This window comes from Desulfosporosinus acidiphilus SJ4 (assembly GCF_000255115.2).
GTDB lineage: Bacteria > Bacillota > Desulfitobacteriia > Desulfitobacteriales > Desulfitobacteriaceae > Desulfosporosinus > Desulfosporosinus acidiphilus.
The window spans coordinates 230686-288356 of the sequence record NC_018068.1 but is presented as its reverse complement, the minus strand read 5'-3'; the positions used below and the strand labels follow the sequence as shown (position 1 = coordinate 288356).

Here is a 57671-nt window from a genome sequence, read left to right as displayed (position 1 = left end):
CTTTGAATTGTAATAATCGTACCGAGATGATCCTGCAGATAATGATATTTATTTTCAAATCAGGAGTCTGAAATGAATTGACCTGGGAGGAATATGCTTTGGAACGACACGTTCTGGTAGTTTTTCCACATCCGGACGACGAAACCTTTGGATGTGGCGGGACTTTAGCACTCTTTGCCAAATCGGGAGTTCCGATTACTTATGTTTGCGGAACTTTAGGACAGATGGGACGCAACATGGGCAAGCCTTTCTTTGCCAATCGGGAATCTTTGCCTAAAATCCGGGAAGCGGAGTTAGAGGAAGCGTGCAAGGCGATCGGGATTCAACATCTGATTAAGCTCGGCTTACGGGATAAAACCATTGAGTTTGAAGACCCCGAACCCTTAATCAATAAAATCGGGGAGATTCTCCGGGAGGTCCGGCCTTCCCTGGTGCTTACTCACTATCCCGGATATGCGGTACATCCGGATCATAATGCGCTTGGAGAATTGACAATCAAGGCCCTTTCCCGTCTCTCCCCTCAAGAACGCCCCACCGTCTATGCCCATGCTTTTGCCCGCGATTGTCAGGACATTATCGGCCCGCCGGATATCGTCAACGATATTTCGGCCGTAGCTGATGTAAAGTTCGCTGCTATCCTGGCACACCGCTCACAATCGCAAGTATTTTTGCCCCGTAACGCCTCTGGGCAAGTTAAAGAACCCTCGAAGAACTTTTATAGTCAAAGACTTCAACAAGAGTCTTTCTGGACCTATCACTTTTCTTGAGACGGTTAGAGTTCTTTAGTTCCTAAGTTCTTTAACTCTCAAGTTCTAACGCTTCTAGGGATCTCAAGATCCTCTAAGCTTTGACTTTTTTAATTCTTATAAACAGAATTTCATGTGGAGCTGAGGATTTGATGAAAAGATTATTCAACGTATTGAAATCCAAAGATTAATGGATATTCACCAGAATATTAATGACTCAGCCAAAATCGAACAGGCTGAGTCTCTTCTGTATTTTACACTGAACACAACTTTGAGAGGAGTCTCTACCGCCTGTGTGAAGATCTTGAAGAAATTTAATGTGGTTATACCAATGACGGCAAACAAAAAAGGAATTATCATAGTAAAAACGAAAAAAGGTATAGAGTAAACTATTAACCACCTATAGAAATTATTTTCTAATTATGTGTGAGGAAGGGGAGGAAATTTAATAACAAAATGTTCAATAATCAAAGTGATAAAAAAATTAGGCACAAGTTAAGGCAGCCTATTTATATTCCTTCCCCTCATCAATGGTCTGACAAGGAAGTTACTGTCTCTTGGCTAGGCCATGCAACGTTTCTCATCAACTTCTTTGGCACAAGGATTCTTCTCGATCCTGCTCTTAATTCTCATATCGGCATTACGCCTCTGGGCAACCTGACATTAGGTCCCAGCCGTTATATAGCCTCTCCTTTGCAGTGGAACGAAGTCGGCCCCCTTGATTTGCTGCTTGTCTCCCATGCTCATACCGATCACTTTGATTATCCTTCGTTGCGCAGGCTGCAATCTCCTAAAACAATTGCCGTTACCGCCAAAAATACCCTTCCTTTGTGGAAGGGTATGAAATTTCAAGCTATTGAAGAAATGCACTGGCAAGACTGTAAGTCTTTCTCCGGAGTCAGCATCAAAGCTATTGAAGGGAAACACTGGGGGGCCCGAATACCTTGGAAGAAAGGTATGGAAGCCAACAGCTTTCTTCTCTCGAAAAATGATGTCCATATCTTCTTCGGGGCTGATACAGGCTATACCGAGCTTTTTCGGCAACAACTTCAGGGATCGAAAATTGACTTAGCCATCATGGGGATTGGCGCCTACTCTCCTAAATCCTTTGAAGCAAGCCACGCTACTCCTGAACAAGCTTGGAGAATGGCTCAGGAAATCTCGGCCCAATGGATTATTCCTATGCATTGGGGAACCTTTAAGTTGTCCCAGGAACCCATAGAAGAACCTATTGTTCGTTTTCGTCAGGCAGCGTCCGGAGAGACAGAAAGGATAGCGATTCAGGAAGTAGGAGATACATGGATTCTGCCCCGTTGAAAATCCTCCATTGCCCAATTTCTTTAAGTGACCGTTCAGGTCACTTTATTATTAAAAAATGGTTTTTACATGAGCAGCTATTTGAGCCAAAACCTTAGAACTTCCCACTTGATCCTTCTGTCATTTTCCTGTACAGGTCAAGTAATTCATAGGTTACAGTTCGTTCCGGAAAGTTATGCGTACCCAATCGAAATACCGGCATGATGCCTAACAAAGCATTGCTTATAAACATCTCCTGAAAGGATTCCAGATCGTTAGGGAGAATATGAATTTCTTTTACATCATAGTTTTCGAGCAGCCAACGGCGGACTGTACCGGCCAATAGACCACAGTTGGCGGCAGGTGTGTAGAGTTGTTTATTCGAAATAAAAAAGAGATTGGATACAGTTCCTTCCGTCAGCTCCCCCTTAGAATTAAGAAATACGGCCTCATCATAACCGCTGCGTAACGCCAAGCGTCTTTGGAGGAAATTGTCACCTTGGTTTAGAGATTTAATTCCTGTCAGCGGAGATGTTTCATTTCTGCGCGTTGAACTAAATATTAATGAGAATCCTTGAGTGTAGTGCTCATTGGTATAGGCATTCTTCCGCGTTTCCCAGACTGTATTATTCTGCGATACGCTAATCCGCAGCACATCTTCATTTACCGGCATCCGGCTAATATGATAGGCTATATCCTCTTCTAAAGAAAGCGGCATTGGGATTTCCAACGTATCTAGAGCGTTTAGAAGACGTTCCAAGTGATACGGAAGAAGGATCCCTTTGCCGTTTTTCACAGAAATCGTCTCAAAAGCACCGAGACCCAACCGGTATCCATCATCTAAGACAAAGTCATTTAAAGGTCTCATTTCATAGCCTCCAATAAAGCTTTAGCTTTTTGCTCGGTTTCTTCAAATTCAAATTCCAAATCGGATTCACAGGTAATCCCGCCGCCAACCCCCAAATGATACGTCCCGTCTTTATAGACAGCCGTACGAATCACAATATTAAAATCGCAGCTATTATCTAAGGACAGATACCCTATGGACCCGGTATAAATCCCTCGGCGGGAGTGTTCCAACTCATCAATGATTTCCATGGCTCTCCGCTTGGGTGCTCCGGTAATTGAGCCGCCGGGAAACATTGCCGTCAGAAGATCCATTGAAGTCACACCTTCTTTAAGTTTGCCGGTAATCGTCGCCACCAGATGGAATACTGTCGCATAGGCTTCAACTTCGAATAACTGGGGAACTTCTACGCTTCCTGGTACACAAACTTTGTTCAGGTCGTTCCGCTCCAGATCGACAATCATCAATAATTCGCTTCGATCTTTGGCTGAATGCAATAATTCTGCTCGCAATGCGTTGTCCTCTGCGGGATTTCCTCCTCTTTTTCTGGTCCCTTTAATGGGGCGTGTTTCCGCAATCCCAGCGGTTAACTTTAATAAACGCTCCGGTGAAGAACAAACCATCTTAAAATCCCCGTAATTTAAATAGCCGCTAAAAGGTGCAGGGTTGTTCCTATGGAGCCGTAAAAACACCTCATAGGGCTGAACCTGACTTTCCACCCTGATTTGACGGGTCATATTTGTTATATAGATATCGCCTTCAACGATATAATTAATCACCTTGTTGATCGCTTCAAGGTATTCCTCTTTTTCGAAGTCAGAACAGATGCAGGGACCCTTTTGGGCAATTTCGGGTTGGAGTAGGGTATGTGTGCGGCAATTCAGTCTTTCCTGTAAATCCTTCTCCAAAGCGGCTAGACTATCTTCCCCGTTATTCAAGCACCCTGCGGCAGCCAGATAGATCTTTCTGTTTTTTTTATCTTCGATAATAAAATGCTCATAAAAAATAAATAATGCTTCCGGGATATCGACGATCTTGGGGTGACGGGAGGAGAGTTTCAGCGACCTCATACCAAAATCGTAGGTAAGATAACCAACAGCTCCTGAGAGCAGGGGAAGAGCTGTTGGATTCTCTTCCTCATGGTGCAGCAAATAGTCGGAAATATAACCTGTCAATGTCCCTTTTTGAGGGACGCCGTTTACAAACAATTCACCGTTTCTGTCCTCAATTCTCAGATAGGGATGAATTCCGATGATCGAATAATTTCCATACATGTTTTTCAAAGAAGAATCCAGGAACACGGTGTCTTTTTCTTCAGCATAGCTTGAATAAATATCGACAGCAGGACAGTAACCGGACCACTCCTTGTAGTCAGCCATTCTCTATTCTCCTTGTTTCAGCGATGTTAACGAAATTTCTTAGAACCTCATACCCATATTGAGATAAAATTGCCTCGGGATGAAACTGTACTCCAAATACGGGAAGCTTCTTATGGGATACGGCCATAATAGCTCCATCTTCAGCCCTGGCATCCACCCGCAAACAATCGGGCAAGGAATCCTCTGCGATGACTAAAGAATGATAGCGGGTTACAGCAAAGGTCTCCGGAAGTCCCTGTAAAACACCCGTATCGTAATTGTTAATCCTAGTAATTTTCCCGTGCATTGGCCGAAAGCCTTTGCTAACTTTGGCTCCGAATGTATGCCCAATAAGCTGATGGCCAAGGCAGACTCCCAAAATCGGAAGGCGATGGCCAAAGGAACGAAGAATGGCGGCAGAATGTTCACAGTCTTTGGGATGCTTGGGGCCGGGAGATAAGATTATCCCTTCGAGATTTTCGATTTGTTCGATACAACGCGGTGTGGCTTTATCACTGCTGATCACTCGAACAAAGCAGTTCAACACTTCAAAATACGCCTTAAGGTTATAAACAAACGAGTCATAATGATCAATCATTAAATACATCTTCTTCCCCTTCCTTTAGCCATCCGGAAATTGAGAAAATAAAACGTATACAACCGAAAGTGACCTTTCCGATAGAATAAAAAAACCGAAAACACCAACAGACGGAAATTTGTTGAATGTTTTCGGCAGTCTTCCAATTTTCATTGGGCACACCTTTTTATTAAGTTGACTTAATTATAATAAGATTCACTCATTTGTCAAGCCGTCGTTCTTTAATGAAATTCGATATGATTCAATTGAATTCATCATTAGATCACTTCATTTATTATGAATTAATAATTGCCGTTTACAGCATATTAAATCTACTTTTTTACATACTAACTATGAGGACAAATACTATTTATTGAGAGGGAGAATCAATGAGCATTTTAGAACACTCAAGTTCTACTATTTCAGGACAGGTTCCCATTGAAGCCATTCAACATAACATAGTTGATATCCCACCTACTGTTGCCGAAATTAATCATCTTTGGTCAACTTATATGGCTGAAAGTATGGCCTGTTGCTTTCAAAAACATATTGTTGAGATGACAAAGGATTCCGATTACCATAATGTAATTCAATCCGCTTTAGATCTATCCAGTAAAAATATCACATCGATTGAAAACATATTCAAATCAATACAACATCCTATACCAGCGGCATTTGGCGAAAAAGATATATCACCTGCACCAAAATTGTTTGATGAAACATTTTGGATATTGTACACAAGAATTATGACCAAATATATTTTTCAAAATCACTATTTGGCTTATACCGAATCAACACGATCTGATATTCGACAACTATTCTACGAATTTATTGATGGTTCAAGAGATATCATTCGAAAAGCAGATGATGTTCTTTTAGCAAAAGGAGTTTATCCTAAGACACCCCCTATAGCTGTCCCTAAAAAAGTGGATTTCATTCATGATAAGGACTATTTTGGGTCTGTTTTTGGTAACGGCAGAACCCTAAATGCCTTAGAAATTAGCAATATCTTAGCAATCTTAGAATTCAAAGTACTAATTAAAGCCTTAAAATTAGGTTTTGCCCAAGTCGTAACCTCGGACGAAATCCGAAAATTCTTTAATGCCGGTGCAAAACTCGCTGAAAAACATATTCATGTGCTCCGTTCAATCCTAGAGAAAGATGGCATACCCGGGCCGGAAATAATAGACTATCGGATTACTGACTCCCAAAAACCTCCATTCAGCGACCGTTTAATGTTGTTTCATATGACAAGTACCATTTCTTATATTCTTACAGCTTACGGTACAGGTTTATCGAGAATCATGAGAAAAGATGTTGTTACCACTTATATCAAACTAATGGCTGACATCCTCGGAATGGCTAAGGATGGAGCAGATTTATTAATTAAAAACGGCTGGCTGGAAAAAATACCCGAAACAGTTGATCATCGTTACTTAACCCATTAAGGGAGAATCCCTAGAGTTGATTATTCTGGGGACTCTCCTTTAATGGGCTAGTCATTACTAATAGTGTTAGACAAGATAAAAAAGTTGACTATGAAGAGTGGAGTAAAAGAGAAGGAGAGACTAATTGACATATGTTCAATATATAGTATAATAAGGCTAAAAAACATATGTCTAAAATAAAAGGGACGATTCTAGGTTTTATAGTTGCCTTGTATATTTATTAATTCTTTCACAATTCAGATACATGATACATAGTTCTTTTCTCTTTTTTTAAAAGACAGCAGTGAGCATTCAGATAAGACTATTTGGGATGTTTACTTTGTGGAAGAGGAGAGTTGAGTATGATAGATCACAAAGAGTTACGCCCGAAGGATCTGGGAAAACCGGATGAACAGCTGGTTAGAGTTAAAAACAGAGAGCTCATGCCTTTACTGCCGCCCTATGATAAAGCGGGAATGGAACCTCCTTTAACAGACCCTAAACCTGCCTGGAGAGAAAAATTCTGCACTTCTTTGGATGGCTATGTAGGTATTGATACTTTAACTCGTCCGAAAACTAAAGAAGAAGAGGACAAATTCGTTCAGATGTTCCTCAGCGGCTTAGAAAAAAGTTTTTCAGATGCCAATAATGGAGCACTTCAGCCATTCTTATTGTCCTTCGAATATTGTGCCAAGTGTGATACCTGTTCTTCCGCCTGCCATATCTATGAAGCATCGGGGAAAAATGAACTATACCGGCCAATTTTCCGGTCTGAGGTTCTGCGGAAAATCGTCAAGAAGTATTTTACCAAAAGCGGGAAGCTGTTAGGCAGTTTTGTCGGCGCAGATATTGAGGTGAACTGGGAAACTATTGCCCGGCTCGGAGAATTAGCTTATCGCTGTAATCTTTGCCGCCGTTGTGCTCAAACCTGTCCTTTGGGATTAGATAATGCTATTCTTACCAAAGAGATACGTAAGATCTTCAGCCAGGAAATGGGTATTGCCCCCCTTCCTCTCCATACAAAAGGTACTGTTTTGCAGCTCAATACAGGTTCATCCACAGGAATTACCAAACCTGCTTTTCTGGATACCATCGAATTTCTTGAAGAGGACATCGAAGAAAAATATGGTTTAAAAATCAAATTCCCAATTGACAAAAAAGGTGCCGATATTCTGCTCATCCATAATGCCGGCGAATTTATGGCTTGGCCCGAAAACCCTATTGCTTTTGCCATTCTTTTCGAAGAAGCCGGGTTAGACTGGACACTGAGCAGTGAAATAGCAGGCTATGACAATGTAAACTATGGCATTTGGTATGATGATTTTCAAGCCAAGAAGATCGCTTTAATGCAAATGAACGTTGCTAAAGGGCTAGGAGTCAAGCGAATTGTTATGGGAGAATGCGGCCATGCCCATAAAGCTTCAATGATTGTGGGCGATCGCATGACTTATGGTGATAACAAAATTCCGGTTGAAAGCTGCCTGCCTTTGCTTTGGGAAATGGTTAAAGACAAACGTCTAAAGCTAATCCCTCAAAGAAATAATTTTCCAGTAACTCTTCACGATCCCTGTAATTATGTACGCGGCATGGGAATCGTTGAACCACAGCGCAATGTCTTGAGGGAAATAAGCCCTCTGTTTAGAGAAATGACACCTCACGGGGTGGACAATTATTGTTGTGGCGGGGGCAGCGGGTTTGCTATCACAAATTCCGTCAACTTTAGTGAATGGAGAAATAAAGTCAGTTCCCGCAAGAAGTTTAATCAGATCCTTGGAGCCTTTCAGGACACCATAGAAAACCCCTCTATTCCCAAATATGTTTGTGCTCCTTGTTCTAACTGTAAAGGAGCCATTCGAGATATTCTGGAATTCTACGAAGCCACAGAGAAGTTTAATGTTCAATATGGTGGTTTAGTGGAACTTATGGTCAATGCTCTAGTAAGTATGAAAAAACCGTTTATGGAGTTTTTAGAATAGTAGTTTGTCGATCATCACCGGTCAGTTAATTCAAAGCCTTCTGGAGCAGGTTTTTATATCCAGAAGGCTTTTTATGTAGTTTTCTGGCTGCAAATTACATGATGCTCCATTATTTCTTTGCGTTGCATGTTAAATAATGCGCCGACAATATTTTATGATCTCCGTTTACAGCAAGTTCATTGTCTGAGTAAAAACCTCTCTCACAGCACGCCCTGAAGCACAATCCAGCTCAATAATGCTCTGCCCTCTATTGATTGCTTTAACAGCGTCTGGATCAAAGGGTATTTTTCCGGTAACAGGAAGTTTATTTCTTTGACAGTAGGACTCTATTCTTTCTGTATTGGCGGGGCTTATGTCATATTTATTAATACAAATAACGACCCTCGTTTGAAATTGCTCAGAAGTCTTAATAATTCTTTCCAGATCGCTAATACCTGAGATAGAGGGTTCCGCTACGATCAGTACCATATCAACACCGCTCAGTGAAGCAATTACCGGACATCCGATCCCCGGCGAACCGTCGATGATAGCCAGATCAGCATTGACAGCCGCATACTTCATATTTCTTTTAACCTCAGTGACCAACATCCCAGAGTTACCGCTTCCCATTTTAAGCTGAGCCGTGGAAAATACTTTTTTATCGGTGTAGAGCATAAGTTCTCCTGCGACGGCAGGCTGAAAAGATATGGCTTTTTCAGGGCAGATAGTCTCACAAACACCGCAGCCTTCACAGGCTAACGTGTCAACGATATAAGGAATACGCTCCTGAATTGCCTCGAAGCGGCAATGTTGTCGGCACAAATCACATTGCACACATAATTCCGGATCAATCACTGCCTTGGACATCCCATAAAAGTTACCTCGTCTGGGTTCTGATGACTGATTTAAAATCAAGTGCAAGTTGGGGGCATCCACGTCACAATCAGCAAAAGCCTTGGCTTCGGCTAACTTTATAAAAGCACTGGCAACTGTTGTTTTACCGGTGCCGCCTTTGCCGCTAAGAATTAGTAATTGCTTCATGTTGTACCCCCTTAGCCACATTTTGAAGCAGGGAAGAGAACATTTGCCGATACTTTTCTTTCTCTCTGACTAAAATCAACCCTTCGGCATTTAGGGTTCCCAATTCGTTTTCAAAGGGTATCCTTCCTATAATATCAATGCCTCTTTCCAAGCAGAATTCTTCTGCCGGATTAGCTCCTTCCTGACACTTGTTCAGAACAACACCATGAGGTTTATTAAATAACTTTACCAGTTCATAAACCATATTGAGATTATGGACTCCAAACAACGTTGGTTCTGCCACCAACAAACAATAGTCTGCATCTTTGATGCTTTCCATAACTGTACAGGCACTTCCAGGGGGACAATCAATCACTGTAAATTTCTGATCACTACAAATATCCTTTAACAGCACTTTTATAATCGGGATACCTGATTCTTTCCCGGTTTCTAATATTCCTGTAATAACTTTAACATTTTCGGATAGGCCTCTTTGAACCTCACCAATAACGCTTTCCTTCTCGGATAACGCTTTCTCAGGGCAAAACAGTACGCATCCCCCGCAAGAATGACAAACCTCATCGAAAATAAGCAATTGATTCTTGATATAGGCTAAAGCATTGAACCTACAAAAATCTATACATCGACGACAACCGTCACAAAGCTTCTGATCAACAATAGGGATTTTAATTGTAATTTTTTCAGTTCTAATCTCTTGGGGCTTAAAAAAAAGATGCCCATTGGGCTCTTCTACATCACAATCAATATAAACGGAATCCATTGCCGAAGCTGCCAAATTTACGGATACCAGCGTTTTACCTGTGCCGCCCTTACCGCTGAGCACAGCTGCCTTCATTTTAGTGTCCTCCCTGGCCATGAAATCCGGCATGAATTTCTGCCAATACAGCCAGCTTTCCGTCATTTAGAGCATTGAGATTGTCTTTAATTGAGTCGTTAATCGTTTTAAGGAGTTTGATATTAGCTGCTTTAATAATTTCGGCCGCGTTTTCACCGCATCTTGGTGTAAGCAAGGCATCTACCTTGTTATCGACAATAATTTGGGCAGCCTTAATGCCCGCACCTCCTTGACTTGCGATAGCACTATTATCGATAAATGCACTTTCCTTTGACTCAGTATCATAAATGAGATAATAGGGTGTCCTGCCAAAATTGTCGCACACACCTGCCTCCATAGACTTGTCATTGACTGGAATTGCAATTTTCATTATGAATCCTCCCTAGTTTAAAATGTCTGTTAATAGATAATAATTATAGAATACATGTAAAACTACTGACACTTAAGGTCGTTAGGACTAAGAATCATTAAGAGTAATTTGTAGTTTATCATGTTTTAGAGAAATCTTTAGCTTCTATCAGCCTCTATTAGTTTCTATCTAGTTTCTATCTAGTTTCTATCTAGTTTCTATTAGTTTCCTGGCAATTCTTCTCACATCGATGTCTTTGACAACCGCCACAGCCGCAGTAAGGCTCAAGTCCATCACAAAGCTTATAGTCTCCGCCTTCAATCCTTAACATTTTACCTCTGACTAAAGACTCTGCAAGCTTTCTTCGCGCATCATTATAAATACGCTGTACCGTTGTACGTGCAATTTTCATTTGGTCGGCTGACTCTTCCTGAGTAAACCCTTCCAAATCAATTAGTCGTATTGTTTCGTACTCATCAACAGTCATAGTCACAAAATGATCTTGATTAATCGGAGCATCCAGCGGCCCAAATTGGTTGCTTTCCGGCAAGCAACACACTTTTCTCCATTTTCTTGGTCTTGGCATAATTCGATCTCCTCTGCTTGTGACGTAGGTAACAGGAGCGTCCTCCTGATACTTTCCGTTTTGTATATCTTATTTTACCTGTTATGAAATCACCTTGCCAGGGTAAGCAGTAACTTTCACAAAACTATGCCTCCTTAATTATGACATGCCCCGATAGCATTCTTCTAAATCTTCTCCTTTCATGTTATTGACATATGTTCTTTATTAATCTAATTATACCCAATTTCGCGCATATGTCAATAACTCACCGGAGCAGGGCATGTCAATACATTCAATCGTAACTTTTCAGAATCTAAAAAGCCCTCTGATAGCTTATTTTAATTACAATCTATCAGAAGGCTGTGGAACACCAATTTAATTTAAACCCTTTACAAATCTTTATTTGTCTCGGATATCTTAATATCTTAATTTTTGCTGCTTAAATAGGTTACTGAACAGGGTAGGCGCCCCTGCTGCTGAGGTAATTGAATAGATCCTCACCATGCTGCTGTTCTTCTTTTTGAATATGATTTAGGGCTTGACGAACACTATGATCCTGACATTCAAAAATGACCGTATCATAGGTTCCAGAAATGTACTTTTCAGTCACAAGCATATCTTTAGTTAAAGCAACATCATTTTGATTTACGGATTGTCCTGCAGGCTTTGTCTGTGCCGTTTGATTCTGTCCTCCCGTTTGTTGGCCCTGCCCTTGCCCGCTTATAGTCGGCGTTTGCCCATTCAGAATTTGATTCAAAGTGTTGAAATGCTGTTTTTCATGAGAGGCATGATCGTTAAATAATTGTTTTAATTGTTGATCTTGAGCCTCATTGGCATATTTGGTGTATTTTTGAACACACATTTCTTCATGGCTTTTTTGGTCTTGAAGCAGCATCTGTTCTTTTTGGCTGATCATGGGAAACCACCTTTCTGCGTAGACTTCTCGGCTCACTCGCCTGTTCGATAGTATTCACATATTCTCAAGAACTATGTAAAGAAAACCGGCTTCACAGACACTCGGCCAATCAACACAGCAGGAGTTTGCGTAATGAGTCGCAGTGTGGCGATAAGCTCGTCCGCTTATCGTCTTGACCAACGATTGCTTAGAAGAAAATCCACAACCAAAGTTAAGCTTTTTATTTAGTGTATCAAAGGAATGTGTCAAAGGGACGGTCCCTAATGTTCATTTTGCCAACAATTTATGATCGAGTGTCAAAAGGACCGTCCCCAATGTTCACTTAAACTCGGAAGCGATAGCCGGCGCCCCAAACGGTTTCGATGTATTGGGGATTCGAAGGATCACTTTCGATTTTCTCCCTCACTCTTGCAATATGGACTGTTACTGTTGATGAATCTCCCATGGCTTCTAGTCCCCAAACACGTTCAAATAACTCTTCCCGTCCGAACACATGATTAGGATTTTGGGCTAGATATAAAAGTAAACTAAACTCCTTCTGAGCCAAGCTTACCTCCTGCCCGAGCACAAAAACTCTGTGAGATTCCTTGTCTATTTCCAGTCCGCGAATCGTCAGCGTATTTCCTTTAGTTATGGTTTCCCGGAACCTAAGTTTCAGCCGTTCATAATTCTCCAGATGAGCTTTAACTCTGGCGACTAATTCGCCGGGACTAAAAGGTTTGGTGATATAATCATCGGCGCCCAGGCTGAACCCTTTAATCTTATCAATTTCTTCTTTTTTGGCAGAAACTAAAAGAACAGGAATAGCTTTATTCTCTTTCATGACCTTGAGGATTTCTAATCCATCCATTCCTGGCAGCATGATATCCAAGATCAGCAGATCTATCTCCTCTTCCTGAAGGAGGCTTAAGCCCGCTGAGCCATTCCCACATACCATAACATCGAAGTCGGCAACTTCAAGATAGTCCTTTTGTAATTCCGCAATGCTTAAATCATCTTCAATGATTAAAATCTTTTTCTTCATGATTCACGTTTAGTATTATGATTTACTAAGAGAAATCATAATACTCGTTCCCTCCTCCCCATGGCTGACAGCCCAAATTCTCCCCTTATGCCCTTCAACAATTTGCTTGGCGATCGCCAATCCCAGACCGCTTCCTTTACTTCGAGCCTTATCCGATCTATAGAATCGATCAAAAATATGAGGCAAATCCCCTTCACTGACACCCGAACCGTTATCACGCAGTTCAATAATAAGGCTGGTGAAGGTGTCTCGGAGAAGAATTTTAATTTCACCCTGCTCTTTGTTCATATATTTACGGGAATTATCGAGAATATTTACGATGACTCTCTTCATTCTGGCACGATCCAGGGACACAAATTGCTTCTGAGGCAGATCAATATGTAAAGAAACCTTGATATGACTGCTTTCTAATTCCGGCTCACTTTCGAGCAGGCAGAGTTTAAGGTACTCCCCAATATCTGTTTTTTCAAAATCAAAGGGAATCTGATTTAAATCCAGTTTTGCATACAGAAGTAAATCATCAATCATTTGATCAACTTGATGAGCTTTCAAAGAGATAGTTTTGAGATAACGTTCCATTTTCTCGGGAGTATTGGCAATACCGTCTAAGATTCCTTCAACATATCCCTTGATCGAGGTTACAGGGGTTTTTAAATCATGGGAGATACTCGAAATTATCATTTTCCGGTTATCCTCATACTTCAGTTGAGAATAAACGGAATCCTTGAGTTTTAAGCGCATGAGTTCAAGATCGCGGCATAAGGCCTGAATTTCTTGATCCCCTTCTTCAACGATTGCCTGATCGAGATTTCCCCGGCTAATTTCCGCTGCGGCACTTTGCAAGTTACGAAGTGGTTTAAGAATTCTGCGTGAAAAATGATAGGATACAAGAATATTAGTCAACATAAAGAGGAGAACAAACGTCACTCCAATTATAATTATAAATCTAGTAAGGTTTGTCGCCGCTTGATCTAAGGGCGCTAATAACAACACCCTGCCCTTCGTACCATCCTTGAACTGAAGGCCTACGGATTGAACGGAATAAGTCATGTCCCCGATAACAATGGGTTCATTTCTCCCCATATTCCCGGCATCCAAGGATTTCTCCAGGTCGATTTTACTAAGATTGATGGAAGAAAAGATCATCTTTCCATCTTTAATAATCACAAGCTCTCCCTGAATTTCGGCAAGCCGTTCTTGGAGATGTTTTTGAAACTCATCTTCTTCAACAACTTCAGGGCTTCGCTGCAGAATACCTGTTTCGGTATTTAGAAGTTCTAACTTAATCTGTGACAAACGTTGATAATCTTTAAATGATAAATCATTGCCGGACATTTTGCAGTAAATAAAAAGAAAAGCCACGGCAATGAAAACAGTAATCACCATTGGAATGATGACTGTTGAAGCGTTGGCTAAAATCATCCGTTTTTTTAGGTCCATTAAAACGTCACCTTATAATTCTTTTTTATCAAACAAGTAAAAACCTGCTGTAAATAACATAATGCCTGAACCCAGCATAATCAAGAACTGGCGTAAAATTTTCCCCACGGGAAGGGATTTAATAAGAAACAAATTATACCAGTCCAGTTGAGTTGTCATAAACAAACTCGAATATTGAGAAAAGAATACTCCCATAACCTTTAAAACCAGAAAGGCCAGAATTGATACAAAAAAAACAGAAATTCCACTTTTAAAGATATTGGCCAGTAAAACAATGCCTAAGGCCAAAACAACCATGGGAATTAAGCTAACAATATAGGAAAATACTGTTCTAAGCAATGAATCCAAGGTTGTTGAATTTGTATTAAAAATAAACCCTGCCAATATCGAAAAGATGAGCAGCAGTAAAAGAGTCGCTAAGATAAAAATAACAATAGCCGTAATTTTAGCGGCAAAGATCTTAAACCTGCTCACCGGCCGGGTTAAGGTTATGCGCATATTGTTATGGGCGAACTCCCCGGAGAAACTATCAATCGTTACTAAGGCCGTAAAAAGCGGCAGAATCGTGTTGACAACTACTGACAGGACAAGCATGGGAAATTCCACACTGCCTGCCGCTCTGAGTCCAAAGCCGCTTCTTACCCCTACTATAATAATTTGACCGATAACAATAACGGCCAAAGATAATATCAGTGCTGCCAGGGCCTTTTTCTTCTTATAGAGTTTCTCTAATTCATTAGCCAGCGCTGCTTGAAAGACGGCCATTTCGTTCTACCTCACTTACAAAATAGTTCTCAAGAGTTGCATAGTTTCTCAAAATTGTCTTAGTGCTCTCCACATTAAGTATTTCTCCATTATAGATGACTCCGATACGATTACAGGTTAACTCGACGTCATGAATCAAATGGCTGGAGATAAAAAATGTGGTCTTTTCTTCGTCAGCTAAGTTTTGAATCAATTTACGGATATCAATCATTCCCTCAACATCAAGTCCATTCAAAGGTTCATCGAGAATAACGACCTTAGGCCGGGATAAAATAGCTGCGGCTAAGCCGAGACGCTGCTTCATTCCCAGAGAGAATTTCTTCGGTTTTTCATGCTTATATTTAAGCATACCCGTCTGCTCCAGAACCTCATCAATACGCCGATTATCCACATTCGGATAAAATCGCGCCAGCTGCCTCAAGTTATCAAAGGCACTAAGATAAGAATAAGATTCGGCAATTTCGATAAGACAGCCGACGTTAGCCATGGCTTTCTCATAGTCTTCCGTTATGCTGTAGCCAAAGATCTTCACATCCCCATAATCGGGACGAATGAGTCCGGTCATGAGTTTCATGGCGGTGGTTTTTCCGGCACCGTTGGGTCCAAGAAAACCAAAAATATCTCCCGCAAGGATTTCTAAGTTAATATCTTTAATTCCCCGCCCATTCTCATATTGTTTCGTTAGGTTCTTTATTTCTATAACCGGTTCCATACCTGCCTCCTTCAATGTTAAGAGGACTGCCGGGATAACCGGCAGTCATAGCTATTTTCCGTTGTATTTTGGTGCTATTCGAAGTCCGGGCTGAAGGAGGAATCGAAGATAGCGCCCTCAGCAGATATAATGTTTCCATTTAAATAAATTTTACCGGCATGTTCGTCGAGGAAAAAGTCCCCTTTGCTTCCCGTATCTGTTGAATAATTATAGTTTGGCGAATTTTTATCCTTCGACCTTGTGGCATTAAAGTTGAAGTTTCGTTTCGTTGTTGCATATTGGTCAAATCCTGGTTTATATACCTCGTAATATCGCCCAGTCGCCGATGTTTGATCAATCTGTGTGATCTCGATAATTCGTTCTCCGATTTTGACAAATTTACCGTCTTTTGTGATCAGGATGTCATTTTTAAACTTACCCATAAATTTCTGGGGATTGGATATTCCGGGCCCGGAATTTACAGTTTCGACAACATTTTTTACAACTTTCTTTCCGTTGAGATCCGGTTTAGTCACCACTGTGGAATTTATCTCCGTCAGCTTAGCCAAAACCTCTATCGTTATGTCATGAACGTTCCCCTTCTCATCCTTTCCGGAAACGACGGCAGAGCCTAAAATGCTCTCCATGATGCCATCTTTATTAATTTTTGCCGTTCCGTCAATGTTTTTGACAAAAACATCCTTACTGAGCTGAGGAGAATTATCTTGTTGCCCATTTTGTCCATTAAATCGTTGTTTCATTTCAAAGGAGGCAAGTGCATTAATCAATGAAGGGATCTGTACTTCCGTAAGTGAACCGGAAAGCACTTTGCTTCCGTCCGGGTTCTCAGTTACCGCAACATTGTCTTTAAGATTTCCGACGATTGCATCTGCTATCTTTTCAACATCGTCAGCATTATTATTTTTAAAGGGATTGGAAAATGTCTGGTCATTTCTTCCTTGGGTGTACTCCGTTACATAGTAGGTAGGGTCATCATTCGATTGCCTAATAAACGTCGTCTTATCCGAATAGGTTTGATTACTGTAATTATTTCCATTAATAGTTTTTTCGGATGAACTACGATCTATAGCATTTTTAGTTCTGTCGAATTTCTCGATTTGGTTCAATGTAGCTAAGGTTTTTCCATTATCCTTTAAGTCATAAGATAGATCCATTGTAAAACTATTGAGATTGTCACTGCATTGAGACGCAGTCACTTTAAGAGCATCTTTTAACTGATCATATCCGCTTTTGGCTGCGATATCCGCCAGGGCCGTGGTAGCCAGCAGCATCGCCCCCAGGGTAAAGCTTAAAATCATGGTCGTTTTCTTGGTAAATTTCATGGATCCAACTCCTTATCCGTTTTCTAGAAGCTTCCGTGAGTTTATTTTAGCAAGTTGCTCTTGAATTTCTCTAAACGATTTATTAACAAATTATTAATTGTTCTATGGTTCATTCATAGGTGTATATCAGACCCTTTGGAAATTATATCATAATATCCATTTTTCTTACTTCAGATGTAACAGGTTTACGATAAACCCATAAGCTGATACTCTCGCCTAAGTATTCATAGGTCTTGACAAAGTTATGGCAAAGGAATGCTTCTTTCATCGTCACAAATAAGATTTAGAATCTCAACATAGTTAAGTTAATTATTATTAACAGGCAAAATCCATTGAATTCCTTTATATATACCCTCCTTTAGGTGTTTTGAGCATTTAGCTTTTATTTTTATGAAATATTTCACAAATGCTTGTGAATAAATAGATTTTGAACAACTATGAATCTTATGCTATATTAAAAATAAGCGGTCTGATGGTCTGACCAGGTACATGATTTCACAAGCTTTGCTTGTAGTCTCCTGTATTCTTTATGTATTAGATCTATTGTTCCGCTCTGAAATCATATTCAATTTTTTGCAGGGAGGCTGTACCATGGAAATTCTCGTGTGTATTAAGCAAGTTCCAGGAACCTCGAAAATTGACGTTGATCCTATTACCGGGGTCTTAAAGCGTGACGGCGTTGATTCTAAAATGAACCCTTATGATTTATTTGCCCTTGAAGCTGCCTTAAGACTTAAAGAACAAAAAGGCGGAACCATCAAGGTGATCAGTATGGGGCCGCCGCAGGCTAAAGATGTTATCAAAGAAGCCTTCATGATGGGAGTCGACGAAGGTGCTTTGGTCTCAGATCGGAAGTTTGCCGGAGCTGATGTTCTAGCCACCTCTTACACGATTTCTCAAGGAGTTCGCCAACTTGGCAGCTTTGATTTAATACTCTGCGGCAAACAAACCACCGATGGGGACACTGCCCAAGTTGGCCCGGAGATGGCTGAGTATTTGGGCATCCCCCACATTGCCAACGTCTTGAATATTATCGAAGTCAAAGAAACCTCCATTCTGGTAGAAATGGATATGGCTAATACCATAGAAATTGCCGAAATTAAGTTTCCCTGCCTCTTGACCGTAGAAAAGGATATTTTTCAGCCCAGACTTCCTTCCTACAAGAAAAAATTAAGTACGAAAGACCGGGAAATCAAAATCATTTCCTTTCAAGATTTCCAGGATCAAGATGAGCATAGATATGGACTCGCCGGTTCGCCAACTCAGGTAGAACGCATTTTTCCTCCAGCCGTCAATAGCGACCGAGAAACCTGGACAGGCACCTCAGCAGAACTTAGTTCTCAGATTGCCAGTAAGCTTAGACAATTAAAGTTTGTTTAGGGGGAAAGAACTATGAGTAAATTAATTTGTCATCAGGAAAAACTGAACGAATCGAATATCTGCGATCTGGTTAAAATTTGCCCCTTTGGCGCTCTCGAAGCTAAGAACGGAACCCTTGAAATAACAGCCGGATGCAAAATGTGCAAGCTTTGTGTTAAAAAGGGTCCGCAAGGAGTTATGGAATTCATCGAAGATGTGACTCCTTCTGTTGACAAAAGTTTATGGAGAGGCATTGGAGTCTACGTTGACCATATTGAGGGTGAAATACATCCCGTCACTATGGAATTAATCGGTAAGGCCAAAGAACTTGCTGCTGTTGTCGATTTCCCAGTCTATGCTGTATTTATCGGCAGCAACATTAAAGATAAAGCTCAAGAATTACTTCACTACGGTGTCGACGAAGTTTTTGTTTATGATTACGAAGAATTAAAACATTTTAGGATTGAACCTTATACAGCAGCCTTTGCTGATTTTATCGAAAACGCAAAACCCTCTTCTTTGCTTGTCGGGGCTACTACAATAGGCCGTTCTTTGGCTCCCCGAGTCGCTGCAAGATTTCGAACCGGCTTAACCGCTGATTGCACAACCCTGGAAATGAAGGAAAATACCGACCTGGTGCAAATCAGACCCGCCTTCGGCGGCAACATTATGGCTCAGATCATCTGTCCGAATACAAGACCGCAAATGGCAACGGTCCGCTATAAGGTTATGACTGCCCCGGAAAAGCTGTGTGAACCCAGCGGTAAAATCACGCTCTGCCAATTAGACCCCGCTAAATTAACATCGGCAATTGAGGTCTTAAAGGTGACCCGCAAAGAAAACGAAGAAAACATTTCGGATGCTGAAGTCATCATTGCGGTCGGACGAGCCTTGAAATCCGAAAAAGATTTGGCTATGGTCGAGGAATTAGCTCAATTATTAGAAGCCCAAATCGCCTGCACGCGGCCCTTGGTTGAAGCCGGCTGGCTGGGGGCTAAACAACAAATAGGCTTATCCGGCCGAACCGTTAAGCCCAAACTGATTATTACCCTGGGAATTTCGGGCGCAGTTCAGTTCACAGCCGGTATGAACAGCTCAGAACAGATCTTCGCCATTAATAAAGACCCTCATGCTTCAATTTTTAATATCGCCCATTATGGAATTATCGGTGATCTCTATGAAATCGTTCCTCAGCTCATTGAAGATCTTAAAAACTCAAAGGCTCTGGCTTGCGCGCGTTGAGAATCAGAGTGAGATAATAAATCTGAGAGAAAATCGTGGAGGTATTTTCATGAATAATTATAAAACGCTGGATGCTCAAGATAGAGAGTTTTTAGTATCATTATTAGGGGAAGACCGAGTCTACACGGGCGAAGCGATCAGTGAGGACTTCAGTCATGATGAACTGGGAGGCATCAGCAAATTACCGGATGTTTTAGTTGATGTTCAGTCTGCTGACGAAGTCTCCCAAATCATGCGTTATGCTTCTGAAAACAATATTCCTGTGGTAGCACGCGGCTCAGGAACCGGGCTGGTCGGCGCTTCGGTCCCTATCTTCGGAGGGATCATGCTGAATATGAGCGGTATGAATAAGATTCTTGAACTCGATGAAGAAAACTTAACTCTCACTCTGGAACCCGGAGTGCTTCTCATGGAAATCAGCAAATTTGTCGAAGACCATGATTTGTTCTACCCGCCGGATCCCGGCGAAAAGTCCGCTACGATTGGGGGAAACATTAACACCAATGCCGGTGGCATGAGAGCCGTAAAATATGGAGTGACGAGAGATTATATCCGTGGCCTTGAGGTTGTTCTGCCTAACGGCAGCATCATTCATCTCGGAGGAAAAGTCGTCAAGAATTCCTCGGGATACAGCGTCAAGGATTTGATCTGCGGTTCAGAAGGAACACTAGGTATTGTTACCAAAGCAATCTTAAAGCTTCTTCCTCTGCCTAAGAAAGCAGTTTCTCTGCTGATCCCCTTCCCTGATCTCGACAAAGCCATCAGCACCGTACCAAAGATTATTAAATCAAAAAGCATTCCCACGGCCATCGAATTTATGCAGAGAGAAGTTATCCTTGCCGCCGAGGAATTCCTGGGCAAAAAATTCCCTGACAACTCATCGGATGCCTATCTCCTGCTGACCTTTGATGGCAACAGCACCGAAGAATTGGAGAAAGACTACGAGAAAGTTGCGAATATATGCCTTGAAGAAGGGGCTCTGGATGCCTTCATTATTGATACCGACGAGCGAAAAGAAGCAGTTTGGTCTGCCCGCGGCGCTTTCCTTGAAGCGGTTAAAGCTTCAACCACAGATATGGACGAGTGTGACGTTGTTGTTCCCCGTAATAAAGTGGCCGAGTTCATTAAATACACTGATCTCCTTCAGGAACAATTTCAGGTCCGCATCAGAAGCTTCGGTCACGCCGGGGACGGAAATTTGCACGTCTATGTCTTAAAGGATGATCTTTCGGAAGAAGCTTGGCAGAAGAAACTTGCCGAAGTCTTTGCCGCCATGTATCAAAAGTCTCAAGAGCTTCAAGGGCTGGTATCCGGAGAACATGGTATCGGCTATGCCAAAAGACAATATATGTTTGATCAATACGAGCCGGAATATATCGAACTTATGAAGAATATTAAGTTGGCCTTTGATCCTCAAAATATTCTTAATCCCGGGAAGGTCTGCGAGTAGAATTTTCCGGCCAATCCACACTGCAGGAGTCTGCGTAATCAGTTGCAATGTGGCGATAAACTCGTCCGCTTATTGTCATGGCCACCGGCTGCCAAGCGGCCCTTATGAACTCAATTGCATGGAGAGACGGTAAAGTCTCATGCTCACAAATCTTACGCTATAGAGGCGGAGCCGTGACCCTCTTTTACCGTTCGACACGAAAATGTCCGGTGAACATTTTCGCTTGCTGCAATTCGCTGGTGCTACGCAGTGACATGGGGTGCAGATCAGTACATGGAAGTATGATAGCACAGCACAAAAAAGTAACCCTCCCCGAGGGGTTACTTTTTTGTACTATAATAAAAGTTTGGATATCCTAAAAAATTTATAGTTTACACTTCGAAATTGAGCAAACATTTATAGTTTGCTCTGATTTAGTCCGCTCTAATGCATGAGAAATGGCCGAACCTCCTCAAGGGCTTTTTTCAATTCCTCAATAGCCTGTTCATTCATTCTTCCGGAATTACGCATTCTTTGGATTAGATCTTCAGGAGTAATCCCCTCCATTCTCATAGCTGAGACAATCTCCTTTTCATCTTTAGTTAAATCCTTCCATTCTCGCACCGCTAACACCTCCGCATAGATTAAAACAGGTTTACCGTTTGGCATCTAGTTTTTGAAATGGCTTATATTTTATACACAGATGAACTCAACCAATTAATCCGGAGGAATTTGATTCCTTAAAATTCCGCCCGATAAAGTTATTTTATAAATTCTTAACAAATTCTTAAAATCTTCTCCTCAAAAATTGGGCATTCTAAGCATCGTTCCAGTTAAATAAAACTACAAGGAGGAGTGCAAATTGTTAAAAAAGTTTGCAGTGGGTTCATTAACCCTGGCTTTTCTGGCTTTAGGTGCCGGAACTTGCTTAGCTGCTCCTGACCCTGCCCAGCTTAACGAGCTCAAAGCGTTAAACCAACAAATGTTCACGCTGAAAAAGCAAATGGTGGATAAACAGTTGGAAGCAGGGCTCCTGGATCAGGAGAAAGCGGCCAAAATCAAAACCTTCATTGAAGCTCGCCAAAAGCAGATTGAAGAAGATTTTGCTAAGGGACAGTATTCCGGCTTTGGTAAGAAACACGGTCACGGCTTTAACAAGGGGTGCCCGCGTAATGCTCAAGACGCCCCCAAAGCGAGCCCTTCTCCGAGTAATATTTAATCTTGATTAACCATAAAGATTAGCAACTGGAACAGCCCCTCGACTTCAGTCGGGGGGCTTACTGATAGTGAGCTTATAGTCTCCTGTCGGACCTTTCCAGCGAAACTTGTTAACTGTCCTTTTTCCTATTTGGATCTCTTCACAGGGGCATTGGTTAATACATCTTATACACATAAAACAATGAGTATCAAATAGAATGGTGCCCTCATCGCTCATGGTGATGTTTTTAGCCGGACACTGTTTGGTTCGGTAAGACTCCTAGTCAACGCCTTCAGAACTTGATACACTATAAAAAAATGGGAAGGGGTGGTCTCCATGCCGGATGATAAAATTATGGTTTTACCCCAGGAACTCCTAATCCTAGGTGCGGCAGTAAAAACCGGAATGATCGAAGCTTTGCGCCAAGAAACAACTTACACAGCCCTGACTAAAAGTCTTAACTTAGACTCCAGAGCCGTTTGGGTAGTGCTGGAAGCTCTGGCCGATCTGGGTTATGTAACTAAGCAGGGAGAAATGGTTACTCTCTCCGAAGAGGCTCATAAAATGATCTACGACTCTAAAGCCCCTAATTACGTGGGATTTGCTTTTATGCATCGCTATAATATGATTCGTTCCTGGGCTCATTTACCTGAGGTCCTTGACAACGGCCAACCGGCTCCGCGCGACCCGGACCCTGAAAATACGCGCTATTTTATGGAGGCCATGCGGCACGGTGCTGTAAAAAGTGCTCCGGCCGTCGCGGAGTTTCTTCTCAAAGATACCGTTGAAGAAATAAACGTTCTTGACATCGGCGGTGGGCCTTTGATCTATGGAACTGCTTTTAGGGCTCAAGGAGCCAAAGTGACGGTTTTAGATCTGCCGCCGGTAGTTCAATTGATGCAAGAGAAGGCAGCCTTGGCAGATATTACTCTTATCCCGGGAGATTTCAACCAAGGCCTGCCCTCTGGTCCATTTGATTTAGTTTACCTGGGAAATGTGTGCCATATTTTTGGCGAGACGGAAAATAAAGAATTGTTCCGAAAAGCAAGTAGGGTCTTACTTCCTGGCGGACGCATCGCAATCGTTGACATGATACGAGGGACAAACCCTTTCGCTGCCGTCTTCGGAGTCAACATGCTGCTTAATACTGCAAGCGGCGGTACCTGGACTTTGCAGCAATATACTGATTGGCTGACAAGTGCCAATTTTCAAGATATAACCTTACAAGAGATCGCCGGCCGCCAAATTATTACCGCAGTACGTACTGACGCTTTCTAATTAATAATTATTTTCAAACGCCTTAAAAGCTATTGCTGGTATTTTTCTACCATGTGATAGCTTTTTTTTTATTTGATCTTTTATCTTCATCTCCATTTAACTTCCACTTTTATAAAACTGGGGGTACTCCCTCCTTCGCTCTCTTGTGGGGGCAGGGTCCATCCTTCAAGGCGATAGATTTGTTATTGACTAGGCGCTTCGACGAAACTGTCCACAGAACACTTTCGTCACTGAAGCCACAACGTTAAGCTTCAGCTGAATGAGTTAATTTCTTTATTTCATTATGCCCTTTACTAACTTTCATAAAAAATGCCTAAGAATATGGTTGACTTATTAATAAAATGCCATAAATTGTAAAGTTCCATCGTATTATATCTTAGAAGTATTAAGGAGGGATCAATGTGAGACAGATTCTAGCCAGAAGCGAACGTTGCCTCGGCTGCAAGAGCTGTGAACTGGCTTGTGCTGTTGCCCATTCAAGCAGCAAAACCTTGTTTCAGGCGCTCGCAGAGCCCCAGTTACCCCAGAGGAGAATCTTTGTTGAGTCTAATGGTGAGCAGAATTTCCCCTTACAATGTCGTCAGTGTTTAGATTCTCCTTGTGTTCATGCCTGTATATGCGGAGCTATGCATATTGACCTAAAGACCGGACTCATACAAGTAGACAGCCAAAAGTGTGTCGGATGTATGATGTGTGTCATGGTCTGTCCCTATGGAGTTATTGCAGAAATTCATTCAGCCCGCCAAGCAGCAAAGTGTGACCGCTGCCTGGACTTAGACTATAATCCTGCCTGTGTTTCGGCCTGCCCCACGGGAGCTTTGGAATTTACAGAGGTTCAGGATTTCACCCACAACAGCAGAAAGGCTTTTCTAAAATTAATGAACTCGTTCAGCTAAAGCTGAACTACCACCGAAGCAGAGAACGGGGACCACTTCCATTACAAGAAGTGGGAGCCTCGCGATTGTATGAAGGGAGTTAATTAAAATGAAATCTCCAAAATCAATTGATCCTGCCGTTTTAGAATTATTGCCAAAAGCCTCTTTAGATGGAGTGGAAACTGTTTGGGACCGCTACGAAGCTCAACAACCACAGTGTGGCTTTGGCAGTTTAGGGGTTTGCTGCCGGCATTGCGTTCAAGGACCTTGCCGAATTGATCCCTTTAGCAATGGTCCTAGTAAGGGAATTTGCGGAGCTAGCGTGGAAACCATCGTAGCACGCAATTTGCTGAGGCAAGTAGCCGGCGGAGCAGCGGCTCACGTAGACCATGCCTACGAGGCCGTTGAAGCTTTAGAGTTAGCAGCCAAAGATGTACTTAATTACTCACTCGATGAAATAAAACTTCAGCAAATTTCTCAAGGTCTGGGTATAGATGTCTCCGGTAAAGATAAGAGAGAGCTCGCCTTGGAGATTGTCAAAGCTGCTTATGCTGATTTAGCTAACCATGGGAATAGGCCAATCCAGTGGTTGATGGCTCACGCCCCGAAAGAACGAATTGATGTATGGCAAAATCTCGGAATTATTCCACGCAACCCAGATCGGGAAATTCGCGAAGCTATGCATCAAACCACGATGGGAATGGATGCCGACCCCGTAAATCTCGTTTTAGCAACAGCTAAACAAGGGCTGGTAGACGGCTATTCGGGCTTAAAATTAGCAACAGACATCCAGGATATTCTGTTGGGTACTCCTACACCCGTCGTAACCGAAGCTAATTTAGGGGTTCTCAAAAAAGACTTTGTCAACTTAATTATCCACGGGCATGTCCCCCTGCTTTCCGAGAAAATTGTCTACTGGGCGAAGAAACTTCAAGCAGAAGCTGTTGCTGCCGGTGCTGAAGGAATTCAAATCGCGGGAATTTGCTGTGCAGGCAACGAAGTCTTAATGCGCAGCGGAATTCCCTTAGCCACGAACTTCTTAGCTCAAGAATTAGCCATCGTCACAGGGGCTGTCGATGCCATGGTCGTCGACGTTCAATGTATTATGCCTTCTTTAGCCCAAGTTGCCTCTTGTTATCATACGCAAATTATCACGACGATGCCCATCGTCAAAATTCCCGGAGCAACCCATATCCCCTTTACGTTAGAAAATGGGGATCAAGCGGCCCAGGAAATTGTACGCAAAGCCATTAGAGCCTATGGACGGAGAGACAGCAAGAAAATTAAGATTCCCGATTATAAACGTAAGATCATGGCAGGATTTAGTGTAGAAGCCATTATCGGAGCCTTAAAAAGAATAGATCCTGAGCAGCCTCTGAAACCTCTCGTTGATAATATTGTCAATGGCAACATTTTAGGAGTTGTGGGTACGGTAGGCTGCAACAATGTCAAAGTGACTCAAGATCAAATGCACGTGGAACTAGTGAAAGAGCTTGTGAAAAACAACGTTTTGGTCGTTGCTACGGGATGTTCTGCACATGCTCTGGCAAAAGCGGGACTTATGAATTCCGAAGGAACCGAGGACTTTGCCGGAGATGGCTTAAAAGCAGTCTTAACAGCTCTGGGCCAAGCCGCAGGTCTTGCTGCCCCGCTTCCTCCGGTTCTGCATATGGGAAGCTGTGTAGATAATTCGCGAATCGGGGATTTGGTTACTGCCATCGCTGCTTACCTCAACGTAGATTCGGCCTTATTACCTGTGGCTGCCAGTGCTCCGGAACTTCAACACGAAAAGGCTTTAAGCATCGGAACTTGGGCAGTGACCTTAGGGCTCACAACTCACCTTGGTGTAGTTCCGCCGGTTCTCGGAAGCAAAATGGTGACTGAATTGTTAACGAAGGGCCTCAGTGATGTGATTGGCGGAAAATTCTATGTCGAAACCGATCCTCTTAAAGCGGCAGACGGACTGCTTGAGGATATACGGGCCAAACGCAAAAAACTCGGACTTCCCAGTTAAGGATGGTTAAACATATGAGATATATTGTCGTTGGTAACAGTGCTGCAGGTCTCTTTGCCGTCGAAGAAATCCGCAGGCGCGATTCCCAGTCAGAACTCCTCGTCCTCACAGCAGAACAGGAGCCAAGTTATTCGCGCTGCCTAACTACGTATTTTTTAGCAGGAGATATCTCAGCTTCCCAGCTTTACTTACGCAAGGAAGACTTCACTGAACAACTGAATTTAAACGTAACTTATGGAGCCAAGGTTAACAGAGTTGACCCAGCACGTCAATTAGTCCAGAGTACTGACGGAAGAGAGTGGCATTATGACAGACTTTTATTGGCTATGGGAGCTTCGGCGAAAAAACTCACCGTTCCGGGCAGAGATCTCCCGGAAATCTTTACTCTGCGCACACTAAAGGATGTGCAAGATATTAATAAGGTTATCAAAGGGGGAGCGAAAAAGGCCGTTGTTATTGGAGGAGGTCTTGTCAGTTTAAAATGTGCTTACGCTTTATTAAAACGGGGCCTTGAAGTTACTGTTGTGGTTTCCTCAGGACAAATCCTCTCCCAAATGCTTGATGCCAAAGCTGCCGGTATCATTGAGGATCATTTAAGAGCTCATGGGCTTCGATTTCTCTTCAAGACTGAAGTAATTGCCATCGCCGGAAAAGATCATGTCCAGGTTGTTCTGCTCTCACCTCAAACAGAACTCGCCGCTGATTTAGTAATTGTAGGTAAAGGTGTTTGTCCCAATATTGGAGAATTGCGAGATTGTGGCTTGAAGATCGGTAAGGGGATTCAGGTTAATAGCTTCATGGCCACCAACCTGCCTAATATTTACGCAGCCGGGGATATTGCCGAGACCTGGGATTTGGTCCGTCAAAAGTTTGTGGTAAACGCCACCTGGCCGAATGCGACGACTCAAGGACGAATTGCCGGAGCAAATATGTGCGGAGCACATGAAGTTTATCCAGGATCGTTAGGCTTAAATTCGGTAGACTTTTTCGGTCTCTCAGCTATGTCGGCGGGTTTTACCAAACTCCAAGAAGCCATGCCGGCAGAAGATTGGGAGGAAGAAGAATCTCAAAGATTTATAGACGGCAAGACCATTTATCAAAAGCTCATTTATCAAGAGAGCATCCTCAAGGGTTTCCTTCTGGTTGGTGACACATCCCAATGCGGTGTATTAACTGCTTTGATCAAATCAGGCCGGCCTTTAACTAATAACCAGAAGGAGATTGCTCTGGGAAGACGAGGAACCTTGGCGATAGAACTGATGACGAAGAAACTCTAAGCTATGTATAAGGTAATGCAGGCGTATTATACTCTAACTGTTAGTTCTCTCGGACTTGCAGTTCATGGTCGCTACTGCCTAATTGCACTATGATCCCTGAAAGTAAACAAGGGCGCAGCCTTTGGCGGAAACGGCAGGGTAGTTGTTGGTGCACTTATACTGGAAGACAAAAAGTTATACTTTCTACCTTAGAAAATAGTTTTTCCATTCATAAGTAATACCACTAAAGGGCATGGGGGCCTGATAGTATTAAAAAGCCGTTGCCTCACGAACCTATAATTCGTGAAGCAACGGCCCTTTTGCGCTTAGTTTCCATATTTAACTAGGGAATCAGCCGAAATCTTCGATTTTGGCTATTAATTTCGAATAGACCTTATGCATATGTGGTTCGGTACTGTAATCATTGATTTCAGCCAGCGGGATCCATTGGACACCGCTGTTTTCATCTTCTTTAACCCTAAGTTGATCCTTTTCATCCCCTTCAATTAAAAAAGCAAGAGATAAATGCAAGTGGGGGGATACGTAAATCCCTCGTTTTATGTGCCCCAGAACCGTTAATATATCCAAGGAAAAAATATCTTCAGAAACAGGCTGGATCGTCTTTACGCCCGTCTCCTCCCGCAGTTCTTTTATTGCTACCGCCAGAAAGTCTTCCTCCCCGTCGGCATGGCCTCCTATCCATGACCATGAGTTATAGATATTATGATGGACCATAAGCACTTTATCTTTAGAACTGTTTACCGTAAAGGCCGAACAGGTAATATGGGCGACCTCATTGTTCCTGGTCAGGATATCTTTAAAAACCTCGGCGCAATATAAAAAGACCTCTTTATCCGTTGTTTCTTGTTCATTGCAGGGATGATAATCCTTTATTAATTCAAACACGGTACTCTCTCTTTCTTAATTGCTCCTCAACAGCTTATTCTAATGAATTGAGCTAGTGTAATCCTCTCTGCCAAAGATAGATCCTGCTTTTTCCTTATCATAACATGGATCGGTTTGAATTATATAATTGTAATCTTGTTGTAAGGCAGCTATTGTCTCTTCCCTCTCTTCACGTTTTATTTTTTGCTCTGGAAACAAACTATCATCGCCTAACATTGCGACTAAGGCAGCCGTTGCCGCACCAAACAGTACATGATCCAAATAGCTTAGTAATGCTGCCGACGGTTTTTTACTTTTCCTCACATTCGCTTGAGCACTGAGACCATAAATCCCCAACCACGCCATTGAGGTAATGCCTACCCCTTTTAGCAGATAAAAGTCACGTCCAGTCGCAGATAATGTATAAGTCGCAGCTATCCCTACCCCATTTGCGAGTATGCCGTTGGCAATTTTACCAACAGCTTTGCCTCTATGTTTATGAGCATCATTTTTAGTAACGAATAGGCTTGCAGCCAGCTGTTCATACCGCGAATCAGTTAAACCGAGCTCAAACTCAAGTTTATTTAGGAGTCGGCCAGGAATAGACCCCAGCATACCGGCGACTATGCCCAGAAAAATTCTATCTTTAATTTTTTGCATGATCTGTTCCTCCTTTCAGCAATATTCTTTAGTATATGAGTTATGGCCGAGATCATTCAAGCCTGTTCTATTCGACCTCTTGAACAATAAAAGAGGGGCCGTTGCAAAACGAACTAAAATAGTTCGCAAGCAACGGCCCTTTTTCTTACTAAAAATAGAAAACTGCGGGTCCCAAAGAACTCGCAGTTAGCGTATAATTTAAGTTATGCTAAAAACCAAATTACACACTAAGAATTATAACGAATTAGGTGGACACTATCAATTAGCTTTGCCATTTAATTTTAACGTGTTAATACCAGAGGATGACTCCGTTCGACTACTAAGCCACATTTTGGAGGGATTAAATTACGAAGCGTTGTATAAGGCCTACTCTTCCACTGGAAGAAAACCGGTAGTCGAACCCAAAATCCTGTTTAAAGTATTGACCTATGCCTATATGAATAACATTTACTCCAGCCGAAAAATTGAAGTCGCCTGTAAAAGAGACATTAACTTCATGTGGTTATTGGCAGGATGCAAAGCACCTGACCACAGCACCATTGCTCGATTCCGAAAAGACTATCTGAAGGAAGCCATAGAAGACCTCTTTTTCCAAATGGTAAAGCATTTACATGAGCTTGGTGAAGTAGAGTTTAAGAACCTCTTTGTCGATGGAACAAAAATTGAAGCCAGTGCTAACCGTTATACCTTTGTCTGGAAAAAAGTCGTTAACAAAAATGAGGCAAAGATGTTCTTGAAAATTCAGTCTTGTCTTGAGGAGATCAATTTGACCTATTTAAAGGACTTCAACGTAACCAAAGAGACGTTACTTAAGGATCTTAAGACTGCTATCTCTTACCTAGAAGAAAAATGTCAGCAAGAGCAGATTGAATTTGTTCACGGTATTGGAAAACGGAAATCAAAGCTGCAGAAATTTATAGAAAGCCTGAAGGAATTCTATACCCGGCAAGAAAAGTACAATGCACATCACCAATTCTTCGAAGGAAGAAATAGCTACTCTAAGACCGATCCTGATGCAACGTTCATGCATATGAAAGATGATCATATGCGCAATGCTCAGTTAAAGCCGGCTTACAATGTCCAGATTGGCGTGGAAAGCGAATATGTAACAGGGGTTGGGATCTTCCAGGATCGTAACGACATAGCCACATTAATTCCTTTTTTAAATATGCTTGAATCAAAACTACAGGCGCATTATGAGAATGTTACCGCAGACTCTGGTTATGAGAGCGAAGAGAACTATCTTTATCTCGAAGGAAAACATCAGACCTGCTACATAAAGCCACAGACCTATGAACAATGGAAAAAGAAGAGCTTCAAAAAAGATATTAGTAAGCGAGAAAACATGGCTTACAATGCGGAAATCGATGAATACACGTGTCATAATGGAAAACAACTCAAACCCGTTGGAATCACTCATCGAACATCAGCAACCGGTTACCAGTCCGAAATAACAGTCTATGAATGTGAAGACTGCAGTGACTGTCCGTGTAAAAGTCGCTGTACAAAAGCTAAAGGCAATCGACGAATGCAAGTATCCAAAACGTTTGTGGCCAAACGCCAGATCTCGTATAGAAACATCACAACCAAAGAAGGAATACTGCTAAGAGTAAATCGGTCCATACAGGTTGAAGGAGCCTTTGGGGTCCTCAAAAATGACTATAACTTCAACCGCTTTCTAACACGAGGCAAAAACAGTGTGAAAACTGAATTTATGCTGCTGTGTTTTGGGTATAACGTGAATAAACTTCACTCTAAAATACAAAATGAACGAATTGGGAAACCCCTTCATCCACTAAAAACCGCATAAAAAGGAGAGAAAAACGGCCTAATCCTGAAGGCTTATTTTGTTATACTCAAATTTAAGAAGAAAGTAGAGATTAAGCATTTCAATCAAACCAATAAATATCTTTCAAGGGAAAAAGAAAAAGGGAGCATCGCTTGCTACTTTAGAAAAGTAGTTTTGCGACACCTCCTTTTGCTACATCTTTTCCAATTTTATCAGCGTCATAGGGGAGAGGAATCTTCTCAGTATTATCTGGCTTGCGGGATTTGTTGTTTGTTTTTTTAGCCATAGCCCATTGACCCCCTTTGAAGTTTCACAATTAGGATTCTCCGATGATTAAATTCTATGCACGGATTTTTCCATTCAGTAAATCTAACAAACGCCGTTTGATTTCGATGGCTTCATCCGAAAGGAGGATGTCCTGACTACGGGGCCTGGAGAAAGGAACCGTGATTTTATCTAAAATGCGGGCAGGGCTATGACTTAAAACAACGACTTCGTCAGACAAAAGAATGGCCTCTTCAATATCGTGAGTTATAAATACTACCGTAGGGCGGCTTTGACTCCAGACATCCAAGAGCCATTCCTGCATTTCCCGCCGGGTCAAGGCATCCAGTGCTCCAAAAGGTTCATCCAAGATCAAAGTGTTCTGTCCGAATAGAAAAGTCCTCAGAAGGGCTCCTCTTTGCCGCATGCCGCCGGATAATTGATGCGGGTAATGATCGGCAAACTTGTCAAGGCCAAAACGATTGAGCCAATGGCGTGCAGTCTCTCTGGATTTGCGTTTATCCTCACGGCGTATATCGCTGCCTAAAGCTACATTATCTAACAAGGTACGCCATGGCAGCAGCAAATCTCTTTGAGGCATATATCCCACTTGACCAGGCAGACCCTTAATCGACCGTCCCTCGAGGATAATTTCACCTTGAACAGGCACTTCAACTCCGGCAACTAAGTTGCAAATCGTACTCTTCCCACAACCGGAAGGTCCGATTAGAGAGACGAATTTTCCGGTCTCCACCTCTAGGTTAATATCCGCCAAGACATCCAGGGCAGATTTCCCGACCCCGGGATAGGATAGTGACACGTTTTTCATTACTAGCATAATCTAAGCCTTTGGCAGGAAGTCATTGGTAAAAGCCTTATCGCTGTCAATCATTTTATCCAGAAGCTTGTGATCAAACATCCATTGAGCATAATTGTGCCAAACCGAAGCTTTCTGTACACCCCATTGCGGAGCATCTGCTTGATACTGCTTGCTAATCCAAGCCTGGCTAGCCTTAATAAGTTTCTGGTCTTCTTCCGGGGCATTTTTGATGAGGATATTGGCCGCATCATCCGGGTTTTTAATAGCATATTGGTATCCTTCACTGACGGCTTGAGTGAAACGCCGAACAACATCTGATTTTTCCTGAATCATTTTTTCGTTGGTGACTAAAACCGGTGTGTAATCATCTAATACCGGATTGATATCTTTGACCCATATCATGTTAAGAGGGGTACCGGCCAGTTCCGCCTGAATCCCTTCCCAGCCATAGAAAATCCAAGTCAGATCGACAGAGCCTTTGGACATGCTGGCAACGGGGTCGGCATCCCCAATATTAATCATCTTTACTTTACTAAAATCTGCATGTTCCTTAGCCATTAAGGCTTTAATTGTCTCTGACTCCGACGGCATACCCCAACCGCCGTATGTTTTACCCTCGAAATCTTTAGCAGTAAGGATATTTTTACTTTTCAGTGAGGCAAACCCCGATGTATTATGCTGCAAGATTGTTGCAATTGACACTAAAGGCAAACCCTGTACACGAGCATCCGTAACTTGTTCCTGGGCGCTGATACCGAAATCAGCCTTGCCGGTGGCTACTAACTGTTCCACGGTTCCTTGGCTCGAAGGAGGAACAATTTGAACATCTAAACCTTCCTTACTAAAATATCCTTTATCTTTAGCAACATAAAGGCCGGTATGATTTGTATTAGGTGTCCAATCCAACATAATTGTTACTTTGTCTGGTTTAGTCGTCTGTGAAGACGCTGATGAATTTTGAGCATTCGTGCTGCAGCCGGTTAAGAGGAGAAGAGAACATAATCCGGCAGCTATCGTAACACTTAGGACTTTTTTAACATGGTTCAGTTTCCTTTTTTCACCCATAAATTTAGGTTTAAATATAGGTTTTTTAATCATAATTCCTGCTCCTTTTTCTGTAACTTATTGAACTATAGAAATATTCATAGGTTCACTCTCGGATTTTATCCCCTCTATAAGTGGAGGTTACTCCTTCGATTACTTCGGTGGGAATAAATTCATCCTTTGCTGTGTAGTATCCCATTTGGGTAAAGGGGGCTTCGGCGATACTCTCAACCGGAGCTAAGCCCCAAGGTTCAGCTTTGGCTGAACGATTTCACTCTCCCTTTGTATGTAACCAGGGTAAAGCAAGGTGCCTTATAACCGCGATTAAGGCAAAGTAGAACAAGCTCAATACCGTAATAGCGACAATTGCCGCAAATACCTGATCGGTCCTAAATGAATGGGAAGAACGCGTTAAATAAACACCTAATCCGGAACTTGCTCCAAGCCACTCGCCAATCACCGCCCCCATAACGCTATATGTTGCTGCGATCTTCAGTCCTGCAAAGAAAGACGGTAATGCGTTGGGCCAGCGGATCATATATAAAATCTGCCAACGGCTTGCCCCCATACTCTTGAGGAGATTAAGCAGGTCCTCATCACTGACCTCTAGTCCATCTATCAAACTAACAGTAATAGGAAAGAAACATACCAAGACAACAGTGACTATTTTCGGCAGCAGACCGTACCCCAACCAGAGAATCAAAAGCGGAGCAACGGCAATAAGCGGTACCGTTTGGGACACAATCATCAAGGGATAAAACATGCGCTTCAACAGAGGCGATAAGACCATTGCCACTCCCGCTGTCAAACCCAAAGCAATTGAGAGAACAAATCCCGCAGTCGTTTCATAAAGGGTCGTCAATGTATGAGACCATAGCAATTCTCTGGTGTTCCAAAGGGCTTTCATCACAGCTGCAGGGGAGGGTATGAGCCATAAAGGCAATTTAAATAAGTTTACGATGATTTGCCAAAGGATTAGACAAATTAACAAAAAGACAAGTGCCGGAATGTTATCTCGCCATCGTTTAGGGAACCGCCCTGTAATTAATGGCATTTCCTTATTTCTCCCGATACTTTTTTATCTTTTCTTCAATGGTTGTTTTTCCGGGATTATAGTCCATCTTGATATATGTCATCACACGAGAGGCGCCGGCTTTGATACAGGCATCCTGAGCTTGGCGTATAATGGCCCATAATTGATCCGGTTCACCTTCCATGGTTGTCTCCATGGGACCAACTTCATAAGTTACACCACTGGCCGCGACGACAGCGATTGCTTCATCAACGACCTCAAACAGCCTCTCGTCTTCTACTTTTGGCAATACCTGAAATGCCATCATAATTTTAGCCATCCTTGACCACTCCTTCTAATTAACCTTACTTAGGCAAGCATACTGATTAGTTAAGGTTGGAACTCCCCCAAGGACATTAACACTACACTCTTATCCTAAAACTTCACCTGTTTTTCGGGAGAAATTACTAAAACCGCACATGATATGCGCGGTTTACCTTAAGCGTTAACTGTTTCCTCCGCTGGCATTATCCAGATCAGGTTCGGTCGGCGGTAATTCTAACCACCCTCTCAGCCTAATTTTTTAAGCTCCCGTGATATTCAATTTTACCTCACTTAAAAGTACCATATAATAGTGGTTTGTGCAAGTTTATCTTAATACATAGTACAACCTTTTAACCGCTTTTAACATTGCCTCAACCATCCCAACATTTTTATATGATAGAATAATTAATGTCAACGTTTTAGGATTGACAATGCTTAAGTCTTCATATAGACTAGTAAAAATTCAGTAAAGAAAACTTAGCTGGCGCTAAGCCTCCGGCGAAAGCGGCAGGTTAGTTGCACTTATGCTAGAAGACGAAGACACTGTCTTCGCACGTATTAACTCTTCTTGCAGCATAACCTAAGGTTATGCTTTCCGATAGTATAAAGAAAACTTAGCTGGCGCTGAGCCTTCTGATATTACGGTTAAAAAACCTTTGAAACGGAGTGGTTACATTGGCTTATTACTATGAAAATGCATCGCGAACCTTCAGTGAGTATTTACTCGTCCCCAATTTAACAAGGACAGATTGTGTTCCAAGTAATGTTAATCTCAAAACACCCTTAGTAAAGTTTAAAAGCGGCGAAAAATCCGCTCTTGAGTTGAATATACCCTTTGTGTCTGCTATCATGCAATCGGTATCAAACGATAGTTTGGCGATTTCCTTGGCAAGATGCGGGGGGCTTTCATTTATATATTCTTCTCAATCAATAGTGGAACAAGTCGAAATGATCAAAAAGGTAAAGAGGTTTAAAGCCGGTTTTGTGGTCAGCGATGCTAATCTTACCCCACAACATACCTTGAAAGATGTTATACAATTGAAGAAACGAACCGGCCATTCAACCATTGCCATTACTGAAGATGGTTCCTCTACAACAAAATTGATGGGACTCGTAACTACCAGAGACTATCGAATCAGCCGAGATTCTCTGGATAAAAAGGTTTCCGAGTTCATGACCCCAATCTCGAAACTCATCGTAGGCCAAGAAGGCATAAGCCTAAGTGAGGCTAATGATATTATATGGGAACATAAACTCAACAATCTTCCCATTATTGACAAAAACCAAAACCTCCTCTATTTCGTGTTCCGAAAAGATTATGATGATCATAAGGAAAATCCTTCTGAATCATTAGATTCGGAAAAACGCTTCGTTGTGGGGGCCGGAATCAATACCAGAGATTATGAAGAAAGGGTTCCTGAATTAGTAAAAGCCGGCGCCGATATTTTATGCGTAGATTCATCGGACGGTTTCAGCGAATGGCAGGGAAAAACCATTGAATACATCAAACGTAATTATCAGGAAAACGTCAAAGTAGGCGGCGGCAATGTTGTTGATCGTGAGGGCTTTATGTATTTAGTGAACTCCGGCGCCGATTTTGTTAAAGTCGGAATCGGCGGAGGCTCGATCTGCATTACCCGTGAACAAAAGGGGATCGGCAGAGGCCAAGCCACTGCGGTAATCGAAGTTGCCAAAGCACGTGATGACTACTATAAAGAAACCGGCATCTATGTTCCTATCTGCTCAGACGGCGGAATTGTCCACGATTATCATATCGTTTTGGCCTTGGCCATGGGCGCAGACTTTGTCATGATGGGAAGATATTTTGCTCGCTTTGATGAAAGCCCCACCAAAAAGATAAAGCTCGGAAGCAATTACGTTAAAGAATATTGGGGCGAAGGTTCGAATCGTGCCCGCAATTGGGAAAGATATGATTTGGGAGAAGGAGACAAGCTTCATTTCGAAGAAGGCGTCGACAGTTATGTGCCTTATGCAGGCAGATTACAAGATAATTTAGAGGGCACCCTAAGCAAAATTAAATCAACGATGTGCAGCTGCGGAGCAATATCCATTGAGGAGTTACAGAGAACTGCCCGTATGACTCTTGTTTCCTCAACAAGTATTATTGAAGGCGGCGCGCATGATGTAATTCTCAAAGAGAAGAATTATTAAGATTTTATAACAATTAAAAACGACAAAGCTGAAGGCTGAGTTATCCTGGTCTTTTGCTTTGTCTTTTTTTTATCTAAAATGTCCTCGATCCACAAATTTTTATAGAGGATATATTATGTAATTGTCGAAATAAAGGAAATGCAGAGGAACCTTAAGGAGAAGATGAAGTCAACATGTTAGACGTTAAAACAAGTTCCAAAAAGCCTGTTTTCAATAAATACCTATTAAACTACTTTCGTCTTGGTCTGTTACTTTTAGCTATAGTTATTGGCCTATCCTTGAAAACTTTCTATCATAAACCTAGTACAACACCTAATATTCCTCAACCTGCAAACTCATTATCCAATAGGTCTTTGAATAACAAGAGTTCCGAATCAGTGTCCCAACTCAGTCCCTCTACGATTTCTGCTGGGCCAATTGACGTAATCTACGAACTTCCGGTAACTCAACCAGTTGTATATATCACGATTGACGACGGCTGGTATCCTAACCAAAATGTCTTAAACCTTATGAAACAATATCATCTGCCAATAACCACCTATCTAATAGAACAGGCTGCCGAAAAGCATACTGAGTTCTGGCACGAATTCGTAAATGCCGGCGGACATATTGAAGACCATACCTATAGCCACCCATTTCTTACCCATTTATCTCAGGCTGATCAAATAAGCCAAATTTCTCAACCTCTTAATTATTTCAACCAGTACGGACCACCGCCTGATGAGTTGCGGCCACCCTATGGAGACTTCAATTCCGAAGTCGGACAAGCCGCAAAGGATTCCGGGATTAAACATATCGTGATGTGGGATGCAGAAATGAAAAACTCTATCTTTGACACAAGCAGCGGCAAAGAACTGAAATCAGGAGATATTATTCTTTTACATTGGGAACCGGAACTCGATCAGGAACTTATAAAGTTAATGAACATCATTCAAAAGAAAAATTTAGGTGTAGCTGACTTAACTCAGGCTTTGAATGGTGAGCCCCTAAGGATATCTTGGTTGAAAACTCCTCTTCCGGTCTCAAAAACCACACCCTCAATTAGAACCGGAAGAACAGTAGGTACTTCTGAAAAAAGTGTTGTGTCCGTAGCTAAAAAAACGTTGGGGAAGAGTGCTGTTAAAAGTAAAAGCTAAACCAAACGCTATGCTCACCTTCTAGTTAAAGGTTCTACGGAGAATGGGATTCTTCTCATCACAAATGATAAAAAATGCCGGTAAACAATACTTTTATAAAAGCAGACGTTTACCGGCATTGGTTTATGGTCTATTAATTTCCTTCAAATACTACTTATTTTATTCCTGTATAAATGAGAACTGCCTCTCTTAAAAATGCTGCAGTCCCAGGCTGTTTTTCATCGTAGTAAGCTTTAAATCGTTCATCATCTACATACATCTGAGCGATTCCCGCATGTGCTTCTTTACTGTAACCATCCCAAAAGAAGGATAGCCACCGGCGATGTAAATCGGCGGCCCTTTGGGCTAATTCTCCTGCCGGGTCTCCTGTTAGAAACGCAGCATGGATGGTTTCCTTGAACTCAGCTTCCAGTCCGGTAACGGCGCTATATTCTTCTTGAGTCATTCCTTTTACTTTCTGATTAGACTGGTCAACTGCTTTGTCCCCATACCTTTCGCGTGCTTCCTGACCATAGTTTGCTTCGTTATCCTCAATCAGCCTTTGCTTAAAACCTTCAAACTTTTCATGATCCATCATAGTGATCTTCCCCTCTTTTAAGGCAATAGATTTATCAAGATTAGCTATCAATAAATCCAATTGCCTGCGTTTGTCCAGAAGCTGCACACGGTGTTCCCTCAGTGCTTTGGCTTCATCAAAGAAAGGCGAAGTTACAATCTCCTTTATCTTTTCGAGATTTAATCCCAGCTCGCGATAAAAGAGAATTTGCTGCAGTCGATTAATCTCAGAATCACCATAAATCCGATATCCTGATGAATTAATTCTTGCCGGCTTTAGAATTCCTATTTCATCATAATATCTCAAGGTTCTCGAACTCACACCCGCCAACTGACCAAGCTTTTGCACAGTGTATTCCATGTTGCTCACCTCCAGGCAAGATCACTATACACCTTTACGTTACGTCAATGTAAAGAGTTTTTTGCAAACTGCTTATAACGAAATTTAGATTCTTTCTGACAAATCAAGATAGTTTTGTCTTTGGGCCACACTTTTATAAGCCGGCCGAATAATTTTTCCGGCATTAACGATTTCCTCAATTCGATGAGCACTCCAACCTGCTATACGGGCAATAGCAAACATTGGCGCGTACATTTCCACCGGGATATTAAGCATTTTATAAACAAATCCGGAATAAAAGTCGATATTAGCGCTGACTGTTTTATACATCTTATTAAACTTAGCAATGACTCCCGGAGCAAGTCTTTCCACCGAAGTGTACAGGTTAAACTCATTGTCTAAGCCCTTTTCCCGGGCCAGTTTAGCAGCATAATCTTTAAGAATGACAGTTCTCGGATCCGAAATAGAATAGACGGCGTGACCGATCCCATATATCAACCCAGACCGGTCAAAAGCATCCTTAGTGAGGATCTGAGTAAGATAACGCTCTATCTCTTCATCATCTTCCCAATCCTTAACTTGATTTTTAATATCTTCGAACATCCTAACCACCTTAATATTTGCCCCGCCATGCCTCGGGCCTTTGAGAGCGCCAATGGCTGCTGACATTGCCGAATAGGTATCGGTACCGGTTGAAGTTACGACATGAGTGACAAAGGTTGAATTATTTCCGCCGCCATGTTCGGCATGAAGCACCAGAGCAAGATCAAGGAGTTTGGCTTCAAGTTTCGTATAGTTACTATCTGGCCTTAACATAGACAGGATGTTCTCTGCAGTTCTTAATTCCGGGCGCGGACTATGAATAAAAAGGCTTTGGTTGCCATGGTAATGGGACAATGCTTGATATCCATACACCGCTAGGGATGGGAAACAGGCAATCAGATGCAGACATTGTTTCAGTACATTATTAATGGATGTATCGTCAGGGTTTGTATCAAAGGAATACAAGGCCAGAACACTCCTGGCAAGAGCATTCATGATATCTTTACTGGGGGATTTCAGGATAAAATCACGAGCAAAGTCCTCAGGCAGCTTCTCATAACCTGCCAAAACCTGGTTAAACTCCTCTAGATCTTTCTGGTTTGGAAGATGTCCGAAAAGCAGCAGATAGGCGGTCTCTTCGAAACCAAAACGGTCATCCTCAGTAAATCCTTTGACCAAATCCGATATGTCGTACCCCCGATAAATTAAACGGCCCGGGACTTGAATAATTTCACCTTCATCCAGGATATAGGAATGCACCTCACCGATTTCTGTTAAACCGACAAGAACACCTCTCCCATCTAAATCCCTAAGTCCTCGTTTGACTTGATATTTGCTGTATAATTCCGGATTAATAAAACTGTTTTTTTCAGAAACCTTACTTAAGTCGGCAAGAATTTTCCTGTCAATCTGTTTAAAATTTGTCATAATTATCCTCCTTGAGTTAAAAAATAAAACCCTAGACGAACACGTCTGGGGTCAGCTAAGTCGAAAAAGGCAAAAACAAAATAAAGCTAGGCAAAAACAGCTAAGCTCAACTTTCTTTCCTTCTAACGCTTACGAAGTTAGCTGACGGATTCGGGTCGAAAGTAACCCTACTTTCACAAGAAAATTACCCGTGAAAGATTCACCCCAGAAAAATGGTTCCTCCGCTTCCAAAAGAATTAAGCGATTCAGTATAGGTAATTGTTAAGCAATTACGATCTAAGACCAAATTATTAGGTTTCTTGTTATTATATTACATAGAGGCGCATTTAGTCAATGTTATGGATCAGATTGCCATTGAACGCTTTTCTATCCAATTACTTTTCTATCCGAGTCAATTTCATAATGTTTAATTGTTAAAGCTCAGACCTTCAGAATTTCGTTAGTAACATTTTTTGAAGATTTATGCTGCAGCTATACGTTTGAACTTGTTCAATCGGTCTACGGCTAATTTGCAGAGGGTATAGGTCAGGATAGAAAACTCGAAGTCGATTTTGGCTACGTTTCCTCGATGTCGAATGTTGTTTAACTGAAAGTACTCTTTGAGATAAGCATTAACACGTTCTACGGCTGTTCTCTGTTTATAGAGTTCAAAGTAGCGCCCACTTCCTCTGGCTGGAACGGTGTATTTTCTGGGGTCTGAGGAAACCTTAACCTTGAATACCTTTTGACACTGGTTGTTTTCTTTCAGAGGACACTCTTTGCACTTCTTGGGTTGAGTATATTTCAACGTGTCGTATCGGGAATCATAGCTATCATATCGGTAGGAATGACCTTCTTGACACTTAGGGCAAAAGTATTTGTCCTTGTCTTCGGGTAGTTGTTCATTGCGTGGATTGTAATCAATCAGGGCCCTTGACCCCATGGCTTTTGCTTGTTGGTAAATTGGGCTGTAATCGTAACCAGCATCCAAAAGCGAATAGGAAGGCTTCAGCTGGGGGTGAAGTTCATGAAGAGCCTTGAGTAGAGGAATCGCCATTTTGCCATCATTGACATTTCCCGAGGAAAGTAAGGACTTTAAAATGTATTGGCTTTTACAGTCCACGAGAAGATGACCTTTGAACCCGAACCAAAAGACGTTTTTGCCCTCGGAGTTTTTCTTAATTCCCCAGTGAGGATCTTGCGGGATTTGCTGTTCGATCGTCTTGAAATCAAGAGGAAGTTGAGCTTCAATTTTCTTCTCAAAGAGGGGTCGATTCTCTTCCAGTTCCTGTTGTTCTTTGAGCCATTTCTCCCGTTCCGATTTGGGTTTTCGTCCGCGTTTTTTGGAGGTTTGCTTGACTGGAACCTCTTCGTCTTTCTTTTTCTCAGGTTTACGGTCTCTCGCTTCAATATGAGTAGCATCGATGGCTATAACATCCCCATCGATGAAGCCTTCTTGAAACGCCTGAGAGACTAGTTCATTTTGAATTTTTTCCAAAGCAGAAGAACCCTTGATTTTTTGAATCATTCGAGTATAAGAGGACTCGCTAGGAACTGCATCAGCCATCGTAAAGCCGCAGTCGAAACGGAATTCCAAGCTGTTTTTTAATCGTTTTCGTAAATCTTTGATCGTAGGAATTCGTTCGATCACTCGAATGAATAAAGAATAGATCATGGCTGAATAGTTAAGCGTGGTTGGAGCTCCCAAAAATGCCTTTTTTGAAACCACTCTCAACAAAGGAGTAATATTCAGCGGATCCAATAGAAGCGGATACGATTCTTTCGGTGACATTTCTAAGATTTCTTCCAAGGAAAATAGACGTTCTTGGCGAATACTAAACATTGGGAGTTCTCCTTTCAACCTCTCGGTGTTTGTTTGGTCACTTACACTTTCGAGATTTTGGGGAGGTACTCCTTTTTTTACGGGTAAAAAGCCCGCTTATATCAAGGGGTATGAATTATGAAACTAACTCATCCAATTAAATAATAGTTATTATAAAGGTATTAGGATTAATTTGTAGAACTCTTTTTTATGCAAATACTTTTGACATAAGGGCAGTTGATACGATGAAAATTAATCACAAGTCGGGTTTGGGTTTGAATGTTTCTATTTCAGAGGTTTCACCAGAAGAGCTTAATAAGCTTAAAAATGTTTTTTTGAATTTTAATTATGTGTTTATTATTAATTATTTGGACGGACATATCAAATACAGTAATCCTGTTTTGCCATCTCTCCTTGGATTAACTCCGGAAAATTTCAAGAATAAAACAGCGCAAGAAATCATTCTGCAATTTGTTCATCCTGATGATCAGGAACTTTCAATTCAAGCCGTTAAAGAAGCAATTCAAGGAAACCATATCCATGGGTTCATGAATCGTTATCATCTTCCTGACGGCAGCTATCAGCGATTCTCCTGGATGCTGATCCCCATTATTAAGGATCAAGTTATCTACGCCATTGCTTGCCCGGCTGCCGAAGATAGGATTATGATTAACAGCGTTTCTGAAAAACGTGATGTTAAAATCTATAATATCTTTCATAATATTTCAGATTACTTTTATGTTCTAGATAACAAGTGGCAATTTGTATATTTTAATAATTCTGCCGCCCAGCTATTTTCAACATTCAAGAACGAAATAACCCTAGGAAAATATTATTGGGATGTCTTTCCTGAAGCGGATGACTTATATTTCCTAAAATTTACAGAGGCAAAAATCACTCAAAGGCATATCTATTTTGAAGCCTTCTCTGTCCTAACGCGAAGTTGGGTCAGGGTTAACGTATATCCATCTCCGGGAGGCCTTTCCGTTTATTTTAGAGATATATCCGATCAGAAGAATTTAGAGAAATCTTTAGATGATGAGCGGAAACGTCTCTATGGGATTTTAAATGGGCTCCCCGGTTTAGTCTATTTGCGAACCTTTGAAGGGAAAATTCTTTTTGCCAATCAGAAATTTAAGGAGATTCATGGCGAACCGGAAAACCGAAAATGCCACGAACTCCTCTTTAACAGAGAGATGCCTTGTGATTACTGTCGTATGGGGTTGAATGAAGAAGCAACCGGCCCAATTCAATGGCAATGTGTTATAAGAGATGCTATCTATGAGGTGTACCAGCATCCTTTCGAGGACTTTGACGGAACACAATTATTTCTCATGCAGCTCCTGGATATCACCAAGCGCAAGCTTGCCGAAGAGGAAATAGCCCGTTTAGACAGGTTAAATCTCGTAGGAGAGCTGGCAGCAAGCATTGCCCATGAGGTTCGCAATCCAATGACAACTGTCCGCGGCTTTCTGCAAATCTTAAAGAGCAGGGACATAACTAAGGAAAACACAGAGTATTTTGATCTCATGATTAGTGAACTTGATCGGGCAAATAGTATTCTCAATGAATTCTTATCTGTGGCGAAATCAAATAGTAAGCCGCTGACACGAATAAAACTCAACCACCTAGTAGACTCTTTATACCCACTCATCATGGCAGATGCTACTAACCAAGACAAACTCGTTGTACTCGAAACGGAGGAAGTCCCTGAACTGATGGTAGATGAACGTGAAATTCGGCAGCTTATTCTTAATCTCACCAGAAACGGCTTCCGAAGCAATGCAGCCTAAAGGGACTTTAACTCTAAAAACATATCAAACAGGAGATAGTATTGCACTGGAGGTACTGGATCAGGGATCGGGCATCAGTCAGGTAATCTTGGAACGTTTAGGCACCCCTTTTCAAACAACGAAAGAAGGCGGAACAGGTATTGGCCTATCGACTTGTTTCAATATTGCCGAACGGCATAATGCTAAAATTGAGGTAACCTCTTCCCCTACCGGCACAAGATTTATTGTTCGTTTTAAAGACTCTTGCAAAAAGCATTTATGAACTTCGTTGATATTCTTACTTTATGATTGTCTTATACTAAGCTTACACCGGTTTAAACGCTTTCTTGCTGGCACCGCATAATGGACATTTCCAGGTGTCTGGCAGCTCTTCAAAAGGTACACCCGCAGATATTTTACTTTTCTTACAACCCTTTTCAGAATTATAGATATAACCACAACTTTGCATTTGGCATTGCCACATTTTACACTCTTCACTCATATCTTCTCACCTTCCTAATTTAATTTTATCACTAAATAAGATTAATTGCATAATATAATTCATGTACAGAAAAGATAGCACCCGCCAGCAAGGCAAGTGCTATCTTTTCCTATGGTCAGGCGAGCAGGGCGGCACCAAAAGCCGCGGTGAGTTCTGGTTCCGGGGGAATCACAATATTCACCTTTAACTCTCTTTCGAGGAAGCGGACCAGAAGATCATAATGAGCGCCCCCACCTGTGAAAATCAGAGGGTCAGGATGCCCTACTGACTCGACAAAATTAGCAAGACGTTTAGCTGTACTTTTGAAAAGCCCGGCAATGACTTCAGGTTTAGGAGTTCCTTTCGCCAGCATGGTAATTACTTCCGATTCAGCAAACACCGTGCACATGGAATTAATAGGCATTGGAGTCGCTTCTGCCGCTAAACTCAATTCCTCCGTCGTCAGATCTAATCCCTTGAGGATAACATCCAAAAAGCGCCCGGTTCCGGCAGCACACTTATCATTCATAATAAACTGAATAACCTTGCCTTGTCTATTTTTCCTGATGACTTTAGCATCCTGGCCTCCTAAATCAAGAATTAGCTCATAATCAGGAAAATAATGATGACAACCTCTGCCCTGACAAGAGATTTCAGTGATTACCCGCCCTTCGGGAAAGTTTACCCGTCCATACCCCGTGACCACAAGCTTCTCGGGTTTTTCTCCCTGCTCCTCTACATAAGATTTAAGTAAAATAATACCTGCCTGTACCGAATCGAATCGAGAGGGGATAACTTGCCGGTAAATCTGTTCCCCATTTTCTAAGACGACGAGCTTTGTATTAACCGAGCCGAGATCTAACCCCGCTTGCTTCATGCGCGAATCATCTCGATTAAAGCTTCAATCCGAGTTAAGAGTTGTCCTTGATCCTCTTCTGAAAAGTCGCTCTCCAGACGAAGATAAGGGATTTGTTTTTTCTCCATTTCTTTACCCACAAAATAACTTTCCACTCCATAGGGCTGACAGAATTGAAGAGAGAAATCAATCACAGCATCTGCTTTTAAGTTTTCAGCCATGTGAGCAATATCTTCAAAGCGTCCATGATTTGGAGTAAAACAAGCACAATTTACCTTTAGAGGACGTTTGGCAATATTCGAAAGCATATCGCTTACGTTATCCGCCGGCTCAGTGACATCCTTATAATAACGCTCCCCTGTACAGGTTTCTTCTCCGACTACTACAGCCCCCGCTTGTTCAATTAAGGCGTGAAGTTTCCAGGCCGGAAGCGGCTGGGGAGTTCCCGTCACCAGAATTCTTGGCGCATCAGTCGGTGCGACACCGATTCCCTCTTTAGTTCTCTCTTCCAGTTCATCGCATAATGCATTAACTTGAGCCGCAAAGCGAACGGGATCATCGAAGAAAGAGAGCTGGTTGATTAAGAGGACATCTAAACCATGAATCGGCGCCGGCTTATGTTTTCTCAAATCCGCCAGTCTTTGAAGGGCTCGCCGTTTATTGTTGATCGTCTGAATTCCCTGAGCGAGATTCTCAGCAGTTAGTTTTACTTTAGTCTCACGTTCAATAAAAGAAGCAAATTCTCGAACTTCTTCTTCCCAGAGAGAAACGTCTTTGGCTTCTTTCTTTTGTGGAAGTTCCATCACATAGGTGGGGATGTGCTCATTAAGAATTTCCCACGCCTTCTTTTTGCCGTCGCAAGTGGTCTCCCCAATAACCCAATCAGAGACCTGAAAATAGGGGCAAATTCGATCGAGTTTAAAACCCATCGTAGACTTAATCAGAGGGCAAAGATTCCGGGGTAAGACCTTTTCCCCTGAAGAAACCGTATACTGGGCCCCGGCACATAAACCGATACTGACACTTCCTGTTGCGACAACGATTTCCTCTGGAACATAAACACAAAACGTTGAAAACACTTTCATTCCGGCTTGCTTTTTGGCATAAAGTTCATGCACCCGAATACCGTGTACATCTCCGACAACTGCATCAAAATATCCCATTGCTTTGGGCCGATTAGGACGTTCTAAAAACAGGCTTGTGAATAGCGCCGGGACAGGAGCTAAAAAATCATCGTGTTTCTCTAAATCCATACCCAAGGCAGTCCATAGTTCTCTGTTATCCATTGTTCCTCTTCTCCTCCTAATTTTCTTTCCAAATAAATTAATTAAAAAGCTTTGTCCTAAATATGTATTACTTTATCGCTTTCGTGCATTACAGCAATAATCTCCGACATAGTCGATACTTTACCAACCTTGATTTTATCCTTGATACCGTAATAATCCAAACAAGTCACACAAGCCAACAAGGTTACACCCCAGTCTCTTTCCAGAATCTCCAAAGCATCAAAGGCCGTAAATTCCGGCAGCAAAAGATGCACTCCTTTTTCCAGAAAAACAATATGAGATGGTTTTTCGACCGCCTCCGCAAGCTTCAAAAAGAAACTGTGCATCAAACGTTTACCTAATTCTGGATCCTGGTGCCCGATTGTATCCGAGCTGACAAAATAAGTGAAAGACATTATGTTCCCCCCTCATAACTATATACTTATTATATATTATCACTAAAAATCTATGGATGGAAGTGTAATTCTATTTCCCTTTTTCGCCCTTACTAGGGATTCTCACAGATAACGAAAACTTGGCGGGCGCCCGAAGGCACTGTCTCCGCACGTATTAACTCTTCTTGCTGTATACAACCGAAGGTTATTCTTTCTAATAGCGCAAAAAAGCCAGCGCATTATAAGATGCATTCTGGCTTACTTCAGAAATATTAACAAAACTTGGCCGGCACTTCGTACCCAAGCCACCAATCATTAGGAACTGGCTTAAAAATCAGGCATATTGTTCCCCGGCCTTCATATTTAAATCTAATATTACATCGTAGAGCGTATTTAGCTCAACAATCTCCAGGTTTTTGAATCTCGACGGTTCTCGCACAGTATTTCTTGGTACATAAACGCGCCTGAATCCCATGCGGTCAATTTCCCGAATCCTAGCTTCAATGGCCGGGACCTTCTTAAGCTCTCCTGTCAATCCTACGTCAGCTACAAACACTGTGTCATTAGGAATTGCTTTATCCTTGACTGAAGATACAATACACATAATAATTGCCAAATTAACCGCTTGTTCTTTAAGTTGAAGTCCCCCCGTAGTTTTGATCACCACGTTTTTATCGTAGAGGTTTATCTTCCCCCGCTGCTCGAGAATTGAGATTAAAGTATTTAGCTGATCACGCCTTAGACATTCGGCAATTCTTGAGGGATAGGGAGTAAAGGATCTTGAAACAAGACTTTCAACCTCCACAATGATAGGACGTGTCCCCTCTTTGATAACCGCTAAAGCGCTCCCGGAAACGATTTGCCCTTCCGACCTCTGAGTCATAAAGAACTCAGAAGGATTATCAATGGAAAGCATCCCTTTTTCGGTCATAGAGAAAAAGCCCATTTCTCCCGTACTCCCGAACCTGTTTTTCGAGCACCAGGCTCCCCGTAATTCTTCGCCATTTTCTCCATTTAAAATTAACACTGCGTCAACTAGGTGCTCCAAGGCCCGTAACCCGGCAATTTCATCTTCCTTTGTCATCTGTCCTACCATAATAACTGCCCTGGGACGCTCATTATTCTTGGCAATTTTCAGAAGTTCATTGGCGCACCCCATAGTCTGAATAGGAGAACCGGGACGTGAATGATGTTCTTCCAAAGTGAAGGTTTGAATGCTGTCTATAATAATTAAATCTGGGTCTAATTCATCTACCGCCTGCAAGACATGATCCATACTTGTATCGGAGTATACCCAAATGTTGTGGTTGCTTCCGTTTAAAATTCTGTCTGCTCGTTTTTTAATTTGAGCATCACTCTCTTCTGCCGAGGCATAGAGCACCTTATAACCCTGAGAGGCGACATCATCAGCCACCTGTAAAAGCAAGGTTGACTTTCCTGCTCCCGGTCTGGCTGTGAGTATAATGATAGAATCTTTAACAATTCCTCCGCCCAGGACTCGGTTAAATTCAAGAATGCCGGTAACGATTCTGTCACTATTGCCTGCTAAAACGTCCGATAACTTCTTGACGGAAATCGCCCGTTTCACGCTTTGTTTTTCCACTATCGGTTGACTAACTAGTTCTTCAAAGGTGTTCCATTCTTCACAATTCGGGCATTTTCCTAACCACTTTGGGCTTTCGCTGCCACAACTCGAACATCGATAAATAATCTTAACTTTCATAACCAACCTCACTTCTGTGATCCGATCTGTTTGCAGGCTTTCAAACCCTGAGCGCGCATAATTTCCCAGCCTGTTTCTATGAATTCCTAAGACTAGCATAATCTCACTCTTATTATAATGCATTATTTCAAAGGTTAAAGAGGGAACACCCCCGTCCCTTTTTAACCTTCAATATTCACAGGCGCTAATACTTTTTAATGTGGGTGACTCGGCTTTGTTTACTTTATTTAATCAAAATTTTAATGCAGATAGGTTGGAGTTTCCTGATCGGTATTCATATTCGTGCCAATTAGATAATTGTACTCACCTTTTGAATTAAAGGTATTGGAGTTTTTCTGTTTTCGGTTTTCAAAAATAGCGGGATCAGCTATGGTTATCATGGTTTTGGCAGCGGTAACCCCGTAAATTACGTTATTAAACATTGCCGAATAGTGAGATTTCGTCAAACGGTTCTTTTTATATAAGCCTATTTTTTGTCCCCCTGTATATAGAACGCCCCATGATAAAATAGACGTAACTAACCCTTTGGCCACAGAATGATCTTTTCCTGTCTTCTTTAAAATAAACATTAAGGGAAGGCCAAAAATCGAACCTGTGGCCAAATGTAATATCTCCCCTAAAACAAAATTCTTTTTTTGTTTTGTTCTCAAAGGACTTACGAACATTTGACCGGCCGTTGTGGCATAACGCCCCTCTGTTTTCCCTGCCCTGAAGATCAATTCATTAGATAAGTCCATAAAGACTGTACCTATGAACCCTCCCAATAATCCGGTCAGAATAGAGTCTTGTGTCTTGCCTAGTCTATTACGAAGACTACTTGCTAAACTTATTGCTCTCAAGAACATTATAGACGCCTCCTTGATTAATTTAGTAAGTTTAGTATGTTCACTTCGTTCATATAAATTTAGCCACTATTTATCACCGATGTTAATAGTTAACAAGAGGCATAACTATTCTTCTATGAATAAAAAAACTCATCTGGTGCTCGAAGACACTGTCTTAGCATGTATTAACTCTTCTCGTATTTAACCGAGAGTTATACACTCTAATAAAATAAAAGTGAGGCTGTAATCTTACGTTACAACCTCACGTATCTAAATTAGTTTGTCATGTTACAAACGTTTTATGCTTGCAATTCAACACGAATTACAAACCTTAATTAATTTAAAGTTCTTTTAACTAATTAACATTTAGTAAAGATTATCTTATCCTGCTCCGCCTGGGCACAGATTTTATCTCCAACTTTGAATTCTCCTTGAAGAATCTTCTCAGATAATGCATCTTCAATTAAACGTTGGATTGATCTGCGCAATGGTCGTGCTCCAAAGGTAGGATCATTACCTTCCTTGGCAATGAGTTCAATTACGCTGGAATCGATTTGAAGTTCCAACCCGTACTCTTTCAAACGTTTATTCATTTGCAGAGCAAGAATTTCCGTGATTTTCGCCAAATGTTCTTTCTTCAAGGAATGGAACACCACAAGCTCATCAATACGATTCAGAAACTCAGGACGGAACGTTCGTTTTAACTCCTCCATGACCTGACCGCGCATGTTTTTGTACTCTGTTTTCTCATCTTTCTGAGCAGCAAACCCCATGGCTTCCTTGCGTAAGAAGGAGGAACCGACGTTGGAGGTCATGATAATCACCGTATTGCGGAAATCAACAGTTCTCCCTTTGGTGTCCGTAAGCCGTCCATCTTCCAGCACTTGAAGCAAAATATTAAACACCTCGGGATGGGCTTTTTCAATTTCGTCCAGCAAAATAACACTGTAGGGTTTTCTTCTTACGGCTTCCGTGAGTTGTCCGCCTTCGTCATGTCCAACATATCCCGGAGGAGCTCCTACCAAACGAGAGACTGCATGCTTCTCCATATATTCCGACATATCAATGCGAATTAAAGCTTTTTCATCTCCAAACATCGCCTCAGCTAAAGAACGACCAAGTTCTGTTTTTCCAACACCTGTGGGGCCAAGGAAAATGAATGAGCCAATGGGACGCTTGGGATCTTTTAAGCCTGCGCGCGCTCGGCGAACTGCCCGGGCAACGGCAGTCACGGCATCATCTTGTCCAATCACTCTTTTGTGAAGAATTTCCTCTAGGTTCAGGAGGCGTTCGCTTTCAGCCTGAGCTAATTTCTTGACAGGAATACCGGTCCAGCTGGCCACAACCTGAGCAATATCATCCTCTAATACCATCGAATTTTCCTTTTGGCGCTTGCTTTCCCATTCTTCCCGTTGTTTCGCCAGTTCTTCTTTGAGTTTGTGTTCAGAATCTCTTAACTGGGCTGCTTTTTCAAATTCCTGACCGGCGACAGCTGCTTCCTTCTCCTTCTTCAGGCGTTCAATTTCCCCTTCAAGGGATTTTAAGTCGGGAGGTGCGATATAACTGGTGAGGCGAACTTTGGAAGCAGCTTCATCCATCAAGTCAATGGCTTTATCAGGCAGGAAGCGATCGGATACATACCGGTCGGACAGGCGAACGGCACTTTCAATGGCCTCATCAGTAATTTTTACCCTGTGGTGAGCTTCATAACGGTCCCTCAGACCACGAAGAATTAAAATGGCTTCCTCAACCGTTGGTTCGCTGACTGTGATAGGTTGGAAACGACGTTCCAAGGCTGAATCTTTTTCAATATACTTACGATATTCTTCTAATGTTGTGGCTCCTATACATTGCAATTCGCCGCGGGCTAAAGCCGGTTTTAAAATATTGGCTGCGTCAATAGCTCCTTCGGCTGCACCCGCTCCAATGAGTGTATGCAATTCATCAATAAAGAGGATAATATTTCCATCAGCCCGTATTTCATCCATGACCTTTTTCAATCGTTCTTCAAATTCGCCACGATATTTGCTGCCTGCAACCATCGCCGAAAGATCAAGCGTTATTACCCGTTTGTTGATAAGAATCTCCGGTACCCTATTATTGATAATTCCTTGAGCCAAACCTTCGGCAATAGCTGTTTTCCCTACACCCGGCTCTCCAATTAAAGCCGGATTATTTTTTGTCCGCCGGCTTAAGACCTGGATCACTCGTTCTATTTCCTTTTCCCGGCCTATCACCGGATCAAGTCTGCCCTCACGCGCTTGCTGGGTGAGGTCTCGCCCAAATTCATTTAAGGAGGGAGTATTGGCTGGGCCGCCGTTTTTGGAAACCGGACCTGAATTGGAAGGTGGGACTGGAGATTCCTCCAATTCTCCTCCTAAGAGCTTAACTACTTGCTTCCAAACCCTTTCCGGATTGACATTAAGATTAGCCAGGATTCGGGCGGCAATCCCCTCTCCTTCCATGATAAGGCCTAAAAGAATGTGCTCTGTCCCGATATAATTGACATCCTGACGATGTGCTTCCTCATTGGCTAACTCCAAGACCCTTTTTACCCGAGGTGTCAGTTCCACGGTTCCGGTATTAGGTTGACCTACACCTGTGACTTCTTCTACCATGGTTCGAACTTTTACCGGATCCAAACCCAAGCCTTTCAATGCCTGAGCTGCAATTCCTTCTCCTTCTTCAATGAGCCCCAGCAAAATGTGTTCAGTGCCTACAACTTTGTGACCCATGCGTTTGGCTTCGTTCTCGGCTATCGTCAAAACTTTCTCGGCGCGTTCTGTATAACGTCCTTTCATTGCTTTCATCCTTTCTAGATAAAGTGAATTCAAAACTGCTTTTTCGTTTATTCAACTACGTGGTTCGTTCGCGAATCAAGCGAGCTCTTTCCCCGTCTCTCTGACTGGGGTCCAGTTCCCGATCAAGGATATATTGCAAACATCCTGGTCGAGTATCAACAATCATCGTTGCAAAACTATCTTTGTTCTTGGGCAATATTCCCATATCCGTACCCAAGCGATCTTGGGACAATAACTGCATGGCATCTTCTGAGGTAAGCAGCCGGGCGTTTTTCAAAATACCGCGGGCTCTCCAGACCTTGTCTTCCAGAAATAAGGGCATCTGACGACGAAGATAGTCACGAGCCTGAAGTTCATGCTCTAAGATTTGTCCTGTCACTGCTTCCAAATGCGTAAGAATGTCCTCTTCACTTTTCCCCAAGGTGATTTGATTAGATACCTGGAACATCTGGCCATAGGCTTGAGATCCTTCACCGTATAAGCCCCGAATGGCTAAACCCAAGTTTGCCAAAGCTCCCAAAACTTGCTGCACTTGTTTGGTCATTACCAACCCCGGCAAATGGACCATCACCGAAGCTCTAAGACCTGTTCCAACATTCGTCGGACAAGCGGTAAGATACCCCTGGTTTTCCCGATAGGCAAAGTCAAGTTTTTCCTCTAAAGCATCATCTAAAGCCATTGCTAAACGATGGCTCTCCAGGAGTTGTTTCCCTGGCAGAAGTACCTGAATTCTCAAATGATCTTCTTCATTGACCATGATGGCGTATTTGTGATCCTTTGCGAGCGCCACTCCGCTGGCACCTGAGGTTCCTCCCAAACTCGGACTGATTAAATGTTTCTCAATAAGCACCTGCTGTTCAATAGTGGTCAGATTGGTCAGGGACATATATTGTAAAGATTCTTGGTCAACATTTATATCGTTAAAAACTTGAGATAAGGTTTGTTCCACCTGCCTGGCGCCTTCGGTATTTAAAACGTGCGGGAAGGGAAAGTTCTCCAAATTACGTGCCAGCCGTACTCGACTGCTGATAACAACTGGTGAATCAGATTCCACCATCCAAGCGCTGTTTTGCAGCAGCAGTTCTTTACGTGTCAAGTTGTTCCCCTCCCTTGAGCTGTTCGATCTTGCGAATTTGATCCCGGACCAGGGCAGCCTCTTCAAAGTTTTCCTGTTGAATTAAAAGTTGAAGCTTTTCCTTAAGCTTTCGTTCTTCTAACCGGCTTTTGATAGCAATTCCCCGTCTGGCTGGAATCTTACCGACATTCTGTCCCCCGCCATGAATTCGCCGGAGCAAAGGTTCCAGTTGTGTCTCAAAGGTTTCGTAACAGGTACTGCAGCCCAGCTTACCGGCTTGGGTAATTTTCGAAAAGGATATGCCGCACTTAGGGCAAACCTTCTCCGAAGGCTGTTCCGGCAATTTCGGATTTAAACCAAATAAAGCCTGAAGAAACTCCGGTACGATAACCGGATGAAAAATAAAACTGACTTCCTTGGCTTGTTTTGCACAGACTTCACAAAGATAAACTTCATGAGTCTCTCCATTTTCAGTTTTCGTTATTTGAACTTTCGCTTCTCTTTGTTGACAATGCTGACAAAGCACACTAAATCCCCCTTTAAACCAAATCGTCCCTGCTCAACGTGGTTAAAATGTTCTTCATCAAGTGAGCACGCAGCAGGTCCCAATCTCTAAACTCGCCGCTTAAAGATCCTCCCGAGAGAATCCCTTTAATCAGAGCTGCTTCTCGAGGTGTTACGATTTGTTCATCCAGCAATCGATCAACTAAGCCATTGCAGCGCTCCCGCGTAAGCTGATCACCTATTAACTGGCGCATGACCTGTTGATATTGGCCTTCCAACCCTAATCCCAAACGGATGATACGCAAGTAGCCTCCGCCTCCCCGGCGGCTTTCCACTAAATAACCCCGTTCAACGGTAAACCGAGTATCCAATACATAGTTAATCTGAGATGGAACGCAGTCAAATTCTCCCGCCAGCTCACTACGTTGTAATATAATATAACCCTCTGACGTTTGTTCCAGAATTCTTTTAAGATATTCCTCTATGCGATCCGCAAGATTTCCCATATTTGATGTACTCCTTGTTTCAATAATCTTCACATAAGCCTAACCCATTAAACATTGACCTTCCCTGACCTTCTGACTATATGATACCCATTTTTCACTTAATTTGCAAAGGCTTTTTTAAAAAAATCAAAAAAATTTGACTCGTGCCGAGCTTGAGATGACAGCTCCCGCGCATGCAAGTGAGCGAGCCTCGGATTGCGGAGTGAACGATGCGGCGCGGTGGCATGGTGGGTAATAGTACAAAAAGGCCGTCTTTTCAGACGGCCTTCAAATTCAGGAAAAACTTATTATATTCATGATTGGTGATGCTCATTTGGCAAACAAAACAAAATAAAACCAGGATGACAACGTCAAAAGGCTAATACTGGCTAGAAGCCAAACGACGGGCTGTCCTTCCAGGCACCTGCTTTCATCACTTTTCTCGAAAAACTCCGTTTTGGGAAGTTGAACCGTTTCTTCGAAAATCGGTCGTGATTGCAAGGTCAGGTCTCCCAGTTTTCTCATCCCTATCTGAGACGATGTTGAACGTGATGCCACATCCATCCATAGCAAAGAGCCCTGCAGCATCTGTTGGAGTTCTTCCGGACTCAGCCAAATATTATTATGCTCTCTCATGAACGTAAAGCGACAAATCCTTACCTCATTAAAGGACCTCGCCGGCACCTCCATATCGTTAATTTATTGCGCAAGACCCGAATCATTAATTCCTTACCTCTGCTATTCGCGCTTAGAGCAAAAATCCCTGCAATGAATGCAGGGTTTTCAGACCAAAATGTCGCTTTAACCTTTCAAAACCTTACCTGGAATTTCTCTTTGTCGCTATCTGCTCTCACAATATGACATCATTCATCTAGCGTACTCGAAATATTAACCTAACCTATCCTTACTTAATAATCAATACCGGACAATTAGCCCTTTGCAGCACTCTCTGGCTGACGCTGCCTAAGACTGACCCAGTGATTGGTCCATAGCCATGACTGCCCATAATAACAAGATCAATTCCTTCATTTTTAATCTCATCTAAGATTACAGTCACAGGGTGACCTGATTCAATTTTCTTCTTGATAACTACGGTTGAACTGTCAATACCCGTGAGAGTTGCTTCTAAGGCCAGTTCTCCACTTTGGTCCAATTGATCCTGAGTTACAGTAATCCCATATGAAATCGTATATCCCCAAAAGGCCTGGGGGGTATAACTAACATGTAAGAGTTCAATCTCAGCCTTTACGGTTTGAGCTAAGTCAATAGCAGCTTTCAGAGCACGCCGTGAAAATTCAGAGGCATCGGTAGGGACGAGAATTCTTTTAAACAATCCTATCACTCCCTTACAAAATATGGTCTTCCTTCCTTTATTATATCCTATTCTCACAACTCGCAATACGATCTATAGTTCAAGCTGGTAAAAAATTATACCAAACGACGTAGTAAAGGGTTTTTGGTTCGTATGTCGAAGTAGTTAGAAATAGCATACTATTAAAAGGTGGTTTCTTTTTTGATTTTTAAAGGTTCAGATATCCCGCGTGCTGTCGTGATTTTAATCATTGGAGGATTTATCCAGTCCATTGGAAATTCTTTGATGTGGCCGTTAAACAGTCTCTTTATGCATAATGTTCTCGGTCGAACTTTAACCGAGGCGGGCAGTCTTCTGGCCCTTCAATCTGCTGCCTCTCTCTTAGGACAATTCCTAAGCGGTTTTCTTGCCGACCGGTTTGGATATAAAAAAATGATGCTGATTGGCCTTATCGGTGCTGTTTCATCCGTAGGATCAATCGGATGCTTCCCTGTCTGGAGAGTTTATATGCCTGGCTTTATCCTCTTTGGCCTGGCCCAAGCATTTATTTTTGTTCCCCTAAATGCTCTCCTTCATGCTGTTTGGCCGGAAGGCGGCCGACGAGGGTTTAATTTGCTCTATGTTTCCAACAATGCGGGAGTTGCCATCGGAACTGCAATTGGAGGACTCATCGCTCAAGTCTCATTTCGACTGACCTTTTCCTTAAATGCCTTAGCATTTTTAATCTATTTTCTCTTAGTGTCCTTCGGTATTTCAGAGCCTAAGACGTCCCCTTCTTCGGCATCCGCTAAACGTTCTTCCTTAAGCTTGAGCAAAGACCCCGGCTTTAAAGTACTCCTTGCCTTAGGAGGCGGCATTTTCTTTGTATGGGGCGCTTATATCCAACTCGTGTCAATTCTGCCGGTAGTCATGACCCAGATAGGTTTTTCTCTCTTTTCCTACAGCATTCTTTGGACACTAAACGGTGTTTTTATCGTTACCCTGCAGCCTCTTATTAACTGGATCATCAGAACTTTCGCTCAGTCGTTTCAACGGCAGTTTTATCTCTCAGCTTTGCTGATATCCATTGGTTTCATCATTATATGGGCCAGGCTCCCCTATGCATCCTATGTTATTGCTATACTCATAATCACTCTGGGAGAAATGCTGATTTTACCGGGAGTTCCTGCAGCCTCTGCTCAGCTCGCCCCCTCGGGAAAGACCGGCGCTTATCAAGGTATCGTAGGTGGTTCCTCTGCCGGCGGGCGTATGATTGGCCCCTTTTTGGGCGGAGTGATCTTTGATTCCGGGGGAGGTTCCCACGTTTGGATGCTGGCCCTCTTTTTCATGGCTGCCTCGATGGTCATGTTTTTTCTCTATGGAAGGCTTGTGCGCCCTTTACTTGCTTCCCAAATAGATGAATTACCCTCTGTTCCCTAAATCTAGTCTCACATAGAAAACAGTTTATATTTTTGACAGCTGATAGAAACTCTTACACTCAATATCTCTTTATCCACTGGGAAGATTATTTATGATGGAATTGCGGCCTGGGCTGTCGGATCAAAAGGATTTGTCCTAGCATAGAAGGAAAATAAAAACGGGTAGTCTTCCTTCAAATGAATCATGTAATTCAGCCATTCTGAGATCAGCAAACAATAGGCTCTTTTAATATCACCAGAAAAGTGATGGAAGTCGGCCTCACTGAGTTGACTGAGATTATGGCGGCTGCTTAATTCCTCCGACAAATGGAACACTGCCCAAAGAAGTTCTGTGAAAGATTCATGTTCCAGGAGATTGGGATTCTCCAGCATTCTCAGCAGGAATTCCCGTTTTCTTAGCAGAAACGTACTCACCTCTTCCAGATCTCCGGCGTGACTATTTACCAGAATGCCCCCTGTTCCCAGCCACCGCTCCATTGCTTTGACTTTTTGCGACCAATCCTGATGTAAAATTAAGGCTGCCGTCTCCTCCCATGTCTGATCAAACCCGGAGAGCCTTTGAAGCAGTTCGACGCCCGTCTCGCTAAAAAATGCCCCAATAACCATGTTTAACTTTTTTAGTCTCTGCACTTTCTCCCTTTGACTTAATAAACTGTCCATGA

General features: G+C 42.3%; 56 protein-coding genes and 1 riboswitch (2 of these 57 only partly in view). Of the genes, 19 read left to right on the top strand and 37 right to left on the bottom strand.

Annotation, left to right across the window (positions count from 1 at the left end; translation table 11 throughout):
* The 3 genes from DESACI_RS01415 to DESACI_RS01400 form a co-directional block, all read left to right on the top strand.
* Positions 1-13, top strand: the end of a protein-coding gene (locus tag DESACI_RS01415; protein WP_014825372.1) for a YojF family protein. Its footprint begins 338 nt before the window's first position; 13 of the gene's 351 nt are visible here — the last part of the coding sequence; the start codon falls outside the window, past its left edge; its stop codon occupies positions 11-13.
* An 85-nt stretch (positions 14-98) separates the two neighbouring features.
* On the top strand, positions 99-767 hold the full coding sequence (bshB2, locus tag DESACI_RS01410) for a bacillithiol biosynthesis deacetylase BshB2 (RefSeq protein WP_041276197.1): 669 nt from the start codon (positions 99-101) through the stop codon (positions 765-767).
* Positions 768-1202: 435 nt separating this feature from the next.
* Positions 1203-2063 carry an MBL fold metallo-hydrolase gene (locus DESACI_RS01400; RefSeq protein WP_014825370.1) on the top strand — a complete coding sequence of 287 codons (861 nt, stop codon included), beginning with the start codon at positions 1203-1205 and terminating at the stop codon, positions 2061-2063.
* Positions 2064-2157: 94 nt separating this feature from the next.
* Here the strand turns inward: DESACI_RS01400 and DESACI_RS01395 are convergent, their stop codons facing one another.
* The 3 genes from DESACI_RS01395 to DESACI_RS01385 are packed head-to-tail and all read right to left on the bottom strand — an operon-like array spanning position 2158 to position 4854.
* Positions 2158-2910, bottom strand: a complete 753-nt coding sequence (locus DESACI_RS01395) for an aminotransferase class IV (RefSeq protein ID WP_014825369.1) — start codon at positions 2908-2910, stop codon at positions 2158-2160.
* On the bottom strand, positions 2907-4268 hold the full coding sequence (gene pabB, locus DESACI_RS01390; protein ID WP_014825368.1) for an aminodeoxychorismate synthase component I: 1362 nt from the start codon (positions 4266-4268) through the stop codon (positions 2907-2909). Before pabB ends, DESACI_RS01395 begins: the two co-directional genes overlap by 4 nt.
* Positions 4261-4854 (bottom strand): anthranilate synthase component II, encoded by a 594-nt coding sequence (locus DESACI_RS01385; protein WP_014825367.1) that lies wholly within the window; start codon positions 4852-4854, stop codon positions 4261-4263. The genes pabB and DESACI_RS01385 overlap by 8 nt, the downstream gene beginning before the upstream one ends.
* A 359-nt stretch (positions 4855-5213) precedes the next feature.
* On the opposite strand from DESACI_RS01385, the gene DESACI_RS01380 reads away from it, so the two are divergent.
* The gene (locus DESACI_RS01380; RefSeq protein ID WP_014825366.1) at positions 5214-6272 is read left to right on the top strand and encodes a DUF3231 family protein; all 1059 of its coding nucleotides are present in this window, start codon (positions 5214-5216) and stop codon (positions 6270-6272) included.
* Between the two features lie 341 nt (positions 6273-6613).
* Entirely contained in the window at positions 6614-8227 is a 1614-nt protein-coding gene (locus DESACI_RS01375) for a (Fe-S)-binding protein (RefSeq protein ID WP_014825365.1), read from the top strand.
* Between the two features lie 165 nt (positions 8228-8392).
* Here the strand turns inward: DESACI_RS01375 and DESACI_RS01370 are convergent, their stop codons facing one another.
* From DESACI_RS01370 to DESACI_RS01325, 10 genes are all read right to left on the bottom strand, one after another.
* Entirely contained in the window at positions 8393-9247 is an 855-nt protein-coding gene (locus DESACI_RS01370; protein WP_014825364.1) for an ATP-binding protein, read from the bottom strand.
* Complete coding sequence (locus tag DESACI_RS01365) at positions 9225-10082, bottom strand: nucleotide-binding protein (protein ID WP_014825363.1); 858 nt, start codon at positions 10080-10082, stop codon at positions 9225-9227. The genes DESACI_RS01370 and DESACI_RS01365 overlap by 23 nt, the downstream gene beginning before the upstream one ends.
* A 1-nt stretch (position 10083) precedes the next feature.
* The gene (locus tag DESACI_RS01360) at positions 10084-10452 is read right to left on the bottom strand and encodes a NifB/NifX family molybdenum-iron cluster-binding protein (RefSeq protein WP_014825362.1); all 369 of its coding nucleotides are present in this window, start codon (positions 10450-10452) and stop codon (positions 10084-10086) included.
* A gap of 190 nt (positions 10453-10642) precedes the next feature.
* On the bottom strand, positions 10643-11017 hold the full coding sequence (locus tag DESACI_RS01355) for a DUF134 domain-containing protein (RefSeq protein ID WP_014825361.1): 375 nt from the start codon (positions 11015-11017) through the stop codon (positions 10643-10645).
* Between the two features lie 427 nt (positions 11018-11444).
* The gene (locus DESACI_RS01350) at positions 11445-11912 is read right to left on the bottom strand and encodes a DUF892 family protein (protein WP_014825360.1); all 468 of its coding nucleotides are present in this window, start codon (positions 11910-11912) and stop codon (positions 11445-11447) included.
* Positions 11913-12234: 322 nt separating this feature from the next.
* The gene (locus DESACI_RS01345) at positions 12235-12936 is read right to left on the bottom strand and encodes a response regulator transcription factor (RefSeq protein WP_014825359.1); all 702 of its coding nucleotides are present in this window, start codon (positions 12934-12936) and stop codon (positions 12235-12237) included.
* Positions 12937-12951: 15 nt separating this feature from the next.
* On the bottom strand, positions 12952-14376 hold the full coding sequence (locus tag DESACI_RS01340; RefSeq protein WP_014825358.1) for a sensor histidine kinase: 1425 nt from the start codon (positions 14374-14376) through the stop codon (positions 12952-12954).
* A gap of 12 nt (positions 14377-14388) precedes the next feature.
* Complete coding sequence (locus DESACI_RS01335; RefSeq protein ID WP_014825357.1) at positions 14389-15141, bottom strand: ABC transporter permease; 753 nt, start codon at positions 15139-15141, stop codon at positions 14389-14391.
* Entirely contained in the window at positions 15113-15853 is a 741-nt protein-coding gene (locus DESACI_RS01330) for an ABC transporter ATP-binding protein (protein WP_014825356.1), read from the bottom strand. Before DESACI_RS01330 ends, DESACI_RS01335 begins: the two co-directional genes overlap by 29 nt.
* Before the next feature lie 74 nt (positions 15854-15927).
* Positions 15928-17175: a hypothetical protein gene (locus DESACI_RS01325; RefSeq protein WP_014825355.1), complete on the bottom strand. Its 1248-nt coding sequence runs from the start codon at positions 17173-17175 to the stop codon at positions 15928-15930.
* A gap of 591 nt (positions 17176-17766) precedes the next feature.
* Between DESACI_RS01325 and DESACI_RS01320 the strand changes: the two genes are divergently transcribed.
* Genes DESACI_RS01320 through DESACI_RS01310 form a run of 3 tightly spaced genes read left to right on the top strand, consistent with a single transcriptional unit; the run spans position 17767 to position 21226 of the window.
* Positions 17767-18555, top strand: a complete 789-nt coding sequence (locus tag DESACI_RS01320; protein WP_014825354.1) for an electron transfer flavoprotein subunit beta/FixA family protein — start codon at positions 17767-17769, stop codon at positions 18553-18555.
* A 12-nt stretch (positions 18556-18567) separates the two neighbouring features.
* A complete protein-coding gene (locus DESACI_RS01315; protein WP_014825353.1) occupies positions 18568-19776 on the top strand; it encodes an electron transfer flavoprotein subunit alpha/FixB family protein in 1209 nt (402 codons plus the stop codon).
* 49 nt (positions 19777-19825) lie between these two features.
* On the top strand, positions 19826-21226 hold the full coding sequence (locus tag DESACI_RS01310) for an FAD-binding oxidoreductase (protein ID WP_014825352.1): 1401 nt from the start codon (positions 19826-19828) through the stop codon (positions 21224-21226).
* A 423-nt stretch (positions 21227-21649) separates the two neighbouring features.
* Here DESACI_RS01310 and DESACI_RS01305 read toward each other — a convergent pair whose 3' ends face one another.
* Entirely contained in the window at positions 21650-21829 is a 180-nt protein-coding gene (locus DESACI_RS01305; protein ID WP_014825351.1) for a hypothetical protein, read from the bottom strand.
* A 238-nt stretch (positions 21830-22067) separates the two neighbouring features.
* Between DESACI_RS01305 and DESACI_RS01300 the strand changes: the two genes are divergently transcribed.
* The 5 genes from DESACI_RS01300 (at position 22068) to DESACI_RS01280 (ending at position 27847) form a co-directional block, all read left to right on the top strand.
* Positions 22068-22424, top strand: coding sequence for a DUF2680 domain-containing protein (locus DESACI_RS01300; protein ID WP_014825350.1), 357 nt, complete (start codon positions 22068-22070; stop codon positions 22422-22424).
* 315 nt (positions 22425-22739) lie between these two features.
* Positions 22740-23681: a class I SAM-dependent methyltransferase gene (locus DESACI_RS01295; protein ID WP_014825349.1), complete on the top strand. Its 942-nt coding sequence runs from the start codon at positions 22740-22742 to the stop codon at positions 23679-23681.
* Between the two features lie 401 nt (positions 23682-24082).
* Positions 24083-24577, top strand: coding sequence for a 4Fe-4S dicluster domain-containing protein (locus tag DESACI_RS01290; RefSeq protein ID WP_014825348.1), 495 nt, complete (start codon positions 24083-24085; stop codon positions 24575-24577).
* Between the two features lie 88 nt (positions 24578-24665).
* Positions 24666-26570, top strand: coding sequence for an anaerobic carbon-monoxide dehydrogenase catalytic subunit (gene cooS, locus DESACI_RS01285; protein WP_014825347.1), 1905 nt, complete (start codon positions 24666-24668; stop codon positions 26568-26570).
* A 14-nt stretch (positions 26571-26584) separates the two neighbouring features.
* Positions 26585-27847 carry an NAD(P)/FAD-dependent oxidoreductase gene (locus DESACI_RS01280; RefSeq protein WP_014825346.1) on the top strand — a complete coding sequence of 421 codons (1263 nt, stop codon included), beginning with the start codon at positions 26585-26587 and terminating at the stop codon, positions 27845-27847.
* A 330-nt stretch (positions 27848-28177) separates the two neighbouring features.
* On the opposite strand, the gene DESACI_RS01275 is transcribed toward DESACI_RS01280, so the two are convergent.
* Together DESACI_RS01275 and DESACI_RS01270 are read right to left on the bottom strand one after the other, a co-directional pair.
* The gene (locus DESACI_RS01275; protein WP_014825345.1) at positions 28178-28732 is read right to left on the bottom strand and encodes an NUDIX hydrolase; all 555 of its coding nucleotides are present in this window, start codon (positions 28730-28732) and stop codon (positions 28178-28180) included.
* Between the two features lie 39 nt (positions 28733-28771).
* The gene (locus DESACI_RS01270) at positions 28772-29371 is read right to left on the bottom strand and encodes a hypothetical protein (protein WP_014825344.1); all 600 of its coding nucleotides are present in this window, start codon (positions 29369-29371) and stop codon (positions 28772-28774) included.
* A 205-nt stretch (positions 29372-29576) separates the two neighbouring features.
* On the opposite strand from DESACI_RS01270, the gene DESACI_RS01265 reads away from it, so the two are divergent.
* Complete coding sequence (locus DESACI_RS01265; protein ID WP_014825273.1) at positions 29577-31181, top strand: IS1182 family transposase; 1605 nt, start codon at positions 29577-29579, stop codon at positions 31179-31181.
* Positions 31182-31320: 139 nt separating this feature from the next.
* On the opposite strand, the gene DESACI_RS25335 is transcribed toward DESACI_RS01265, so the two are convergent.
* From DESACI_RS25335 to DESACI_RS01245, 5 genes are all read right to left on the bottom strand, one after another.
* Positions 31321-31446, bottom strand: coding sequence for a hypothetical protein (locus tag DESACI_RS25335; RefSeq protein WP_014825343.1), 126 nt, complete (start codon positions 31444-31446; stop codon positions 31321-31323).
* Positions 31447-31500: 54 nt separating this feature from the next.
* On the bottom strand, positions 31501-32262 hold the full coding sequence (locus DESACI_RS01260; protein WP_014825342.1) for an ABC transporter ATP-binding protein: 762 nt from the start codon (positions 32260-32262) through the stop codon (positions 31501-31503).
* Positions 32263-32265: 3 nt separating this feature from the next.
* Positions 32266-33342, bottom strand: a complete 1077-nt coding sequence (locus DESACI_RS01255) for an ABC transporter substrate-binding protein (protein WP_014825341.1) — start codon at positions 33340-33342, stop codon at positions 32266-32268.
* Positions 33343-33559: 217 nt separating this feature from the next.
* Positions 33560-34342 (bottom strand): ABC transporter permease, encoded by a 783-nt coding sequence (locus tag DESACI_RS01250; RefSeq protein ID WP_014825340.1) that lies wholly within the window; start codon positions 34340-34342, stop codon positions 33560-33562.
* Positions 34343-34346: 4 nt separating this feature from the next.
* The gene (locus DESACI_RS01245; RefSeq protein ID WP_014825339.1) at positions 34347-34640 is read right to left on the bottom strand and encodes a thiamine-binding protein; all 294 of its coding nucleotides are present in this window, start codon (positions 34638-34640) and stop codon (positions 34347-34349) included.
* A 659-nt stretch (positions 34641-35299) separates the two neighbouring features.
* Here DESACI_RS01245 and DESACI_RS01240 point away from each other — a divergent pair.
* Both DESACI_RS01240 and DESACI_RS01235 read left to right on the top strand, forming a co-directional pair.
* Positions 35300-36796: an IMP dehydrogenase gene (locus DESACI_RS01240; RefSeq protein ID WP_014825338.1), complete on the top strand. Its 1497-nt coding sequence runs from the start codon at positions 35300-35302 to the stop codon at positions 36794-36796.
* Positions 36797-36969: 173 nt separating this feature from the next.
* Positions 36970-37932, top strand: coding sequence for a polysaccharide deacetylase family protein (locus DESACI_RS01235; RefSeq protein ID WP_014825337.1), 963 nt, complete (start codon positions 36970-36972; stop codon positions 37930-37932).
* Positions 37933-38086: 154 nt separating this feature from the next.
* Here the strand turns inward: DESACI_RS01235 and DESACI_RS01230 are convergent, their stop codons facing one another.
* The 3 genes from DESACI_RS01230 to DESACI_RS01220 all read right to left on the bottom strand — a co-directional run bounded on the left by DESACI_RS01230 (position 38087) and on the right by DESACI_RS01220 (position 42119).
* Complete coding sequence (locus tag DESACI_RS01230) at positions 38087-38848, bottom strand: MerR family transcriptional regulator (protein WP_014825336.1); 762 nt, start codon at positions 38846-38848, stop codon at positions 38087-38089.
* An 84-nt stretch (positions 38849-38932) separates the two neighbouring features.
* A complete protein-coding gene (locus DESACI_RS01225) occupies positions 38933-40297 on the bottom strand; it encodes a citrate/2-methylcitrate synthase (protein ID WP_014825335.1) in 1365 nt (454 codons plus the stop codon).
* A 111-nt stretch (positions 40298-40408) separates the two neighbouring features.
* Positions 40409-40550, bottom strand: a riboswitch (cyclic di-AMP (ydaO/yuaA leader).
* A gap of 207 nt (positions 40551-40757) precedes the next feature.
* A complete protein-coding gene (locus DESACI_RS01220; RefSeq protein ID WP_014825334.1) occupies positions 40758-42119 on the bottom strand; it encodes an IS1182 family transposase in 1362 nt (453 codons plus the stop codon).
* A gap of 224 nt (positions 42120-42343) precedes the next feature.
* On the opposite strand from DESACI_RS01220, the gene DESACI_RS22925 reads away from it, so the two are divergent.
* Together DESACI_RS22925 and DESACI_RS22920 are read left to right on the top strand one after the other, a co-directional pair.
* Positions 42344-43891 (top strand): PAS domain-containing protein, encoded by a 1548-nt coding sequence (locus DESACI_RS22925; RefSeq protein WP_049804020.1) that lies wholly within the window; start codon positions 42344-42346, stop codon positions 43889-43891.
* On the top strand, positions 43824-44153 hold the full coding sequence (locus DESACI_RS22920; protein WP_083845530.1) for an ATP-binding protein: 330 nt from the start codon (positions 43824-43826) through the stop codon (positions 44151-44153). The genes DESACI_RS22925 and DESACI_RS22920 overlap by 68 nt, the downstream gene beginning before the upstream one ends.
* 42 nt (positions 44154-44195) lie before the next feature.
* On the opposite strand, the gene DESACI_RS01210 is transcribed toward DESACI_RS22920, so the two are convergent.
* The 12 genes from DESACI_RS01210 to DESACI_RS01155 all read right to left on the bottom strand — a co-directional run bounded on the left by DESACI_RS01210 (position 44196) and on the right by DESACI_RS01155 (position 55612).
* On the bottom strand, positions 44196-44372 hold the full coding sequence (locus tag DESACI_RS01210; protein ID WP_014825333.1) for a rubredoxin: 177 nt from the start codon (positions 44370-44372) through the stop codon (positions 44196-44198).
* A 115-nt stretch (positions 44373-44487) separates the two neighbouring features.
* The gene (locus DESACI_RS01205; RefSeq protein WP_014825332.1) at positions 44488-45228 is read right to left on the bottom strand and encodes an acyl-CoA dehydratase activase; all 741 of its coding nucleotides are present in this window, start codon (positions 45226-45228) and stop codon (positions 44488-44490) included.
* Positions 45225-46493: a double-cubane-cluster-containing anaerobic reductase gene (locus DESACI_RS01200; RefSeq protein ID WP_014825331.1), complete on the bottom strand. Its 1269-nt coding sequence runs from the start codon at positions 46491-46493 to the stop codon at positions 45225-45227. The genes DESACI_RS01205 and DESACI_RS01200 overlap by 4 nt, the downstream gene beginning before the upstream one ends.
* 56 nt (positions 46494-46549) lie before the next feature.
* Entirely contained in the window at positions 46550-46888 is a 339-nt protein-coding gene (locus tag DESACI_RS01195; protein ID WP_014825330.1) for a DsrE family protein, read from the bottom strand.
* Positions 46889-47201: 313 nt separating this feature from the next.
* Positions 47202-48590 carry a DNA repair protein RadA gene (radA, locus tag DESACI_RS01190; protein WP_174270329.1) on the bottom strand — a complete coding sequence of 463 codons (1389 nt, stop codon included), beginning with the start codon at positions 48588-48590 and terminating at the stop codon, positions 47202-47204.
* Positions 48591-48829: 239 nt separating this feature from the next.
* Positions 48830-49435, bottom strand: a complete 606-nt coding sequence (locus DESACI_RS01185) for a DUF6789 family protein (RefSeq protein ID WP_014825328.1) — start codon at positions 49433-49435, stop codon at positions 48830-48832.
* 338 nt (positions 49436-49773) lie between these two features.
* The gene (locus tag DESACI_RS01180; protein WP_014825327.1) at positions 49774-52215 is read right to left on the bottom strand and encodes an ATP-dependent Clp protease ATP-binding subunit; all 2442 of its coding nucleotides are present in this window, start codon (positions 52213-52215) and stop codon (positions 49774-49776) included.
* A gap of 55 nt (positions 52216-52270) precedes the next feature.
* On the bottom strand, positions 52271-53311 hold the full coding sequence (locus tag DESACI_RS01175; protein ID WP_014825326.1) for a protein arginine kinase: 1041 nt from the start codon (positions 53309-53311) through the stop codon (positions 52271-52273).
* Positions 53301-53816: a UvrB/UvrC motif-containing protein gene (locus tag DESACI_RS01170; RefSeq protein WP_014825325.1), complete on the bottom strand. Its 516-nt coding sequence runs from the start codon at positions 53814-53816 to the stop codon at positions 53301-53303. Before DESACI_RS01170 ends, DESACI_RS01175 begins: the two co-directional genes overlap by 11 nt.
* A gap of 13 nt (positions 53817-53829) precedes the next feature.
* On the bottom strand, positions 53830-54300 hold the full coding sequence (locus DESACI_RS01165) for a CtsR family transcriptional regulator (protein WP_014825324.1): 471 nt from the start codon (positions 54298-54300) through the stop codon (positions 53830-53832).
* 309 nt (positions 54301-54609) lie between these two features.
* Positions 54610-54915 (bottom strand): hypothetical protein, encoded by a 306-nt coding sequence (locus tag DESACI_RS01160; protein ID WP_041275927.1) that lies wholly within the window; start codon positions 54913-54915, stop codon positions 54610-54612.
* Between the two features lie 268 nt (positions 54916-55183).
* Positions 55184-55612 carry a universal stress protein gene (locus DESACI_RS01155; protein ID WP_014825323.1) on the bottom strand — a complete coding sequence of 143 codons (429 nt, stop codon included), beginning with the start codon at positions 55610-55612 and terminating at the stop codon, positions 55184-55186.
* A 180-nt stretch (positions 55613-55792) separates the two neighbouring features.
* On the opposite strand from DESACI_RS01155, the gene DESACI_RS01150 reads away from it, so the two are divergent.
* Positions 55793-57010 carry an MFS transporter gene (locus tag DESACI_RS01150; RefSeq protein ID WP_014825322.1) on the top strand — a complete coding sequence of 406 codons (1218 nt, stop codon included), beginning with the start codon at positions 55793-55795 and terminating at the stop codon, positions 57008-57010.
* An 89-nt stretch (positions 57011-57099) separates the two neighbouring features.
* On the opposite strand, the gene DESACI_RS01145 is transcribed toward DESACI_RS01150, so the two are convergent.
* Positions 57100-57671: the 3' portion of a hypothetical protein gene (locus DESACI_RS01145; RefSeq protein ID WP_014825321.1), read on the bottom strand. Its footprint extends 166 nt past the window's final position; 572 of the gene's 738 nt are visible here — the last part of the coding sequence; its start codon lies off the right edge, out of view; its stop codon occupies positions 57100-57102.

Coding starts and splice junctions, on each gene's coding strand:
- DESACI_RS01400 (WP_014825370.1), top strand. CDS start 1,203: ATGTTCAATAATCAAAGTGATAAAAAAATTAGGCACAAGTTAAGGCAG.
- DESACI_RS01395 (WP_014825369.1), bottom strand. CDS start 2,910: ATGAGACCTTTAAATGACTTTGTCTTAGATGATGGATACCGGTTGGGT.
- pabB (WP_014825368.1), bottom strand. CDS start 4,268: ATGGCTGACTACAAGGAGTGGTCCGGTTACTGTCCTGCTGTCGATATT.
- DESACI_RS01385 (WP_014825367.1), bottom strand. CDS start 4,854: ATGTATTTAATGATTGATCATTATGACTCGTTTGTTTATAACCTTAAG.
- DESACI_RS01380 (WP_014825366.1), top strand. CDS start 5,214: ATGAGCATTTTAGAACACTCAAGTTCTACTATTTCAGGACAGGTTCCC.
- DESACI_RS01375 (WP_014825365.1), top strand. CDS start 6,614: ATGATAGATCACAAAGAGTTACGCCCGAAGGATCTGGGAAAACCGGAT.
- DESACI_RS01370 (WP_014825364.1), bottom strand. CDS start 9,247: ATGAAGCAATTACTAATTCTTAGCGGCAAAGGCGGCACCGGTAAAACA.
- DESACI_RS01365 (WP_014825363.1), bottom strand. CDS start 10,082: ATGAAGGCAGCTGTGCTCAGCGGTAAGGGCGGCACAGGTAAAACGCTG.
- DESACI_RS01360 (WP_014825362.1), bottom strand. CDS start 10,452: ATGAAAATTGCAATTCCAGTCAATGACAAGTCTATGGAGGCAGGTGTG.
- DESACI_RS01355 (WP_014825361.1), bottom strand. CDS start 11,017: ATGCCAAGACCAAGAAAATGGAGAAAAGTGTGTTGCTTGCCGGAAAGC.
- DESACI_RS01350 (WP_014825360.1), bottom strand. CDS start 11,912: ATGATCAGCCAAAAAGAACAGATGCTGCTTCAAGACCAAAAAAGCCAT.
- DESACI_RS01345 (WP_014825359.1), bottom strand. CDS start 12,936: ATGAAGAAAAAGATTTTAATCATTGAAGATGATTTAAGCATTGCGGAA.
- DESACI_RS01340 (WP_014825358.1), bottom strand. CDS start 14,376: ATGGACCTAAAAAAACGGATGATTTTAGCCAACGCTTCAACAGTCATC.
- DESACI_RS01335 (WP_014825357.1), bottom strand. CDS start 15,141: ATGGCCGTCTTTCAAGCAGCGCTGGCTAATGAATTAGAGAAACTCTAT.
- DESACI_RS01330 (WP_014825356.1), bottom strand. CDS start 15,853: ATGGAACCGGTTATAGAAATAAAGAACCTAACGAAACAATATGAGAAT.
- DESACI_RS01325 (WP_014825355.1), bottom strand. CDS start 17,175: ATGAAATTTACCAAGAAAACGACCATGATTTTAAGCTTTACCCTGGGG.
- DESACI_RS01320 (WP_014825354.1), top strand. CDS start 17,767: ATGGAAATTCTCGTGTGTATTAAGCAAGTTCCAGGAACCTCGAAAATT.
- DESACI_RS01315 (WP_014825353.1), top strand. CDS start 18,568: ATGAGTAAATTAATTTGTCATCAGGAAAAACTGAACGAATCGAATATC.
- DESACI_RS01310 (WP_014825352.1), top strand. CDS start 19,826: ATGAATAATTATAAAACGCTGGATGCTCAAGATAGAGAGTTTTTAGTA.
- DESACI_RS01295 (WP_014825349.1), top strand. CDS start 22,740: ATGCCGGATGATAAAATTATGGTTTTACCCCAGGAACTCCTAATCCTA.
- cooS (WP_014825347.1), top strand. CDS start 24,666: ATGAAATCTCCAAAATCAATTGATCCTGCCGTTTTAGAATTATTGCCA.
- DESACI_RS01280 (WP_014825346.1), top strand. CDS start 26,585: ATGAGATATATTGTCGTTGGTAACAGTGCTGCAGGTCTCTTTGCCGTC.
- DESACI_RS01270 (WP_014825344.1), bottom strand. CDS start 29,371: ATGCAAAAAATTAAAGATAGAATTTTTCTGGGCATAGTCGCCGGTATG.
- DESACI_RS01265 (WP_014825273.1), top strand. CDS start 29,577: ATGCTAAAAACCAAATTACACACTAAGAATTATAACGAATTAGGTGGA.
- DESACI_RS25335 (WP_014825343.1), bottom strand. CDS start 31,446: ATGGCTAAAAAAACAAACAACAAATCCCGCAAGCCAGATAATACTGAG.
- DESACI_RS01260 (WP_014825342.1), bottom strand. CDS start 32,262: ATGCTAGTAATGAAAAACGTGTCACTATCCTATCCCGGGGTCGGGAAA.
- DESACI_RS01255 (WP_014825341.1), bottom strand. CDS start 33,342: ATGATTAAAAAACCTATATTTAAACCTAAATTTATGGGTGAAAAAAGG.
- DESACI_RS01250 (WP_014825340.1), bottom strand. CDS start 34,342: ATGCCATTAATTACAGGGCGGTTCCCTAAACGATGGCGAGATAACATT.
- DESACI_RS01245 (WP_014825339.1), bottom strand. CDS start 34,640: ATGGCTAAAATTATGATGGCATTTCAGGTATTGCCAAAAGTAGAAGAC.
- DESACI_RS01235 (WP_014825337.1), top strand. CDS start 36,970: ATGTTAGACGTTAAAACAAGTTCCAAAAAGCCTGTTTTCAATAAATAC.
- DESACI_RS01230 (WP_014825336.1), bottom strand. CDS start 38,848: ATGGAATACACTGTGCAAAAGCTTGGTCAGTTGGCGGGTGTGAGTTCG.
- DESACI_RS01225 (WP_014825335.1), bottom strand. CDS start 40,297: ATGACAAATTTTAAACAGATTGACAGGAAAATTCTTGCCGACTTAAGT.
- DESACI_RS01220 (WP_014825334.1), bottom strand. CDS start 42,119: ATGTTTAGTATTCGCCAAGAACGTCTATTTTCCTTGGAAGAAATCTTA.
- DESACI_RS22925 (WP_049804020.1), top strand. CDS start 42,344: ATGAAAATTAATCACAAGTCGGGTTTGGGTTTGAATGTTTCTATTTCA.
- DESACI_RS22920 (WP_083845530.1), top strand. CDS start 43,824: ATGAACGTGAAATTCGGCAGCTTATTCTTAATCTCACCAGAAACGGCT.
- DESACI_RS01210 (WP_014825333.1), bottom strand. CDS start 44,372: ATGAGTGAAGAGTGTAAAATGTGGCAATGCCAAATGCAAAGTTGTGGT.
- DESACI_RS01205 (WP_014825332.1), bottom strand. CDS start 45,228: ATGAAGCAAGCGGGGTTAGATCTCGGCTCGGTTAATACAAAGCTCGTC.
- DESACI_RS01200 (WP_014825331.1), bottom strand. CDS start 46,493: ATGGATAACAGAGAACTATGGACTGCCTTGGGTATGGATTTAGAGAAA.
- DESACI_RS01195 (WP_014825330.1), bottom strand. CDS start 46,888: ATGTCTTTCACTTATTTTGTCAGCTCGGATACAATCGGGCACCAGGAT.
- radA (WP_174270329.1), bottom strand. CDS start 48,590: ATGAAAGTTAAGATTATTTATCGATGTTCGAGTTGTGGCAGCGAAAGC.
- DESACI_RS01185 (WP_014825328.1), bottom strand. CDS start 49,435: ATGTTCTTGAGAGCAATAAGTTTAGCAAGTAGTCTTCGTAATAGACTA.
- DESACI_RS01180 (WP_014825327.1), bottom strand. CDS start 52,215: ATGAAAGGACGTTATACAGAACGCGCCGAGAAAGTTTTGACGATAGCC.
- DESACI_RS01165 (WP_014825324.1), bottom strand. CDS start 54,300: ATGGGAAATCTTGCGGATCGCATAGAGGAATATCTTAAAAGAATTCTG.
- DESACI_RS01160 (WP_041275927.1), bottom strand. CDS start 54,915: ATGAGAGAGCATAATAATATTTGGCTGAGTCCGGAAGAACTCCAACAG.